This is a genomic window from uncultured Pseudomonas sp. (assembly GCF_913774235.1).
GTDB lineage: Bacteria > Pseudomonadota > Gammaproteobacteria > Pseudomonadales > Pseudomonadaceae > Chryseomonas.
In genome coordinates, this window is sequence record NZ_CAJYDW010000019.1 from 227005 (window position 1) to 282383 (window position 55379).

The window sequence follows — 55379 nt, forward strand, 5'->3', positions numbered from 1 at the left end:
GCCTGGTGGTCAATAGTTTCCTCGCCGATGGTGGCGATGGGGCGACTTTGCTGAAGGCGGGCAGTAATCGTCTGGCGATGAAGATCACCGATCTGGAGGCGCTGGAGCGTTATCTGGTGCAGCAGGACCGGCAGGGGCGGCCAGCAGGGCAGGGCGAACCGGCCGGGCGTATCCGCCGCCAGGACGGCTGAGGGGCGGGAAAGGTCACGGAGCCCAGGCGCCGTGACCCAAGACCTTACTTGACCGCTTTCTGCAGCTGTTGCAACTGCTGGGTGCGGGTATTCAGGCGGGCTTCGCCGCGCTCGGCATCGGTCTTCTTCAGCTCGGCTTCGGCCAGGCGCAGCTTGATGGTCTGCATGGCGGTCTGGATGCGCTGCTGGGTCAGGTAGGCCAGTTGGTCGACGGTCTTCTCGTTCTCACCGTCCTTGTAGGCCTTGTCGGCCTTGGCCAGCCAGGTACCGGCATCCTTGGTCTCCAGGGCGGCCAGTTGGGCAGCCTGGGGCTGGGATTCCAGGGCGGCGTAGTCGTTGCGCGCCTTTTCCAGGTTGGGGTTGGGCGGGGTGGCGCAGGCGGCCAGGGTCAGGGTCAGCGCCGACAGCACCGGAAGCAGGAAAGATTTACGCATGGGCTTTGTCCTTCAAGAGAGCGGCAGCTTACTGCTGCACTTTTTTCTGTAGATTCTGTTGCAACTGCAGGTTGATCTGACCTTCTTCGCGGATCTGCTGGATGCTGTTCTGCGCATCCTTGAGCGCCGCCTCGGCCTTGGCGGCCTGGGTCTTGCGGGTGGCCAGGCGGGCATCCCACTCGGCCTGCTCGGCCAGTTGCTTGGCTTCGGCGTATTTCTCGTTGGAGAGGGCGGTCTGGGCCTGGGTCCATTTGTCCTGGGCCGACTTGGTCTCGATGGGGGCGTACTGGTTGCCGCCGGAGCTGACGGCTTCATTGACGGCCGACTGGGTCACGGCCATCTGCGCGGTCGGCGGATTGCCGGCGCAGCCCGCCAGCAGCAGACCGCCGCCCAGGACCAGGCTGGCCAGCAGCGCGCGCGGCGCGGAGAACGAGGAGGCACGAGAGGGACCGGTTTTCATCCGAACTTTCCTGTCAGGTCGCCCGAAATGGGCGACAGTGCCTTTGAGACGACGAAAACGCGGCGAGGTTCGCTGCGCTCAAGCTGGCACGGATGCGGCCGATATACGTTGTCAGACAACAATAGGGCCGCCGGCCACGAGGATCTCCATGCTGCTACGCACCTGCAACATCGCGCCCCGAGCGGCGCTGGGCTTCGGCCTGATCGCCCTGATGGTGGCCTTTCTCGGCTGGTTCTCCCTGGCGCAGATGGCGGGTATTCGTGAGCGCCAGGTGGTCACTGAGCGTGACTGGGTGCCGAGCATCCGCGCGGTGGATGCCATCCGCGAGAACATGCTGCGCATCAGGACCATCTCCCTGCGCCTGGCGCTGGACCCGGACCCACGCAACATCGATACCTACGTGAGCCAGTACGAGGCACGCAACAAGGTCCTGCTGGAAGGCATCAAGGCCTACGAAGGGTTCGTCGACTCTCCCGAGGAACGGCAGCGCTGGGACCTGTTCAAGCGCGACTTCGCCACCTACCAGCAGGGCATGACCGACGCCTTCGCGCTGGCCCGCAAGGGCGATACCGCCGCGCTCAACAAGCTTACCCTGGTAGACATGAAGCCGGTGGTGGATGGCACCGGCAAGCAGCTGGGCGAGCTGGGCGACTTCTACGCCGCAGGCATCGAGCGCGACGGCCAGATATCCGCCGAGCGCTACGACGCCTCACGGCTGATCGTCATCGCGGTGATGGCCCTGGCCGCCCTGGCCACGGTGGTGATGGCCTGGTTACTGACCGTGAGCATCGTCCGGCCGCTGCGCGACGCCTTGCTGGCCGCCCGCCGCGTCGCCCAGGGCGACCTGACCCAGACCCTGGCGGTAACGGGGCGCGATGAGGTCAGCGAATTGCAGCGTGCCCTGCAGCAGATGCAGGAACAACTGCGCGAGACCCTGTCGCGTATCGCCGGTTCTTCCACTCAGCTCGCCACCGCCGCCGAGCAGCTCAATGCGGTGACCGAGGCGGCCGGCCAGGGCCTGCAGCGGCAGAACGAGGAAATCGAGCAGGCGGCCACCGCCGTCACCGAGATGAGCACTGCGGTGGACGAAGTGGCGCGCAACGCGGTCTCCACCTCCGAAGCCTCGCGTGCTTCCAGCCAGGCAGCGCAGCAAGGGCAGGCGCGGGTGGCCGATACCCTGGGCGCCATCGGTGCGCTGTCCGATGAGGTCGCCGCCACCGGCAACGTGGTGCAGCGCCTGGCCGAGCAGTCCCAGGACATCGGCAAGGTACTCGACGTGATCCGCGCCATCGCCGAGCAGACCAACCTGCTGGCGCTCAACGCCGCCATCGAGGCGGCCCGTGCCGGGGAGGCCGGACGGGGTTTCGCCGTGGTGGCCGACGAGGTGCGCGCCCTGGCCAGCCGTACCCAGCAGTCCACCCACGAGATCGAGCAGATGGTCTCCGGCATGCGCAGCGGCGCCAGCCAGGCGTTGGATTCCATGCAGGACAGCAGCCAGCGCGCCCAGTCCACCCGGGCGCTGGCGGAAACCGCCGGGGAGGCCCTGGTGGAGATCAATAGTCGCATCGGCGAGATGTACGAGCGCAACCTGGTGATCGCCAGCGCCGCCGAGGAGCAGGCCCAGGTAGCCCGCGAGGTGGACCGCAACCTGGTCAATATCCGCGATCTCTCCACCCAGTCCGCGGACGGTGCGCGCCAGACCAGCGCCGCCAGCCAGGAGCTGTCGCGGCTGGCGGTGGACCTGCAGGGCCTGGTGAATCGCTTCCAGGTGTGACGGCTAGGCCCGCACCGCCTGGTACAGCGCGCGGATCAGGTCCGACTGGGTGATGATGCCCACCAGGCGCCGCGACCCGTCGATGATGGGGACGTGCCGGTGGCCGTTCTCGGAGAACACCGGCACCAGGTCGATCAGCAGGCGGTCGGCGCTGGCCACCCGCACGGTACGGGTCATGATCAGGCCCACGGTGCGCTCGCCCTGGCGGGCCCGCGGGCGGACCAGGGAGCGCAGGCGCCAGCCGAGGCCTTCGTGGACGTCCAGGTCGATCTGGCGCATGAAGTCGGCGACGGTGACGATACCCAGCAGATGGCCCTGGCGGTCGGTGACCGGCAGCGCTTTGATGCGCCGGGCGCGCATCAGCGCCCAGGCTTCCTGCAGCGGCATCTCGGCGCGGGCCGTCACCGGCTCGCGACTCATCACATCGGCGCAGCGCAACTCGCCCATCTTGCGCTGGTAGGCGCGGGCCTCCACCTGTTCGAGCAGCTCGGCGAGGTCGTCGCGGCTGATGTCCAGCACCTGGTTGTAGCGCGCCAGCACCGCGTCGAGGTCGGCGCGCTGCAGGCGCGTCTCGCCGCTCGGTTCGGCCGGGCGCGGCACATGGGGCCAGGGACGGCGGGTAAGGTTGTTGTAGAGCAGTCCGGCAGCGACCAGCAGCAACGAGTCCAGCGCTACCGGGCTCCAGGCGTAGCTGAAATCCTGGGCGCCGATCAGCACCATCAGCAGCGCCGAAGCCCCGCCCGGCGGATGCAGGCAACGCAGGGCGAACATGGCGGCGATGGCCAGGGCCACCGCCACGGCGGCGGCCAGGTTGGCCTCGGGAATCCACAGCGCGCAGGCGATGCCGATCAGCGCCGAGAGGGTATTGCCACCTACCACCGACCAGGGCTGCGCCAGCGGACTGGCGGGCAGGGCGAACACCAGTACGGCGCTGGCACCCAGTGGTGCCACCAGGGCCAGCGCCAGGGCGCCATGCTGATGCACCGGCTGGCCTTCCAGCCACCAGGCCGCCAACAGCGCGGCGAGCAGGATGCCGAGTCCGGCGCCAAGGCTGGCGCGCAGGCGCTCGCGGCCGTCGATGGCCAGGGGCGCCGGCCAGAAGGCGCGCAGGCCCTGGGCGAGGCGGGAGCAGCGGGTGGCAGCGGGCGATGGGGAATCCTGGGACATGGCACGGCGACGGGCGGGCAGAACGGGCGCTGATGGTCCTCCGCCAAGGCGCCCCTGGCAAGGTCCGCGCGCCTGGACGGCGAGCGCGGTTGCGGCCGACCCCGTGCCAGAGCGGTCGCCGGATTGGCGGCTGCGCAGGAAGGCTGGAGCGGTGTACCATCGGCGGCTGGGTGTCGCCGCAATCGTGCGGAAGGACAGGTTGAATCAAGCGCAGGTCGGGCCGCCGCGCGGAGTTAGGCTGCCCGTGACTTCCTCTCTCGCTCCGGCCAAGGCCCTGGCCTTTCTCAACAAATTCTGTGCGGCCGAAGCCGCGGGCGGCATCGTGCTGATGCTCGCCGCCGCCATTGCCCTCGTCGTCGCCAACTCGCCCCTGGCCGACACCTATTTCGCCAGCCTGCACGCCGTTGTCGGCGGCCTGTCCCTCGGCCACTGGATCAACGACGGCCTGATGGCCCTGTTCTTCTTGCTGGTGGGCCTGGAGATCAAGCGCGAGATGGTGGTCGGCCAACTCGCCCGCTGGAGCGACCGCGCCCTGCCAGGGCTGGCGGCCCTGGGTGGCATGCTGGTGCCGGCACTGCTCTATGCCCTGGTCAATCGCCACGATTCCCAGACCCTCGCCGGCTGGGCGATTCCTGCCGCCACCGACATCGCCTTCGCCCTCGGCGTGCTGTCGCTGCTGGGCTCGCGCGTGCCGCCCTCGCTCAAGGTATTCCTCTCGGCGCTGGCGATCCTCGACGACCTCGGCGCCGTGCTGATCATCGCCCTGTTCTACACCAGCGACCTGTCCACCGCCATGCTGCTGGCCGCGGCCGGTCTGGTGGCGGTGCTCCTGGTGCTCAATCGGCTCAAGGTCACGGCGCTGCTGCCTTATCTGCTGGTCGGGGCGCTGCTGTGGTTCTGCATGCTGCGCTCGGGTATCCATGCGACCCTGGCCGGGGTGATCCTGGCGCTGTACATTCCCCTGGGCGACACCGAGGCCGACGCCGCCTCGCCGCTGCTCCGGTTGGAGTCCGCCCTGCATCCCTGGGTGGCCTTCCTCATCGTGCCGCTGTTCGGCTTCGCCAATGCCGGGGTCTCCCTGGCCGGCATCGCGCCCGCCAATCTGCTGGACCCGGTGCCCCTCGGCGTGGCCCTGGGACTGTTCCTCGGCAAGCAGGTCGGCATCTCGCTGCTGGTGCTGTTGGCCATCCGCAGTGGCCTGGCGCGGCTGCCGGAAGGTGCCAGCTGGCTGCAGCTCTATGGCGTGGCCCTGCTGTGCGGCATCGGCTTCACCATGAGCCTGTTCATCGGCGCCCTGGCCTTTCCCACGGCGCCCTTCCTGGTGGACGAGGTCAAGATCGGCGTGCTGCTGGGGTCCTTGCTGTCGGCCCTGGCGGGTGTCGCCGTCCTGCTGTTCGCGGCGCGTCGTTGAGAGGAAAGGTCATGCCCTATGCGTTGTTCGCGGTAATGCTCGGGGGAGCGGTGGGTAGCGCCTGCCGCTGGTGGATCGGTCTGCGGCTCAACGCCGTGCTCGCCCAGTTGCCCCTGGGAACCCTGCTGGTGAATCTGGTCGGCGGCTTCGTCATCGGGCTGGCGCTCGGCCTCTTCGCCCGCTATCCCGGACTGGACCCGAACTGGAAGCTGCTCCTGGTGACCGGTTTCTGCGGCGGCTTCACCACCTTCTCGACCTTTTCCGCCGAGGTGGTGAGCCTGTTGCAGAGCGGCCGCCTCGGCTGGGCGGCGCTCACCGTCAGCGCCCATGTGCTGGGTTCGCTGCTCATGACCCTGGCGGGCTTCGCCCTGGCCGCGCGACTCGGCTGAGCCGCGCGGCCAGGTGCCCTCAGGGCTGGGGCGTGGAGGGCGCCAGGGCCTTGCGCCTTGGCTTGAATCTCAGCGCCGGCGCCTCGATCAGGTGCCAGGACAGCACCGCGAGGCCCAGCGTGAGGCCATAGCTCAGCAGCAGGAAGCCACCCAGCGAGAAGCTGTCGGGAAAGCTGTGCATGAGCAATTGCTGCACCGGGAAGTTGAACAGGTAGAGGCCGTAGGAATAGTCGCCGCAGCGGCCGAAGCCGTGCAGCAGCGGGACCCGGGCCCGGGCCAGGTAGATGATCACGTAGGACAGCGATACCAGGTGGATCACCGGCAGGACATGCCAGACGACGGCCGCCAGTGACAGCAGGCAGAGCGCCAGGGCGATGTCCAGGCGCCAGGGGATGCGCGGTCCCGCGAGCTGCAGCAGGGCGCCGGCGAAGAAGAACATCCCCAGGCTGAACACCTTGTGCAGTACGAAGCTGGCAATGCCCATCTGCGGCAGCAACAGGAAGTTGCCCAGTACCAGCACCACCAGGGTGGCCATGACCACCGAGCGAGTCAGCAGCCCCAGCACCCCGATAATCAGCACCGAGAGGTACATGAACACCTCGTAGGGCAGGGTCCAGTAGCTGCCGTTCACCGTGTCGGGAAAGGGGTTGTCGGCGAACACCCCGGGCAGTTCGAAGCGGGTCAGCAGGAGGATGTTCTTGAAGAAGCCCAGGGTCTGGCGGTCGCTGAAATAGGCGCCGGTGTCATGGGTGGTGGCGAGCCAGCCCACTACCAGTACCGAGAAGAGCACCGAGACGATCAGCGCCGGAAAGATCCGCAGGGCACGTTTGGCGAGGAAGTCCAGCGGGTGGCGACTGCGCTGGAAGGACGCGGTGATCAGGAAGCCGCTGATCACGAAGAACACGTAGACGGCGATGCTGGCGGCATCGGTGAAGCCGGTGAGTTGCAGGATGGGCTCGGCGTCGAGACGGCCCGAGAGCCAGAAGCCGTGGCCGACGACCACGGTGGAAGCGGCGGCGAAGCGGAGGAAATCGAAGTTGTTGCGTTCGTGAGTGACGGGTGGAGTAGGCATGGTTGCTCCTCGCGGCCGCGGTCACGGTCGCACCCAACGCCCGGCGATGATCAGCAGGCGCAGGGAGGGACGTCGACCTCGGCAGGCGCGCTCGCCTCGGGGCGAGCGCAGCAAAGGCCGTTGCCGGCAGTGCCGGCAACGGGTGGGTGGCAGCGGACGCGATCGGGACGATCGGCCGGCCGGCGAGGGCGGGGAGCTATGGGGGGCTGAGCGGGTCGCGCGTGGGCGGCAGCGGACGCCGGGGACGGGGGCAGGGCAGCATGGCGGTGGCAACCCAGAACGAGGGACGCGCGCGCGCGGACGTGGACTGGGGCCTCCCGGCCGCCACGTCGGGCACGCGCGTCCCGCGCATCAGGCGCTGGCCTGCAGCGGTTGGTCGAGGGTGACCGGCGGGGCGTGCTCGGCGAAGTAGAGCGCGGCGCTCTGCCGGGCGTGGTCGCCGAATTCCTGCGGATGGCGCATGACGATGCGTTCGAAGGCACCGGGTTCCAGGCCGTCTTCGTAAAAGCCGTTGTGGCACTGCAGGACGCCCGCGGCGCAGACACTGCGCTCGACAGCGGCGATCAGGCCACCGGCGCGCAGGCTCTTGACGATGTTGTGCGGCAGCCGCTGACGTCGGCGCAGGTTCGCGGCGGTCTCGCTCAGGGTGTCGAGGATCTCGGTTTCCGCGGGAGTCAACCGGCGCACGTCCAGTTTGGACTTCTGCACCAGGTAACGCCGGGAGAGTAGGCGGGCCTGGTCGTTGAGGGCCTTGAGTACCGCGCCGCTGAGTTCACCGCGAGTGAACAGGCCGGTCTCCAGGGCGATCAGGTATGACCAATCGGTGATGAGCGAAATCTTGCTGAGATCACGTTCCATGTGAGGGCCTTCGTCCATTTAAGTTGACTAGATTGAGGGCGTCACACCTCGATGGTTCCATAACGCCAGTATAAGGCGACCAGCGGCATGAATTTTGACGCTACTGACAAAAAATGTCGGATTTTTGTCGAAGTGGGTCACGCCTTGGCGATGCAACCTCAACGCTGCGCTTAGGGTCCCTAGCTAGAGCCCTGGCGCGAGTCGGGTAACCCTCCGAAATGTCAGGTGACGTGATGAGTGACCCCGTACAGTCTTCGAACACCCCGGATCTGCACTGCGATGTCGCCGTGATCGGTGCCGGCACCGCCGGCCTCGCCGCCGAACGCGCGGCCCGCCGCCAGGGCGCTAGCACCCTGTTGATCGACGACCGCTGGGCCGGTACCACCTGCGCCTCGGTGGGCTGCATGCCGTCCAAGTTGCTGATCGTCGCTGGCGAGGCCCACCACGCTGTGCAGCGGGCCGGCACCTTCGGCATCGAGGTGGGCGGCATCAGGGTCGATGGCGCGGCGGTCATGGCGCGGGTGCGTCGCGAGCGCGACCATTTCGTCGCCGCCACCAAGCAGGGATTCGAGAAGTTGCCCGCGGGCGTGGCCCAGTGCGCCACCGCTCGCTTCGTAGCGGCAGACCGCCTGCAGCTCAGCGATGGTCGGACCATTCAGGCCCGCAGCGTGGTCATCGCCACCGGCTCCTATCCGCTGGTACCGGCCCCGTTCGACCGGCTCGGCGACCGTGCACTGACCAATGATACGATCTTCGAGTTGCCAGACCTGCCACGCTCCCTGGCGGTCATCGGCACCGGCCCGGTCGGCCTGGAGCTGGCCCAGGCCATGGCTCGCCTGGGGGTGGCGGTCACCCTGTTCGGGCAGGACGACGGCCTCGGCGCGCTCAAGGACGCCGAGGTGAAGGCCGAATTGCGCCAGATCCTGGAGCAGGACCTGACCCTGTACCTGAATGTCGAGGTGGATGCCCGGCGCGAAGGCGAGGGTGCGCGGCTGTCCTGGTCCGGCGCGGCGAGCGGCGAGGGCGATTTCGACTTCGTGCTGGTGGCTGCTGGGCGACCGCCACGACTGCAGGGCCTGGGGCTGGAGACCACCGGCCTCGAGCTGGACGACCATGGCACCCCGCTCTACGACCCCCAGACGATGCAGTGCGGTGACTCGTCGATCTTCATCGCCGGCGATGCCGACCATGATCGGCCCGTTCTCCATGAGGCGTCCGACGAAGGCGCCATCGCCGGGCACAATGCCGCCTGCTATCCCGAGGTGCGACCCACCCCGAGATCGCCGGCGTTCTCGCTGATCTTCACCGATCCGCCGGTGGCCGTGCTGGGCAACCCGCCCGACGCGGGCAGCCTGATCGGTACCTCTTCCTATCACGACCAGGGTCGTGCCCGGGTCGAGGCGCGTAACCAGGGCATCGCCCGCTTCTACGCCGAGCCAGGCACCGGCAAGCTGACCGGCGCCGCCATGGTCGGGCCGGGCATGGATCATATCGGCCATCTGCTGGTACTGGCGCTGATCCATGGCGAGACCGCCAGCTCGCTGCTCGACATGCCGTTCTACCATCCGACGCTGGAGGAAGGCCTCAAGACCGGCCTGCGCGAGATCTGCAAGGCCGCCCACAGCAGCCTGCGCAGCGACCGCGACCAGGGCTCGCCGTCCGGGGCTTGAGGGGCGCCAGGGTGGGCCAGAAGTGGAAAAGGCTACGCCGTTTTCCACGCTACGATTTTGCTAGAGGCACCCTCGCCCCAACCCTCTCCCGCAGGCGGGAGAGGGGGCTGTCCGGCGTGGGGCACTACCACCTCCTTCCCCGCGCACGGGAGAGTAGCCATCCGGTTTGAGTGCTGACTACCGCCTCCTCCTGCTCCGAGGGGGCTACCCGGCGCGGAAGATGACTCCACCCCCTCTCCCTCTGGGAGAGGGCTGGGGTGAGGGCGCTCTTGCGCTGATACGCCCACCTTGTCGGGCTGCGCAGTGCCGTGCTCCTAACGTGAACAACGGCGCTGCATCATCGAAACTCGCCCAACAAAAAAAGCCCCGCCGGGATCACCCGCGGGGCTTTTGCTACCACCAGGCAGCCATCAGGTCCTGAAGCGGCGAACCAGGCCGTTCAGTTCGCCGGAGAGTTGCGACAGGCGCGAGGAGTCGTGGCTGGTGGACTGGGCCAGGCCTTCCACCTGCTGGGCATCGTCCTGGATCTGGGCGATGTGGCGATTGATGTCCTCGGCCACCTGGTGTTGTTCCTCGGCCGCTGCGGCGATCTGCAGGGCCTGGTTGCGGATGTCGTCCACCGAGTGGCGGATGCCTTCGAAGCTGCCGCGCGCCTCGCTGATCGAGGTCACGCTGGTCTGCGACAGCTGCAGACTGGTCTCGATCTGGCGGGTGACCTCCTGGGTCTTGCGCGCCAGGTTGCCCAGCAGGCCGTCGATCTCGCCGGTGGAGTCGGCGGTGCGCTTGGCCAGGGCGCGCACCTCGTCGGCTACCACGGCGAAGCCGCGACCTTGCTCGCCGGCACGGGCCGCTTCGATGGCCGCGTTGAGGGCCAGCAGGTTGGTCTGTTCGGCGATGCCGCGGATGGTGTCGAGGATGGTGTTGATGTTCTGGCTGTCCTGCTCCAGCACGGCCATGGCCTGGGCCGACTGGGCCAGGCTGCCGCTGAGTTGGTTGACATTGCCGGTGGCGCGTTCGATCTGGCCGTAACCTTCCTGCACCTTGTGATGGCCGACATCGGCGGACGCCGCGGCCTGGCTGCAGGAGCGGGCGACCTCGTTGGAGGTGGCGACCATCTCGTTGAAGGCGGTGGACACCAGTTCCACGGCCTCGCGCTGGCGCCCGGCCACCTCGTTCATGCTGGCGGCGGCCTGGGTGGTGGTCTCGGAGGCCTGTTGCAGGTCGTTGGAGGCCTGGCCGATGCGTTGCACCAGTTGGCGAATGCTGGCGAGGAACTGGTTGAACCAGCCGGCCAGGGTGGCGGTTTCGTCCTTGCCCTGGACGTTCAGGCTCTTGGTCAGGTCGCCTTCGCCCTGGGCGATGGATTCCAGGCCGGCGGACACGCCACGGATCGGCCGCACGATCATGCCGGCGAAGGCGGCGCCGAGCAGGGCGAACACCAGCGCCAGCACGGCGGTGATGCCGGCGATCAGCCAGGTCAGGTGAGTGGCCTTGCCCATCACCTCGCTACGCTCGATCAGGCCGATGAATTTCCAGCCCAGGTCCTTGGCCTGATAGACGTTGACCATGTAGTCGGTGCCGTCGATGGTGACCTCACCCAGGCCGCTCTGGATGCCGCTCAGGGTCTGGTAGGCGTCGCCCAGCTCCTTGAGCTGCTTGAAGTTATGTTTGGGCTCGCGGGGGTCGACCAGCACGTTGCCGTTGTCTTCCACCAGCATTAGGTAGCCGCTCTTGCCGAGGGTGATGCTCTTCACCAGGTCGGTCAGCTGCTTGAGGGAGATGTCCAGGCCGACCACCCCGCGCACCTTGCCGCTGGCGTCTTCGATGGTGCGCACCACGCCCATCAGGGAAACGTCATCGGCGGCCCAGTAATAGGCCGGCGTCCGGACCACCTTGCCCGGATTGGCCATCGCGGTCTGGTACCAGGGGCGCACGCGCGGATCGTAGTTGGCCAGCTTGGTGTCGTCCGGCCAACTGACGTAGCCGCCGTCGGTCAGCCCGACCGAGAGGTAGGCGGTAGTGGGATGGGTCTTGGCGAAACGGGCGAAGTAGTCCAGCGCCTGTTGGCCGATTTGGGGCTGCGGCAGCTGGGCCGCATCGGCGCCCATGTACTGCTTCAAGCCGTTCAGGCCGAGGATGAAGGGTTCCTTGGCCAGGAAGTCGATGTTCTGCTGGATGCCGGAAAAGAACTGCTGGATGTTGCGGTCGATCTGGCGGATTTCGCGGCCGCTGCCATCGAGAAAGTCGTCGGTGGCCTGGCTGCGAATAGTCATGATGACTATGCCTGCCACCAGGATGACTGGTACGCAGGCGGTCACTATGAAGAGCGATGTCAATTTCTGTTTGATGTTCATCGAAGAGCCCCGATTGCGCCTGACGAGAGAAATGGCGGCGACATGCCTTCACTCTGCATCGGCTCGGGATGGTTCGACTTGATACTGGGTAATAAATTATTCCATTTGCTCCGCAGCAAGCCGGAAAATCGCCGATCGGTCGGCCAACGACCCGTTACAGCTCCTTCTTCAAATGGCGCTCGATTTCCTCCAGGGACTTGCCGCGCGTCTCCGGCAGGCAGCAGAACACGAACACCAGCGAGCCCAGGTTGATCGCCGCGAAGACGTAGAAGGTGTAGTTGCCGATGGCCTCCAGGGCCACCGGAAAGCTGAAGGCCACGGTGGCGTTGCACAGCCACTGCACGGCCACTGCCACCCCGGTGAGCAGGCCGCGAACCTGGTTGGGAAATAGCTCCGACATCAGCAGCCAGTACACCGGGGCGACGCACATCTGCATGAACAGCAGGAACACCAGGATGCAGGCCAGCGCCAGGTAGCTCTGGGTGAGGTCCTGGGGCAGCCAGAGCAGCACGCTGCCCAGCGCCAGTTGCGCCAGCACCACGATCACCAGGCCGATCAGCAGCAGGGTACGGCGGCCGGCGCGGCCGATGGCCCAGATGCCGAGCAGGGTGGCGATCACCGAGACCACGCCATTGCCGATGGTGGCGGTGAGGGCCGCACTGGTGCCCATGCCGGTGCTCTTGAGGATGATCGGCGTGTAGTACATGAAGGCGTTGACCCCGGTGAACTGGGCGACGAAGCCCAGGCCGATGCCCAGCAGGAGCAGCTTGACCACCCAGCCCTGGCCGAGCAGTTCGCGTAGCGGCGGGCGGTGCTTGGCCTGATCTTCGGCCTCGCGCATCTCCTGCACCTCACGTTTCACCTCTTCGGGCGTATCGCGCAGACGCTCCAGTACCGCCTCGGCTTCTTCGATGCGGCCCTTGGCCGCCAGCCAGCGCGGCGAGGTGGGCAAGAGGAAGGTGCCGGCGAACAGCAGGATGCCCGGCACCATGGCGATGGCCAGCATGTAGCGCCAGATGCCGTTGTCGTGCACCAGCCAGGCGAGCAGGGCGCTGAGCACATAGGCCAGCAACTGGCCGCTGACGATCATCAGTTCGTTGCGACTCACCAGCCGACCGCGGCGCTTGGGGCCGGCGATCTCGGCGATGAACACCGGCACCGTGGCCGAACCGCCGCCTACCGCCAGGCCGAGCACGAAGCGCGCGACGACCATCAGCTCCACCGAGGGCGCCACCGCGGTACCCAGGGCGCCCAACACGAAGAGGATCGACAGCAGGCGCAGGGTGGTGCGGCGGCCATGGCGATCAGCGAGATAACCCGCCGCCAGTGAGCCGAAGGCCGCGCCGACGATCAGCGCGGCGGTGACCAGCCCCTCGGTGTAGGCGTTGAGCCCCAGCCCGCCCTGGTCGGCCGGCAGGGTCATGAAGGGCAGGGCGCCGGCGATGATGCCGGTGTCGTAGCCGAAGGCCAGGGCGCCCATGGTGGCGACCAGCACGGTGATGAAGATCAGCCGGCGGGCCGAAGCCTGCTGGTCAGGGGCGGTAGCGGAAGAAACGGCAGCGGGTGCAGACATGGCAGAGCAAAATCCTGGCTAGACACGAAAGTGCCGGCACGCAGGCGCAGCCGTCGCCAGCGAAGCGAACGAGAGTGACGTTTCGAGTCAGCGAAGGAGCGCCACGGGTAACGGCGTGGCTGATTAGGGCCGGGATGTGGGTTGGAGTTCCGCGCGCGGCATGGCGGTCACTCAGGTCCCCAGGCGTTCCACCAGGAAATCCACGAACAGCCGCACCCGTGCCGGCATGGCGGCGCCGCCGACGAACACCGCGTGGATGGGCTCCTGGTCACCCGGATTCCAGGCTTCCAGCAGCGGCACCAGGGCGCCGCTGCGCAGGTCGTCGACCACGCTGAAGGCGCCGATGCGGGCGATACCGGCGCCTTCCCGGGCCAGCTGCGCCAGGGCCTCGCCGCTGTTGCACTCGATGTTGCCGGCGATCTTCAGCGCGAAGCGGCGGCCGTCACGCAGAAAGGGCCAGTCCGGCGCCGCGCGGCGGAAATTGAATTTCAGACAGTTGTGGGCGAGCAGGTCTTCCGGCACCTGGGGCGTACCGTGACGCGCGAGATAGGCGGGGGAGGCCACTATCACCTGGCCGGTGGCACCGAGGGGGCGTGCGGTGAGGGGGCTGTCGGCCAAATGGCCGAAACGGATCGCCACGTCGGCCTGGCCGGCGAGAATATCGACCACCTCGTCGCCCAGCGCCAGATCCACCACGATGTCCGGATAGCGGGCGCTGAAGGCCGCCACCAGGGGCAGCAGGATCATGCGGCCATGGTAGAGAGCGGCACTGACGCGCAAGCGCCCCTGGGGCACGCCCTGGTCGGCGATGGCCTCTTCCACCTCGGCCAGATCCGCCAGGATGCGTCGCGCCGCGCGCAGATAGGCCTCGCCTTCGGCCGTGAGGGTGATGGCCCGGGTGGTGCGCAGCAGCAGGCGGGTACCCAGGCGTTGCTCGGTGCGGGCGAGGGAGCGACTTACCGCGGAAGGCGTCAGGCCCAGGGCTCTGGCGGCGGCAGACAGGCTGCCGGCCTCCACCACCTGGGCGAACACCGCCATCTCTCCCGAGCGACCATTCAGATCCACTTGTGACTCCAGGGCAAAGGTGCATGCCAAAACGGCCGTCTACCGGCGCTTGAGCGTGGAGCTTAGCATTCGTGGCATAGATAAGGAGTCTTTCCCATGCGTATCAATCCTCCCTTGCTGGCCCTGGCCACCGGTGCCTTCGGCATCGGCGTCACCGAGTTCGCGCCCATGGGCATGCTGCCCGGTATCGCCGCCGATCTCGGCGTGTCCATTCCGGCGGCGGGCCTCTTGATCAGCGCCTATGCCCTGGGCGTGCTGATCGGCGCGCCGCTGATGACCCTGACCACCGGCCGCATTCCGCGCCGCCAACTGCTGATCGGCCTGATGGCCATCTTCACCCTGGGCAATCTGCTGTCAGCCCTGGCGACCGACTACACCAGCCTACTGATCGCCCGGGTAGTGACCTCGCTCAACCATGGCGCCTTCTTCGGTGTCGGCGCCCTGGTGGCGGCCAGCGTGGTGGCCCCGGACAAGCGTGCCGGCGCGGTCGCCGCCATGTTCATGGGGCTGACCCTGGCGACCATCGGCGGGGTGCCGCTGGCCACCTGGTTCGGTGAATTGCTCGGCTGGCGCCAGGCCTTCTGGGGCATCGCCGGCCTCGGCCTGCTGACCATGGCCGCGCTCTGGTTCGCCCTGCCCAATGTGGCCCTGCCGCCGAGCGACGGGGTGCTGGCCGAGATCCGCGTGCTGGCTCGCCCCCCGGTGCTGGCCGCTCTGGGACTGACCGTGGTCGGCTCGGGTGCCATGTTCACCGTCTTCACCTACATCGCGCCCATCCTGAGCAGCGAGACGCACGCGTCCACCGCCTTCATCACCGCCATGCTGGTCCTGTTCGGCGTCGGCCTGACCCTGGGCAATCTCTGGGGCGGCAAGGCGGCGGACAAATCCATCGACCGCACCCTGATCGCCTCCCTGGGCGTGCTCATCGTGGTGCTGCTGGCCTTCAGCGTGCTGATGCGCTGGCCGCTGGCGGCTGCCGTGGCCATCCTCGTCTGGGGCATCGCCAGCTTCGCCCTGGTGCCGCCGCTGCAGATGCGGGTGATGGAAGCCGCCAAGGACGCCCCCAACCTGGCCTCGGCGGTCAATATCGGCGCCTTCAACCTGGGCAATGCCCTGGGCGCGGCCCTGGGTGGCGCGGTGATCGACGCCGGTCTCGGCTATCCGGCCATCTCCCTGGCCGGCGCCGGCATGGCTGCCCTGGGCCTGGCGATGACCCTGGTCCTGGCCTGGCGCGGTCGGGCGACCGGCGCGGCCGTGGCCGGCTAGCGGCGAGTCGAGCTCACTCGGCGAAGGGGAGGGGCGTGTCGCCGCCCCGATCCACCGCGAAGGCATTGAGGGTCATGGCGACCAGGCTGTAGTAGCCATACACCCCGATCAACTCCACCATCCCGGCTTCGCCGAACAGCGTCACCCCTTGGCGATAGAGCTCATCGGGAACCCGCCGGGTGTGGTACAGCGCCATGCCGATGGCATACACGCAGGCGTCCTCGGGCGTTGCGAACGCCGGCACGTTGCGCTGCCGGAGCGCCTCGATCACCGCGTCCGCCAGCCCCGCCTGACGGGCGATGGGTTCGTGGATCTGCCATTCCGCCTGGGAGCGCCACCAGGCCGCGGTGGTGAGGATCGCCAGCTCGGTGAGGCGCACTTCCAGCCGGGTGCCGTAGCGGCAGAAGGCCCCCAGCCGCTGGGCATGGTCGGCCAGCGCCGGGCTGTGCACCCAGGCCAGGAAGGGGCCATCGAGATTGCCCCGCGGGCCGCTGAGGATGGCGTCCAGCACCCGCTGTTGCTCGGGCGTCGTGTTCTGCTCGGACAGCGGGGTCAGGCGCGATGAGATCGGCATTCGGGGGCTCCCAGAGTCATGGGTGGATGAGCAGGCACTACGGCCTGGATGCTTCCATCCCGTGCCTCGCAGGGCAACCACGGTGGAGGTAGGCGCTCAGCCATCGGAGAGTCCGTCACGAGCTCAATGCGTCCCTGTGAGGTCGTATTCAGGCTGGCACCAAGCCCCTGGCCCTGGTCACAATAAGGTCTGACCTTTCCAGGGAGTCTTGGCGATGGACCGGACCTGCACCACCTTCTACCTCGAAATGACCTCATCGGCCGAGCTGCGCGAGAAGCCCCAGCGGCCCGACCTGCAGATCGTCGAGTGCGAGGTGCCGCAACCCGAATTCAATCGCTTTCTCTATGCCCTGGTCGGCAAGGCCTGGGATTGGACCGATCTGAATCGCTGGAGCGATGAGCAATGGCGGGCGCTGGTGGAGCAGGAAGGGCATCGCACCTGGGTCGCCTATCACCGCGGCGCCATCGCCGGTTACTACGAGCTGTATCGCCCCGATGGTCGCAACGTCGAGATCCGCTACTTCGGCCTGGCCGGCGCCTTCATGGGCCTGGGTTTCGGCGGACCGCTGCTCAGCCATGCCCTGCGCAGCGCCTGGGACTGGCCGGGCACCGAGCGCGTCTGGGTGCACACCTGCACCCTCGACCACCCGGCCGCCCTGGCCAACTACCAGGCGCGTGGGTTGCGGATCTACCAGCAGGAAGAGACGCCGCTCTAGGTGCAGCTAGTCGGCGCCCTGGTCGACCAGTCCCAGCCGCGGCACGCGGGTTCCCGGGGGGAGCAGGGTGCCGGGTGCCAGCACTGCATTGGCGCCCACTTTGCACCCATCACCGATGAGGGCACCGAACTTGCGCACCCCGGTCTCGATCACCCGCTCGCCATGGCGGATGCGGATGGGCGCGCCGTCGAGCTCGTTGCGGTAGTTGGCGACGATGGCTCCGGCTTCCAGATTCACCCCGGCGCCGATCAGCGAATCCCCGACGAAGTTGAAGTGCGCCAGCTTGCTGCCGTCCAGCAGCAGGCTGCTCTTCACCTCGCACGCCGGACCTACACCGCAGCCTGTGCCGAGATAGACCCCACCGCGCAGATAGGCCCCGGTCGCCACGAAGGCTCCAGCGCCGATGATCAAGGGCCCCTTCAATACCACGCCGGCCTCCACCACGGCACTGTCATGGATGGCCTGGTCTCCCTCGCGGCGAAAGCCCGGGCCGAGTCGTTCCAGCAGGGCGCGGATATTCGCCTCGCACTCCTGGGTGATCCGCCAGGGATCGGCGGGCACCAGGCCCAGCGTCGGCCAGCGGGCGATGAAGGTGCCGATGTCCAGAGGGCTCATGGCAGGGGCTCGCGGAACACGTTCGGCGTCGTGGTCATCATCTTGGGTTGCGCCTCATGCTGTCGTGCATGGCAGCAAGCCTGGCCCGCTGGGCGAGCGGCCTGCCGCCTAAAGGGCTAGGGCAGTTTATCGACGAATTGCGCCAGCTCCGCCGCATAGAGCCTGGCCAAGCCGGTCGTGCCGTGACCGCGCGTGTCGGCGCTGCCCGGGATCAGCAGATACTGGGCGCTGGGCACCTGCTTCAGTGCCTCCTGCATGAGGCCCGTTTCGGGTGGATTGCGCTCGTCGTCCGCCGCGTTGATGGCCAGCACCGGCACCTTGATCTTGCTCAGTCCCGGCATGGCGTTGTAGTCGGCCGAGGCCTCCCACTGGTAGATGAAGTCATTGGCGTCGACCGTGACCGGTGCGGCCAGGCGCTTGTCGATCAGTTCGTCAGCCTTGGCATGGGTGCCGGCGATCTCCTGGTAGTTCAGGGTGCCGCCACTGGTGGCGAATTCGAACATGGTCTTGGCCAGGCGCAGGGACGGCGGCTGGGTCTGGTAGTTACCGTGATCCCAGGCCGGGTCCTGCTTGATGGATTCCACCAGCATGCGCCTCATGATCCAGTTGCGGCCGGCCATCTCCGTCGGCTGCGCCGCCATGGGCACCAGGCCATCGGCGAAACCGGGGTGCAGGCCGCCCCACAGCCAGGTCTGCATGCCCCCCATCGAATTGCCGATGATCAGCCGCAGGTGCTTGATCCCCAGACCCTGGGTGAGCAGCAGGTATTGCGCCTGCACCATGTCGGCGTAGTCGTACTGGGGAAAGGCGGCGCGCAAGCCATCCGAGGGCTTGGTCGACTTACCCGTGCCGATTGCATCCGGAATGACGATGAAATACTTGCTCGCATCCAGCGGCTGGCCCGGGCCGAACAGCTGGCCGCCCACATCCTTGCTCAACATCGCCGCGCCCTGCTGACCGGTGCCGTGCAGTACCAGGATCGCCGGGTTGCCCGGTTTGCCCAGCGTCAGATAGTGCAGACGGAAGTTGTCGAGGGTTTGACCGGTATGGAAGGTGAAGCGCGGCAGCTCGAAGTCGCCTTCGACCGGCTTGGGTGGCTCGTCCGCCTGGACGGTCTGGGTGGTCAGCAGAAGGAGGGTAACGGCAGAGCAAAGGCTGCCAATCGCGCGTCGCCAATCAAGAGCCCTGGTCATCGAAGGCTTTCCTATTGTTATTGAAGTTGACGATAGAGGGTTATAAAGCCAAACCCCACCCCCCGACAATTCGCTGCCGGGACGTGCGCCTTGCGGACCGGATGGATCGGCCGCGGTCGAGCGCCTGCGTCGCACGACCCGCCAGTGACCGCACCGCGCCGGCCATCACCGCGAGGCCGTGCCCTTCGCCGACTCCCCTTGGCCGGCGTTGGCGAGCGCAACGCTGGAACGCTTGCGCCAGCGGTCGAGTCGGAATGAGCAACAGTTCTTGGAGAACACCTGGCCTCATGCAAGCCCTTCGTACCCAGTTGGCGGCGCTGGACCCGCCCATCAAGCACGAGCTCCAGTCCCAGGGTGACAACCTGGTGATCGTCCTTATTGATCCGACCCGCCCGGCGCGAGTCAGTCGTACCCTCAGCCAGACCCTGGTGCGCAACACCTCGCTGCTCTATGACGTGATCCGCGATGCGGTGAACGAACTGCGCGCCCTGGGCACCCATCCGGCCATCACCGACCAGGACATCTACCCCGACGACCGCCCCAAGCCGGCCGCTTCCAGCGGTTCCTGAAAAACCGCCCCCGCCAGCCCTGCACGAAGAGCGTGACGCCATGAGCGACCACCCGCGCATCCAGACCCTCATCCGCCGACAGAAGCTGCTGGCGGACTTCGGTGACTTCGCCCTGCGCTGTGAAGACCTGGACGAGATCCTTACCCGCGCCTGCCACCTGGTGGGCGATGCCCTGGGCACCGACCTGGCCAAGATCCTGGAGATCGAGCGCGGCGAGCATGCGGCGCTGGTCCGCGCGGGCGTCGGCTGGAAGCCCGGCGTAGTGGGCCAGGCCCGCATCTCCCTGGGCGAGCGCTCCTCCGAAGCCTATTCGATCAAGGTCAGCCGTCCGGTGATCACCGAGGACATCGATAAGGAAGAGCGCTTCGACCTCCCCGAATTCCTCCGCGAGCATGGCGTGCGGGCGCTGGTGAACGTGCCCATCTTCTTGCCCGGCGGCCGGCCCTACGGCCTGCTGCAGGTGGATGCCCGCGAGCCCCGGGATTTCGGCGAGGAAGAGGTGGAATTCCTGCGCACCTACGCCACCATCCTCGGCCCGGTGATCGACCGCCTGCTCAAGACCCTCGACCTGCACGTCGCTCTGGAAACCAACACCCGGCTGATGCAGGAGATGCAACACCGCATCAAGAACCACATCGCCATCATCGCCGGGCTGGTCTGGCTGCGCGCCCGCGCCGCCCAGTCGGACGAGACGCGCCAGGAACTGCAGTCCATCGGCGCGCGCATCGACACCCTGCGCCTGGTGCACGAGCAGCTCTATGTTGCCAACACCGCCAAGCAATTGCGGCTGCGGCCCTTCGTCATGCAGTTGCTGGAGAACCTGTGCCACCTGCACCAGGAACACTCCGGCCAGGTGCGCCTGGAAATCGCCATCGAAGACGTCGACCTGAGCCCCGACACCGCTGTGCCCCTGGGGCTGATCCTCACCGAATTCGCCTCCAACAGCCTCAAGTACGCCTTCGACGGCGAGGGCGGTCGGCTCGCCGTGACCATCGAGAGCACCACCGGCGACGCCTGGCGCGTGCACATCCGTGACGACGGCAAGGGACTGCCGCAGCAGGCCCCCGCCGCCAGGCCCGGGTCCGGCACCGGCATGAAGCTGATCGAGGGCCTGGCCGCCCAGATTGGTGGTCAGGCGCAGTGGTCAGCGGCCGGGCAACGGGGTACCGAGTTGCGGCTGAGCTTCAAGGTCAAGCAGTAGCGGGCTAGGACTCTTCCGTCACGGCCGGCGTTACCGCCGAGCCCGCCAGCAGGCCACCGTCCAGATTCAGCTCGCTGCCGGTCATGTAGGCGGCCTCGTCGGAGGCCAGCAGCACTGCCAGGGCGGCTACTTCCTCGGGGCGACCGAAGCGCCGCAGCGGCGTGTCCCGCACCAGCGCCGCCATGCGTGCCTCGCGCTCCGGGCCGTCGCCCAGCATGGGCTCCCACATTGGCGTGAGGATGGCAGCGGGGTGGATCGAATTGCAGCGGATGGCCAGGCCCTGTTCGGCGCAATAGAGCGCCACCGTCTTGCTGTGGTTACGCACCGCGGCCTTGGACGAGGCGTAGGCCGCCGCACCGGGAATACCCACCAACCCGGAGCGCGACGAGACATTGATGATGGCCCCAGCCCCCGCCGGGCGCATGGCACGGATGCCATGCTTGCAGCCGAGGAAGACGCCATCCAGATTGGTGCGATGCACCGCCTGCCAGTCTTCCAGGGCGGCGTGTTCCGGGTCGTGGGCCACCATCCCCTGCTCGAATCCGGTGATCCCGGCATTGTTCACCAGCACGTCGAGCCGTCCGCGCTCGGTGAGGATCTGCCCCGTCACCTGCTGCCATTGAGCTTCGTCACGCACATCCAGGTGCAGATAGCGCGCCTGGTCGCCCAACTCGGTCGCAACGGCGCGGCCCAACTCGTCGTTCAGGTCGGTGACATAGACGAAGGCACCTTCCGCCACGAAGGCCCGGGCGATGGCCGCGCCTATGCCCTGGGCCGCGCCGGTGACCAGTGCGGTCTTGGCGAGCAGTCGGTTGGCCATAGTGGATTCCTCCAGCGGTGCATGAGCCCCCAAGGGTAACCCAAGCCGTTGAGCGCAGATCAGGCCTTGGCGCTGACCCCACCGCTGCTGCCGCCGGCCTTCTTCAGCGCTTCGGTGTAGGCGGCATAGGCATTCATCAGCGCCTCGCTGGCGGCCGTCACGTTGGCCTGGGCGGCTTCCCGCGCGGCCTGGCTGGCGTCCCGGTCTTCCTCGCTGGCGCCCTTGCTCTGGGCTTCCACCGCACGCAACTGCTTCTGCGCCAACTCCAGTTGCCGCTTGGCCATGTCGATGGCCTTCTGCAGCGCATCCAGGGTGCTGTTGCCGGTGCTGCCTTTCTCGTTGCCGCTGGCTGCAGCATCGGCCTTGGCCTTGATCCCATCGAGCGGGTTGGGCTTGCCGATGCCCTTGGGCTGCTTGGCGTGCGCGGCCTGGGCGGCCGCTAGGTCCTCGTCCTTGGGCTTGGCCGCGCCACTCAGCCTGAGGGTGACGGGATGCAGGATGCCGCTGCCGATACCTTTCACCGATCCTAGGCCGGACATGGCGAACTCCATCTTCGAAGGGTAGGCAAGGTTAGCGGCGGCTTGGGGGAAAGATTGAGGCTGCCATCCCGGGCTGCCAGGCGTGATGTCGAGCGCCCTGTCCCTCGTTGCACGCAGGCCACCCATGAAACGGAACCCTCAGGCCTGGCTCGCGCGCCAGCGCTGTCCCGATGCCGCCCAAGCTCCGTTCATCCAGCCCCTAGTCGCGCTTCCCCGATACCCTTGGTGCAACCAGCGCGGCCGGGTCGAACGGCTCGCCCACACTCATCGCCTGGGTGGTGACCCTGTACTCCGAGTCGGCGCCGGGTAGCTGCTCCAGCACGATGAAACCCCGATTGGGCCGATGGTCGTTCAGCGGCTCGGCCGCGAAGCCCCACTTCGCCCCCGCCGACCAGACGCACTGGTGCAGGCCATTCGGCTTGACCCAGTCATCACACGGCTGCCCGGCCACCGTCCGTGGGGTCGGCCCCTGGAAATCGCCCAGCGCGGCCGGCGCGCTCCTTTCCACCGGCATACGGCTCAAGGCGTCTGGCGCTGCGGCCTCTTCGGTCTTTTCACCCGTTGCCAGATCCACCCGCTGGTAAGAGCTGTCGGTGGTGGTTTCCTGGGTGCCGGTGGTCTCCAGGCGGAACAGGCAGGTACCGCCTGGGCCGTCGTTGGCGACCCTCCAACTCGTCTCGCGAACCACCTCGATATCCCGCGCGAACCACAGCTCATAGCGGGTAGTGCCGAGCAAGGCGACGTCTTGATCGGCCAGCGCGCGGCTTTGCAATCCACCCGCCTGGCAGTCGCGCAGGGCCGCCAGATAGTTCGCCCGCGCCTCGTTGACGCCCTGGTAGGTCAGTTCCACGCTCTGGCGAACATGGATCGGCGGCAACGAACGGCGGGTGTCTTCCCCGTTGTCCGGCTGGTCGTCCGCCCAGGCCATCCCGATGCTGGTCAGCAGCAACATCATCATGGCAACGCGGGAGGTATGCATGGGGGCTTGTCCTGGTAGCGGGTTACGACTGGGGTACGGCAGCAGCGTTGCTGTGACGAGCGGTGCGCGGAAGTTGAGAAACTCGTCGTCAGTAAGCTAATGCCTGAAGCGGCAGGCGCAATAGCTCAAAAGGGCTAGTGCGGTGCCTCGGACGCTCGCGCACGCAGCGGCAGGTGATTTTTCGGAGGACCAGACGCTGCGACGAGTCAGGGCAGTGCCATGGCAGGGAATGGCAGCGCCGCCGACCTTGCCTGGATACCGTCCGAAACACCGCGCCAGTGGCTGCACAGCACGCTGGGCTGATGGACGACCGAGGCGGTACCCCAGCTCTTCCTTGTCAGCCCGCCGCAACCTACTGGGTAATCACCGCGTGATTGGAAAACCCGCTCTGGGTCAGGTTGATGGCATTGCCGGCCGTGGCCTGGGTCAGGTTGGCGGTGTGCTGGAAGCCGCTCTGATTGACGCTGATGCTCGAGGTATCGCCCGTGACATAGGTCGTCACCCCGAGGCCGCTGCCTTGCTGATCCACCTTCAGCTGGCCATCATTGCCCAGGTAGTAGGCCGTGATGCCATTGCCGTCGCCAGTGGACACCAGATCCAGCTGATTGCCCTCGCCCGAGACGATGGCCGAGGCGCCATTGCCGTCCCCGGTCTGCGCCAGGGTCAGCTGGCTACCCACGCCATAGACATTCACCTCCGCGCGGTTGAGATCGCCACGCTGGGCGACGTCCAGGGTGCTGGGCCGCGAATAGCCACTGGCGTGCTGGCCGCGGACATCGTTGCCGTCGCCCTGCTGCACTACCTTGGTATCCACCCGCTCGCCGGCCTGCTTGAGGCCCACGTAGTTGTCGTTGCCGTTCTGCTCGATGAGGGTGGTCGAAGCGTTGCCGTTCTGATTGATCCAGGCCGCGTTGCGCAACCCGACGCTGACCACCTGCAGATCCAGAGCATCGCCGTACTGACGCAGGTCCAGGGTGCCGTTCAGCCCGTTCTGCCGTACGCTGAGGGTGTTGTCGCCCGCGCGCTCGCCGGTCTGATCGATGGTGATCCGGTGCGAGCCGCCATCCTGCTGCACCAGGGTGTCCTGCCGCAGACCGCTCTGCCGCACCACCGTCTCGTTGTCCGCGCCCGGCCCCTGATTCACCTCCACCCGCCCGTAGCCGGCATCCACCTGCTCGATATCCACCCGCCGCCGCGCGCCCCAGCTCTGGTTGACCACCGCCACGCTCTTGCCGCTGTCCTGCACCAACCGAACGCTGTCATCGGCATCGTTCTGCTGGGTGACCTGGGCGTTCAGGAAGCTACCGCTCTGCTGGATATCCGCCTGGTTCCGCGCCGCTAGCCCACTACCCTGGTCCAGGTTCACCACGTTGAAGCCACCGCTTTGCTGGACATTCGCCGTCTGGGACGCGGCCCAGCTGGCGGAGGTGTTGGCCAAGAGCAACAGCATCATGAGGGAGCGGGAGGTGGGCATGGGGACGGTCCGTGTTAGTTAGGGGCAGTCGCTGGCATTAATTGCTGGCATTAACGGAAGCGCTCCAACGATAGTTTACTTAGTGGGTTCAAGCGTGCAATCGACCAAAAGATTGGTATTAAAGAAGTTTTTCTAAGCGATTTTCTTGGGGTGAGATACTGGTTTTGATTTGTGCTGTTTCTAGGTTCTTATTCTAATGTGTTTTTCGTATTGGGGCGGTCTTTTCGCTGTTTGGACGGTTGGTTATTTCGGTGTGGGTGCGATAAATTTATATCTGTTGGCAATATACTTTGCTGAATTTTCGATGTATGGAAAAACGGTGCTTTCGTTTATATTTAAGCGGTCCAGCTCTTTTAGTATTGATGCCTTGTTTGAAATAGACATTCTTATGACCTTGATTTCATTTGATCCGCTTTCATCTAGTACCGCATCTATGCCAAATAATAAAAATGCGCCGGATTGTGAATGTATCCTGGCATTAGTTCTTTTGCTTTTCACACAAACTATATCTTTCAAATGATTGGCGATTATTTCTGGTTTGAAGAATGGCTTTTCTTCTCTGATGAAGTGTGTAAGTCGCTTTATGGATGGCTGATCGTTAAAAGTGCAGATATCTTCAGTTTCAAACGTAATTTGATCTTTGTCTGTTTTTGGCATGCGCGCTAGATTCGCAATACAACTGGCCTTGTCAGAATCAAAGTATTTAATTTTGCTCTCGGTTATTAGGAATACAATAACTTCGCCTTCGGTTTCCCCTTCGTACTTTCCATTTACCGGCTCCCCGTATTTGGATTTGCACGCAAAATACAATGCAATGAGAGGGTTTGATGTTATATCCAGGAGGCGGGTGGGTAGTGAGTAGTGCTGCATTCGGACTAAGCGATCAAGGGTGTATTGATCAGACTCAAAGTCAATTGCGTTCGAAACAATGAGTTCTCGGTATAGGATGTGCTCATTATGTAAGTATACGTAGTTGCCGCTTGGGTCTTTTCTGAAAAGCGAAGGTTCAAGCTTATATGTGCGCCGGTCTGAATGGCCTCTATAAAAAACTTCGTGGCCCGTGGAGTCTATATCGTTTGTGACCTTTTTGATGAATCCTGCAACCGTACTTATACGAGCTGAATTTCCCTTGGACTCAGGTGGTTGACGTTTTTGTACTGTTCTTTCTGGCCACTCTTTGGTGTTCTGAGGGATTAGGTTTTCTGACTTGAGTCTGTCGTATAGTTCTTCGTTTTTAATAGCCCAGTGGGTGCGGTTAATTTCCCATTTGCGGATGTCGAGTAGAGTAGAAAGGCGCACAATTTCTGTGTGATCCAATGGGCGGATGTCAGGATGAAATTCATATTCTATCGATATATTTTTTCCTCGGTCTTGGATGTTCGTTAGGCGGCCTATTTTTATTTCTTGGTTAAAGCCCTCGTAGGCGAACAAGCAAGGAATGCTTTTCAGATATTCAACTTGTTCAGCGTCGAGAGACTTAAATTTTCTAGCCAATTCCTCATTGGTGTACTCGAGAAACCTGCTTCGGCTATATTCATATCCTTGCGATTCTCATGCGTTTTCTTCTGCTGTAACAAATAAATTATACATGTTAGTTTGCTAGCCTTTGGTTTGAATTTGACCTGGGTTGGCTTGGTTGGGTTGCTTAATGGTTATTGTGGTGCCTTCTTTTATTTCGTTGACTATATAGCTCGGTGCCAGTAAAAATAAGAGCATTTCTATCTTGTAAGGTTTGGATGCTTCTCCGAAAACAGCCTGGCTAAGTGTGCGCATTAGCTCGCAATAATGATGATATGCTATTTGATGCGGATGATATCTTACCTTTGGATTGTGAAGGGTGAAAATGGTCTTGCAGTCTAATGCAGAAATTTTAGAGGGCCGTCCTGGAGGTTGTGGGTATAAATCTAGTTGATTAGCATGCGTATAAATTATCCAGTTCAGACTAAATATTGCTCTTGAGTCATAGATGGCATATTTGGTTGGGTTTAAAAAAGAAGCTACTTTAGATAGCGACGAGATACGACTAAAACTATCGCTAGATAGCGTTCCAGACTCAATTTCTCTCCTGAATGAAGTTAGTAGCATATCGTTTTTTTCATTTTTCTTGAAGGATGTGATTCTTCCCCATTTGTTTATTATCCAGTAATAATCGTCACCCGCTGGATTTGTAATGTTTTTGACGAAATTTTCTTTTAGATAGATATTTCTTTCATAATTATTTCTCAATGAGGTGGGGATTTTTATAGGGCAATCAGAAGGTATTTTCCAAGAAAAATATTCGAGCGATTTTTCTTTTGTTATGGATATGATCTTATTTATAATGGGTGTTATTTCTGTATCTTTATTTTTCATGGCTAACTTTTTCGATGGCTCAATTTATCTTTAGGTTTGGATTTTTATGAAATGGTTTCTCAGTTTTTCCGTATGTGTGTTTAGAGTTGTGAATTAATTTGTTGGATTTTTCAGGTTTATTGCCTTTGGTGTGATTTTATTTCTGGCCAGTTTGGATTTTATATTTGGGTGCTGGAGATAAATTGCTAATTTTTTCCTTTTTTGTGCCTCTATACTAAATCGAGCCCTTTTAGTGACTTATGCAAACGTTGCGGTTGTCACGTAGGGGCTTGGGCTTCTGAAACGTCGAGCGGCTGTTCAGCCAGAGGAGCGGTATGCAGCCAACGCTGTACCCAAGGCCAGTTGAGCCAGAGCAGGGCAACGGGCATCAGCAGCCAGATGAGCAGCAGGGGAGAGGGCCGGGGCTTGCGGCGGCGGTATTCGGGAACGACATCGAGTTCGGCGATGAGCGCGCTTCGGTAGTCTTGCGCGGTCTTGCCATGGCGATCTTTGGCGGGCATGCGGCCTCCTGGCCGGGCCGGGACGAGAGATCGTTCCGGCCACTTCCTTGTGATGGATTTCACGTTAGGTGGCAGGCGGGAGAGCGTCAAGGCTGGCGAAGTGCCGGAGTCGAGCTCATTTTTGCAATTAAGTCCGACGATTTTACGAGTAATAGGGCTGAAACCGAGAGTTCGCGGGGCTTCGGCTTAAGGCGAGCGCGGTGGTAGCACCAAATCAGGCGGGTGCTGGAGTCGACGAGCTGTCACCACGACCATCCAGGCGGTCGCGGTATGTGGGGCTTGATCCCCTGACTTTAAGAGGTGTGGGCTGGAGATGTTAGTCCGCCCCAGCCCTGGTCATGGGTGCTGCGCAGTGCGCCTATTCACTGCTCAACTCGGGCTTGGCGCCTGGGGCAGGGCAGTGAACCAATCCAACGCTCTATCCCACAGCGGCTCCGCGCTGGCGCGAAAGTAGCCCATATGGCCGATGGCACCGCCGTGCAGGCGCGGGTCGAGGTCTTCGCGCTGGAGATCGGTGTTGCGATAGGCCTGCATGAAGGCATCACGCGATTGCGGGGTGGCCCAGAGGTCGTCCAGGGCGTTGACCGCGACGATGGGGGTGCGCACCGCGGCGAAGCCGACTTCGATGCCGCGCATGGCCGGGTCGTCGAAGAAGTAGTGGGGCAGGCTGCACCAGTGGCGCCACTGGCGATAGACGTCGCGCGGCAGGTCTTCGCCCAGGCCCAGGGCGCTCCAGGGGCAGTAACCCTTCCACCAGGTCAGCACCGGCAGCACCAGTTTCCACATGGTCAGCACCTTGAGGCGCTCCAGCGGCGGCATATAGCCGTACCAGCCGGCGCTGGTGCCGAAGACATAGAAGCCGGCCACCTTGGCGTGGTTGGGCAAGAGGCCGAAGGCATGGCCGCCATAGGAGTGGCCGACCAGGTAGAGCGGCACGTCGTCCTGGGCCATGGCGTCCACGGCGGCGGCGAGGTCCTGGCGCGCCCAGTCCAGCAGGTCCATGCGAAAGCCCTTGAGCGAGGCCGGCGCCGAGCGGCCGACGCCGCGGTAGTCCAGGGTCAGAGTCTCGAAGCCGCGGGCGGCGGCGTGCTGAGCGAAGCGGCGGTAGAAGCCCTGAGGCACGGCGGTGGCGCCGGCGACGATCAGCCGTCCTTGCAGCGGCCCCTGGGCCGGAAAGCGACTGGTGCTGAGGCGATAACCGTCCGCGGTGATCAATTCCTCGACGAGGGCGTCGCTGGGCATGGGGTGGTCCCTATGACAGTTGTTATAATGCCTGGACGGTAGGTTATGACAGCTGTCATAGCAAGGAGAATGGATGACCGAGCAGTCGAAGGTACGGCAGCGGGTGGTGGTAGCGGCCTCGGCCATGCTGGCCCAGCACGGCCTCAATGCCACCAGCATCCGCGAGACCATCAAGCGCGCCGAGGCGCCGCTGGGCTCCACCTATCATCATTTCCCCGGCGGCAAGCACCAACTGGTGGTGGAGGCGGTGGAGCTGGCGGGCGCCCAGGTCAGTCGCGACCTGGAACAGCAGCTGCAGGCCGGGGCGCGGGCGGGTATCCAGGGCTTCCTGCGGCTGTGGCGCGACATCCTGCTGGACTCGGACTTTCGCGTCGGCTGCCCGGTGATGGCGGTGGCGGTGGAAGAGCCGGTGGACGAGATCGCCCAGCGCGAGCTGGATGCGGCAGCGAGCATCTATCGCCGCTGGGAGGCGCGTTTGCAGCTGGCGCTGGTGGAGCATGGGCATTCGGCGGATGCAGCCACCGGGCTGGCCACCTTGCTGGTGGCGGCGGTGCAGGGGGTGATCCCGTTGTGCCGTGCCCAGCGCAGCATCGAACCCTTCGACCGGGTGGCCGAGCGTCTGGTGGCGCTGGTCTGACGGGAACGCGCCCAGGCCGGCGGACTCCATCAGGGGTGTCTCTCTCACTGGAGTACCCCATGCATCCCGAATCCGCGGACGACCAGCAGACCCCTCACGACTACGACGAATACGGCGACGTGCCCGACTCGGCCAATACCACCACCACAGAAGAGCGCGAGGACCTGGACGACAGTCCCTTGAGTCCGAAGCGCTAGGGTCAGGGCCTGCGTGTGGAGGAGGCCACCCTGCCGACCGTGGGCGAAGCCCTCACCCCAACCCTCTCCCAGGGGGAGAGGGGGTTGCTCGGTACTTTGGTAAGGCTTTGGTGTTAGCGGGTATTCAGGTGGAAAACGCGGCATGGTTTTCCCACACAGCTGGCGTTTGGATGAGGCTGCGCCGTCATCCGTCCTACCGGTCTGTAACGTGGACAAGGCTGCGCCGTTGTCCACACTGCGGGGGCCGTGCGTAGTGTGGAAAACCGCGTAGCGTTTTCCACGTAGGCATCGATCGAATACCAGGCGTTTCCTCGATGCACTGGGCGACCCCTCTCCCTCCGGGAGAGAGTTGGGGTGAGGGCTACGTTTCTGTACGGCCGCTTCCCCCTCTGGCTGTAGCTGGTCGACAGGCGCTGCAGGTGCGGACAATCGGCTCTTTGCCCTCAGGAGTCCGCCAGCATGTCCCTCGTCTTTCATCAGGTCGATGTCTTCGCCCAGCGCCCCCTGGAGGGCAACGCCCTGGCGGTGGTCTGCGGTGCTGACCATCTCTCCACCAAGCAGATGGCCGCCCTTGCCCGTTGGACCAACCTATCGGAAACCACCTTCCTGCTCGCACCCACCGATCCGGCGGCGGACTACCGGGTGCGCATCTTCACCCCGCAGCGCGAACTGCCCTTCGCCGGTCATCCGACCCTGGGCAGTTGCCATGTCTGGTTGCGCGAAGGCGGGCGGCCGAAGGGCGTCGAGGTGATCCAGGAGTGCGGTGCCGGCCTGGTGCCGATCCGCGCGGCGGGTGAGGAGCTGGCCTTCGCCGCGCCACCCTTGCTGCGCGGTGGGCCGGTGGAGCCCGAGGTGCTGGCGCGCATCGCCCGCGGCACCGGTCTGGCGCCTGAGCGCATCCAGGCCAGCCAATGGGCTGATAACGGCCCAGGCTGGGTGGCGGTGCTGTTGGAGAGTCGCGAGGAGTTGCTGGCGATCCGCCCGGACTACAGCGCCCTGGAAGGACTGAACGTCGGCCTGATAGCACCCTGGAGCGGCGCGGCGGCCGAGGCGCACTTCGAGGTGCGGGCGCTGATGGGTGAGGAATTCGCCGAGGACCCGGTCACCGGTAGCCTCAACGCCAGCCTGGCGCAGTGGCTGATCCCGGCGGGCCTGGCGCCGGAGCGCTACCTGGCCAGCCAGGGCACGGCCATGGGCCGGCGCGGACGGGTGCGGGTGGCGCGCATCGACGGCCGTATCTGGGTGGGCGGCGCGGTGCAGGACTGCATCCGCGGCACCCTGGAGCTCTGAAGGCGGACGCTCCGTCGAGCGTCCGCCAACCCCTTACAACCCGACCGAACGCCCCTTGAAACCGGCGACGTCGAAGTAGCGGGTCTTGCCCACGGTCTGGGTCTTCAGCTCGGTGACCAGGCCGTCCTGCGCCGGTTGCGAGCGCTGTTCTTGGTGGCTGGCCTTGACCGGCTTGCCGCCTTCGAGGCTTTCATCGAGCACCCGGCCGACCAGTTGGCCCTTGGCCGGAATCTGCAGGTGCAGCAGGTGCGCCAGGGTCTGGCCGACGTCGGCGTTGCTGGCCGGGCTGGGGTCGACGAAGCCTTTGCGGAAGTCCGGGCCGATGGCCGCCATGAAGTTGTGGGTATCGCCGCGGCTGAAGCTGCCGTGCATGCCCTGGCCCTGTTGCAGACCGGTGTCGGCCACTTCCACGGCGCAGACGTCGGGCTTGCCGCAGCCGCTGTCGTAGGAACGGAAGTTGACCACGATGGCCGGGTAAGGGGTCAGCGCCGAGCCCTTGAGGTTGATGGCCGACAGCGGCAGGGTGCCGGGGATCTTGCCCAGGTCGTCATCGACGAACAGGCCGCTGACGTAATCCTGCTTGAGCAGTGCCGCGACCACCTTGGGCGCCAGCGCCTTGGCATCGCCCTGCGGCAGATAGACCAGATCCGAACCACCGTTGGCCGCCACCACCACCTCCGGCTTGGCCGGGTCGGGGCCGATCAGGCCGTTGGCCTTGCTCGGGTGCTGGCCCTTGTCCATCTCCACCGCAGCGCTCTTGGCGTCCGGATCGAGCAGCGGCAATTTCAGCGCGGCGGCGATATCCAGGGCGAGGAAGCCGGGCGGCAGCTGGCCCTTGGGCACGTCTTGGTAGCTGGCCTGGGCCGCCGGACTGGTCTTGCTCTCCTTGGAGATGGTGGAGAAGCCGTGGTCGGCGCTGACGAAGATGTCGGTGTTGCCGTCCAGCCCCAGCTCCTTCAGCCGGGCGCGCAGGGCGCCGAGGTTGGTGTCGACGTTGCGGATGGCGGCCAGGCTGGTGGGGCCGTTGATGCCGGGGGTGACCTTGCCCAGGCTGTCGCCCTGGTTGTGCTGGGTGCCGTCCGGATCGCGCGACCAGAACACCAGCACGAAGGGCTTGCCGCTCTCCTTGAAGCGCGGCAGCAGCACCTGGTTGGTGACGTCGAGGAAGTAGCGCTGCTGCTCGACGTTGGCGCTCAGGGTGCCCGGGGTGGTGGCGTTGCCGGCCTTGCCGTTGGCGCCCCGGCTCGGGGCTTCCAGGGGCAGGCCGGCCTGTTTCAGGGCGTCCTGCATGGCGGCGCTCAGCGGAATGCCGGTGGGGTGGCCGGTGGAGTCGTCGACGATCACGGTCTTCTCGCCATCGCGGGCGGTCACGTCCTGGATGGCCACCGGGCCGAGCTTGCCGACGGCGGCGGTGGACAGCCCGGCTTCGCGCGCGGCGGCCAGCAGGGTTTCCTCGTCCAGGTAGTTGCCGGCGAAGTGTTCGTCCACGTCGCCCAATACTTCGTCGTTCTCCAGGAAGGGGGTGACGCTGCCCCCCGCGCCCGGCACCGGGAAGCCGGTGTAGAGGGTGTTACCGAAATCCCCGGTATCGCCCAGGTAGTGCCCGGTGGCCATGGCCGAGGCGTTGGGCGTGGTGAAGGTGGGGAAGAGCGAATGGCTGTTCTGGAAGTTCACCCCCTCACGGCGCAGCTGGGCCAGGTTCGGTGCGGTCTGCTCATCGACGATGCCGGCGCGCAGGCCGTCGGGGATGAAGAGAATCACGTTGCGCGCCGGTGCGGCGGCCATGGCGGCCGAACTGGCGAGCAGGGTGAGGCAGCAGGCACGGGCGAGCAGGGTGGGGATGAACGCCATGGAAGGATCCCTGAGAGTTGAAGAGTGGAGGCAGAGGTGTAACAAGAGATTGCTGCATTTTTATGATGACAGCGAGGTGACAGGCCCTCGGCATCCTTTGTGCAACGTTACGGCCTCTTTCCAAGGAGCTTTCCATGGCCCACGCCTTCGATCCCGCTGTTTCCACCGCCGCTTCCTTCCGTGATCTCGACACCCCGGCCATTCGCCAGGCACGCATCGATCTGGCCGCCTGTTTCCGCATGGCTGCCCGCCTGGGCCTGGGCGAGGGGATCTGCAACCACTTCTCCTTCGTAGTGCCGGGGCACGACGATCTGTTCCTGGTCAATCCCTACGGCCTGGCCTTCGCCGAGGTCACCGCCTCTTCGCTGCTGATCTGCGATTTTACCGGCGGCGTGGTGGCCGGCGACGGCGCGCCCGAAGCCACCGCCTTCTATATCCATGCCCAGTTGCATCGCCTCAACCCGCAGGCGCGGGCGGCCTTCCACACCCATATGCCCAACGCCACGGCGCTCTGCCTGCTGGAGGGCGAGCCCTTCGTCTGGGCCGGGCAGACCGCGCTGAAGTTCTATGATCGCCTCACCGTGGACGAGGACTACAACGGCCTGGCGCTGGACTACGCCGAGGGCGAGCGTATCGCCCGGGCCGCCGGGGACGCCGCCGTGGTGCTGTTGAAGAATCACGGTCCGCTGGTGCTCGGCCCGAGCATCGCCGAGGCGTGGGACGACCTCTATTACCTGGAGCGCGCTGCCGAGGTACAGCTCAAGGCCATGGCCAGCGGCCGACCGCTCAAGCCGGTGGCCCCGAGCATCGCCCACGCCGCCTGCCAGCAGATGCTGCAGGGCAACGCCGACAGCGCCCGGCTGCACCTGGAAAGCGTGAAGCGCCAGCTGTTGCGCCTGGAGCCGGATTACCGGGACTGATGACGGCGCACGGGCTGCGCGCAGGCGTCGCTGGCGTCAGCGCCGCTCTGCAGGGCGGCCAGCGGCAGTTCGCCGGCCAGGTCGGCCACCAGGCGTTCGCGCAGGTGCTGCTTGATGGCGCGACCGACGTCGCGCTGGCCGTGATGATCCAGCGCCAGAAAACCCCGACGCAGGATCTCGAGGGAGAGCGCCGGTACGTCCATTCCCAGCGGACAGACGTCGTAGGCGAGCGGCAGGGCGGTAGCGGACGGCATCCTGGTGATCATGGGGTGTCCCTCCTGGACGAGAAATCCATGATGCCAGGGCCTGCCGGTGAGGCCGCAGTGGCAAACCTTCGAGGCGTGGACTGCTGCTCAATTTTTGCGCAGACGAAAAAAAGCCCGGGTCCTACCCGGGCTAAAACGCAGATGTCAGCTTCTACGATGCCATGACGGCATGGGCACAGACTGGCAGCTGCGGCTTAGGACTGGCTTAACGAATGCCGATCGCGGTGAAAAGATTCCAGTTGCGGGTAAGCCCGCGGCCCGCCTAGCGAATCTGGGCGGCCAGGAGCGCCATGGCGGCGATCACGGCGAAGATCAACAGCAGTTTCAGGGGGGAAAGCTTGTCCATGGGCTTCTCGCGGGACGATCCATCATCGTTCGGGCGATGATAGCAAAAAGCCACTAAAGGGTATCGCCGTCGCCGCCCTCGGCGAGGGGATCGCCCAGCATCAGCTGGACCCGACGTTCGAGGGTATCCAGGGTGAAGGGTTTGATCAGCACGCGCATGCCGGTATCCAGGTCGCCGTCGCCGATGGCGTGGCTTTCCGCGTAGCCGGTGATGAACAGCACTGGCAGCTGTGGCCTCAGGCTGCGCACCGCATCGGCGAGCTGGCGACCGTTGAGGGCACCGGGCAGGCCAACGTCGGTGACCAGCAGGTCCACGGCGGCGCCGCTCCGGATCAGGTCGAGGGCGCTGGCACCTTCGGCCGCTTCCAGCACCTGGTAGCCCTGGGCGGTCATGGCCTCCGTCACCAGCGCACGGATGGTGGGTTCGTCATCCACCACCAGCAGGGTTTCGCCGTGGCCCGGCACCAGTCGTTGCTGCTCGGGGTAGACGGGCGTCGGCTCGACCGGCACGAGGTGATGGCGCGGCAGGCAGAGGTGGACCCAGGTGCCGGCGCCGGGCGTCGATTCGATCTGGATGCTGCCGCCCGACTGCAGCACGAAGCCATGCACCATGGACAGGCCCAGGCCGGTGCCCTGGCCAAGGGGCTTGGTGGTGAAGAAGGGATCGAACACCCGCGCGCGGATCTCCTCGCTCATGCCGCTGCCGGTATCGCCCACGCTCAGGCGCACGTAGTCGCCTTCGGTCAGGCTACCGCGCGGAGCGCGGCCTTCGCCCAGGCGCTCGTTGGCCAGCACGATGCGGATGCGCCCGCCCTCCGGCATGGCGTCGCGGGCATTGAGGCAGAGGTTGAGCAGGGCGTTCTCCAGCTGCGAGGCGTCGACGTGGGTCAGCCAGAGGTCGGGATCGGCCTCGCGCTCCAGCACGATCTGCGGACCTATGCTGCGCTGGATGAGGTCTTCGAGGCCGAGCACCAGCTGTTCCAGGGCCACCGGCTGGGGATCCAGGGTCTGCCGGCGGGAGAAGGCCAGCAGGCGATGGGTGAGGGCGGCGGCGCGTTGGGCGGCGCTGCGGGCGGTGCCGGTGTAGCGGTCGAGGTCCTGCAGGCGGCCCTGGCGCAGGCGCAGGTCGAGCATTTCCAGCGAACCCAGGACGCCGGTGAGCAGATTGTTGAAGTCATGGGCGATGCCACCGGTGAGCTGGCCGACGGCTTCCATCTTCTGGGAATGCCGCAACGCTTCTTCCATGACCTTGAGGCGCTGCTGCTCCTCCAGGCGGCTGGTGACGTCGTAGGCGAATTGATAGGCGCCGAGGGCACGGCCGTCGGCGTCGCGCAGCACGCTGAACTGCAATTCGTAATGGCGGGTCGTCGGCTCTTCGCCGACGCTGATGACCTCGCTGAATTCCTCTCCGGCGAAGGCCCGCCGCCACAGCGGCAGTACCCGGTCGCGCAGTTCGGGATGGCCAGCCAGGGCTTCCAGGAAGGAATCGCCGATCCGCGGCTGGACGCCGATCAGCCGTTCGAACACCGCGGCGCCCGTGCCATTGATCGCCAGCCAGCGGAAATTGTAGTCCAGCACCTGGATGAGGGCGCTGGCGCCGTCCACCACGCTGGCCAGGATGCGGTTGGCCGCCAGGGTCGCCTGCACCCGCTCTTCCAGCGTCTCGTTGAGCTGGCGCAACGCCGCCTCGGCGCGCTTGCGCGGGGTGATGTCCTGGAACAGCACTGCGACCTGGCGCCGGCTGGCGGGCTCGATGCGAAAGGCGGTCACGTCCAGGTAGCGCCCGGTGGCCACCAATTCTTGCTCGAAGCGAATGGATTCGCCGGTGCGCAGCACGTGGCCGTAGCGGTCGAGCCAGGCCTGGGCCTCGTCGCCGACCATGTCGCGCAGCTTCTGGCCCACCACGTTGGGGATGCCGGCGTGGGCGGCGTAGGCCGGGTTGGCTTCGACGTGGAGGTAGTCGCTCAGCGGGCCATGGGGGCCGTCGAGGAATTCGATGATGCAGAAGCCTTCGTCCATGGCGTTGAACAGGAACTGGTAGCGCTCGCTGGCCAGGGCCGAGGTCCCCGCCGACGGCTGGTCGCGGACTTCGAGCTGGCGGCGCAGCTCGTCGTTGCTCTGCTCCAGCTGCGCAAGACGGGCCATCAGGGCGGGTAGGTCTGCGACGGACACGACACTCTCTACGACGGGAAGAGGAGGAGAAGACTTGGCTTCGAGGGTGGGCATTAGACGCTGCCGCATTGAAAAGTGCCAGACACGTCACCTGGCGGTCTGGACGGTGCGTTCCAGGGGATGAGCGGGGTCTGCCCACCTCGCGGATAGCGACTGCCTGATCGCCTGGCCACTAGGCCTTGGGTGGATTGACACCTCGGAAAGTCACTCATACGATGTCATATGAATATCTGGTAACAGCTTTCCAACGACCCCGGTTCATGCCGGCCATAACAACAAGTCAGGAAGCCCACTACATGACTATCCAGGTCACTCCCGGGACGGACTCCGCCCCGCGGCCGCAGGTCTCGCCCGTCGCCTCCGCGCACCAAGCCTCCCGCTTCACCCGCTATCGCTGGTTGATCTGCGCCCTGCTGTTCATCGCCATCGGCATCAACTACATCGACCGCCAGATGATCGGCATCCTCAAGCCCACGCTGCAGGCGGACCTGGGTTGGACGGAGACCGACTACGCCAAGATCGTGTTCTGGTTCCAGTGCGCCTATGCCATCGGCTTCCTCACCTTCGGGCGCATCATCGACAAGGTGGGGGTGCGCATCGGCTACGCCCTGGCCTTCACCATCTGGACCATTGCCAGCATCGGCCACGGCATCGCCCATACCGTCACCCACTTCGTGCTGGTGCGTTTCACCCTCGGCTTCGGCGAATCCGGGAGCTTTCCGGCCAGCCTCAAGGCGGTGTCGGAATGGTTTCCGCAGAAGGAGCGCGCCCAGGCCACCGGCATCTTCAACGCCGGTACCGCCATGGGGCCGATCATCACACCTTTGCTGGTGCCGATCATCACCCTGACCTGGGGCTGGCGCGCGGCCTTCATCTCCATCGGCATCGTCACCGCGCTGTGGCTGATCGCCTGGCTGCTGATCTATCGTCGCCCCCACGAGCATCCCAAGGTGAGCCGTGAGGAACTGGCCCATATCCAGGCCGACGATGGCTCCCCGGTGGCCGCCACCCCGACCAGCCAGACCAAGATCTCCTGGTTCAAGCTGCTGACCTTCCGCGAGACCTGGGCCTATGCCGCCGGCAAGTTCCTCACCGATCCGATCTGGTGGCTGTATCTGTTCTGGCTGCCGGACTTCCTTGGCAAGACCTATGGCCTGAATCTCAAGTCCTTCGGCCCGCCGCTGATCGCCATCTACATCCTCGCCGACATCGGCTCGGTGCTGGGCGGCTGGGGCTCGTCCAAGCAGATGAAGCTGGGTCGCAACGCCAACCTGGCGCGCAAGACCACCATGCTGCTCTGCGCCCTGGCCGTGGTGCCCATCGTCACCGCCCAGTTCGTCTCCAGCCTGTGGCTGGTGGTCGGCATCATCGGTCTCGCCGCCGCCGCCCACCAGGCCTGGTCGGCCAACCTGATGACCCTGCCGTCGGATCTCTTCCCCAAGGAAGCCGTGGCCTCGGTGATCGGCATCGGCGGCACCGCCGGTGCCATCGGCGGCATGCTGATGACCACCTACAACGGCTACATCCTGGAGATCTTCAAGTCCTACCAGCCGATCTTCATCGTCGCCGGCAGCGCCTATCTGGTGGCTATCCTGGTGATCCATTTCCTCACGCCGCGCCTCAAGCCGGTGCCGCTGGAGCGGATCGCGGTGGACTGAAGCCCAGCCCGAGCGAAGACCAAGGCCGCCTGGTATCCCCAGGCGGCCTTTTTCATGGCGTGCCTGTCCGGATCGCGCAGGGGGCTGTCCTGCTCGCGAGCGCAGGGAGCAGGACGGCCGGTCAGACTCCCGACTCCAGCCTATCGGAGTCCCCCATGCTCAAGCAGCCTCAGACCAAGTACCGAGCCTTCTCCGCGCCGCGCCTGCCTGATCGGCAGTGGCCAGGCCGCCAACTCAGCCAGGCGCCGCGCTGGTGCTCTACCGACCTGCGCGACGGCAACCAGGCGCTGATCGAACCCATGGGCCTGGCGCGCAAGCGGCGCTTCTTCGAGCTGCTGGTGGCGGTGGGTTACCGGGAAATCGAGGTTGCCTTTCCCGCCGCCTCCCAGACCGATTTCGACTTCGTCCGGGAGCTGGTCGGGCGGGACGACCTGCCGGACGATCTCTGGTTGCAGGTGATGACGCCGGCGCGCGGCGAACTGATCGACCGCACCTTCGCTGCCCTGGTCGGGGTACCGCGCGCCATCGTGCACCTCTACAACGCCACCGCGCCGGTGTTTCGTCGGGTGGTCTTCGGCCAGGATCACGCCGCCACCCTGGCGATGGCGGTGGCCGGCACCCAGCGGGTGCGCGCCTGCTGCGACGCCCAGCCGGAGACCGCCTGGACCTATCAATACTCGCCCGAGACCTTCTGCTTCACCGAGCCGGACTTCGCCCTGGAGATCTGCCAGGCAGTGCGCGAGGCCTGGCAGCCGTCGGCGGAGCGGCCGCTGATCCTCAACCTGCCGGCGACGGTGGAGGTGGCGACGCCCAACGTCTATGCCGATCAGATCGAAGGCTTCATCCGCGGCCTGGGCCTGGCGCCCCACGTGACCATCAGCGTCCATCCACACAACGATCGCGGCACTGGCGTCGCCTGCGCCGAGCTGGCCCAGCTGGCCGGCGCGACGCGGGTGGAAGGCTGCCTGTTCGGCAACGGCGAACGCACCGGCAACGTGGATCTGGTAACCCTGGCGCTGAATCTCTACAGCCAGGGGGTCGATCCGGGCATCGACTTCTCACGGCTGGAAGAGGTGGCCAGCGTGGTGGAGGCCTGCAATCAGCTGGCGATCCACCCGCGGCATCCCTATGGCGGTCGCCTGGCCCTGGCTGCCTATCCGGAGCAGGGCGCGGCCCTGGGGCTCATCGATCCGGCCGATCTCGGTCTGGCAGCGCGGCTGGGGTAGTGGCGTCGGGCAGGTCCGCCTGCCCCCGATAGGCCGAGGGCGACACGCCCAGCACCTGGCGAAAGCGGGTGGCGAAGGCGCTGGGACTGGCGTAGCCGTGATCCAGGGCCACGTCGACGATGGCGTGGCCGGCGGCCAGGGAGGTCAGGCTGGAATCCAGCCGCGCCCGTTGCAGCCACTGGCCGAAGCTCAGCCCGGTCTCCTTGAGGAACAGCCGGCTCAGGGTACGCTCGCTGACCGCCAGGCGTGCGGCGGCCCGGGCCAGCGTCCAGGGTTCGCCCGGGTGCTGGCGCAAGTGACGACACAGCTCGGCGAGTGGCCGGTCGCCTGGCCAGGGCAGGTGCAGTCCCGCGGCGGGCGAGCCCTGCACTTCCTCGAGTATCAGTTGCAGGATATGCCGGCCGCGACCCTCGGCCGGTCGATCGGCGGGCAAGGGCAGGGCGGCGAGGATTAACTCGCGCAACAGCGGCGAGACGGCGATCAACTGGCTGCGGGTCGGTAGGTCGGCCCGGGCCTCGGGCTCGACGAACAGGGTGCGTACCTCGGTTCGCCCCAGCAGGTGCAGGTCGTGCTCCTCGCCGGCGGGTATCCAGACGCCCCGCCCCGGCGGCGCCACCCAGCGGCCCTGGGCGGTGTTGACCACCACCACGCCACAGAGCGCCTGGATCAGTTGCGCCTGACGATGGCGATGCGCGGGTACCCGGTCGCCATGGGCATAGTCCTGGGACAGGGCGTACAGGCCGTTGCAGAAGCTGACGTCGACGAGCATGGCCGTCAGGCCGGCGCGTGGCTGGCCAGCCACTTGCCCAGCAGGGCGTCCAGCTGGCGTTGTTCGTCGTCGCTGAGCACGGCCAGGGCGCGGCGCTCGTTGTCCACGTGGGCGGCCATGAGCCCGTCGATCAGCGCGAAGCCGGAGGGGGTGAGGGCGACCAGGGTGCTGCGGCGGTCCTCGGGATTCTTCTGCCGCTCGATCAGACCGGCGCGCTCCAGGCGGTCGAGGCGATTGGTCATGCCGCCGGAAGAGATCATCGCCGATTCGTAGAGCACCGTCGGACTCAGCGCATAGGGCTCGCCGGCACGCCTCAGGGTGGCCAGGACATCGAATTCGCCATAGTGCAGCCGATGTTCGTCGAAGAATGGCTGGAGCACGTCACGGCTGAGGATCTGGGCCATCTCGCCGAGACGGCCGACCAGGCGCATGGGCAGGGCGTCCAGGTCGGGCCGCTCCCGGCGCCACTGGTCCACGGCGAATTCGGCACGATCGGCCATTGGATTACCTCGGCAATATATCTTGATGTTAAGATACTTCTCATCAAGAGAAATACCCGTTTCTTCCTGGAGATTGTCCATGCTTTCCGCGTCACCATCATCCCCGAGCGCTACCTCACCCCGGCAGGATGCTCTCCTGGCCGTCTTGCTGGTGCTGCTGGTCGGCCTCAATCTGCGGCCGATCCTGGCCGCCGTCGGCCCGCTGCTGGACGGCATCCAGGCCGCCACCGGCCTCGACGGCAGTGGCGCCGGGACGCTCACCACCCTGCCCATCGCCGCCATGGGGCTTTGCGCCCTGGCGGGCGCTCGCTTGCAGGCCTGGCTCGGCGAGCGCCGCGGCATCGCCCTCGGTCTGCTGCTGTTGGCGCTGGCCAATGCCGCGCGCTGGGAGGAGCCCGGCAGCCTGGGGCTGATCCTCACCGCCGGCCTCGGCGGCGTCGGCATCGCCCTGGTGCAGGCGCTGATCCCGGCCTATATCCGCCGCTGTCATCCCGCTCGCACCAGCACCCTGATGGGGCTCTATACCACCGGCATCATGGGAGGTGCAGCCGTGGCGGCGGCCACGGCTGCGCCCCTGGCCGAGCGACTGGGTTGGACCCAGGGCCTGGCGGTCTGGACGCTGCCGGTCCTGTTGGCCCTAGTGACCTGGCTGGTCCTGGCGCGACCCGACGCGCTGGTGGTGGCCGCTGTAACCCGCGCACAGCCCTGGCGCTCGCGGCAGGCTTGGCTACTGCTGGCCTTCTTCGGCATCGGCACCGCCGCCTACACCCTGGTGCTGGCCTGGCTGCCGCCGTACTACACCGGCCTTGGCTGGCGCCCGGCCGACAGCGGGCTGCTGCTGGGCGGGGTGAGCCTGGCCGAGGTCAGTGCGGGCCTGTTGCTCTCGGCGACCATCGCCCGGTTGCGCCATCGCCGGCCGCTGGTGCTGGGCGTGCTCGGCGTGGTGCTGGTGGGCCTGCTGTGCCTGGCCCTGGCCCCGCTGCGCCTGGCGATCCCCACCGCCATCCTGCTCGGCCTGGGCATCGGCGCGCTGTTCCCGCTGTCGCTGATCCTGGCGATGGACCAGGTGCGCGATCCGACCGAGGCGGGTGCCTTGCTGGGTTTCGTCCAGGGTGGTGGCTATCTCATCGCCAGCCTGGCGCCCCTGGCCGCCGGCATCCTGCGCGACCAGCTCGACAGCCTGGCCAACGCCTGGCTGCTGATGGCGCTGGGTGTGCTGCTGCTGATGGGCCTGGGGCTGGGCCTGACCCGCCCCGAGCGGTCGGTGCTGGCGACGCGCTGCCAGGAGGCCTAGGTCGCGCGCGGCAGGCGCAATTCCACGCAGAAGCCGCCGCGGGCGCGATTGCTGAAGCTCAGGGCGCCGCCCAGTCGCCGGGTGATGGTCTCGACGATGGCCAGGCCCAGCCCGGCCCCCTGAGGGTTGCCGGCACTGTAGAAGCGGTCGCACAGGCGTGCCAGTTCGGCTTCGTCCACCCCCGGGCCGCGATCCTCGACTCTCAGCAGCACCCTGTCGTCCTGACCGGCTTCGATACCCACCTCCACCGCGCTGCCGGCCGGGGCGAAGGCCAGGGCGTTGGCGACCAGATTCTGCAGGGCGATGGCGATGGCGTCCGGATCGCCCAGTACCGGTTGCCCCGGCTGCGCCGCCAGCACCAGCTCCACCTGGCGATCCAGCGCCAGGGGCGTGAGTTCCGCCAGTTCTTCCCGTACCAGGGGTTCCAGCTCCAAGGGCCGCGCCTGGGTGGCGCCCGGTTCCAGGCGGGCCAGGGTGAGCAACTGGCTGGCCAGCCGGGTGGCCCGGCTCACGCCTTGGCGTAGGTAACCGAGGGCTTCGTCGCGCTCCGCCGCGGTCTCGGCGCGCTGGGCGTTCTGCGCGTGCAGGTCGAGGATCGCCAGCGGCGTGCGCAATTCGTGGGCGGCGTCGGCGATGAAGCGCCGTTCGCGGTCGAGCAGGGCGCGCAGCTGGGCGAGCAGGTGGTCGAGGGCGCTGTGCATGGGTTGCAGTTCCGGCGGCAGCGGGCCGGCCGGCAGCGGCGCCAGGCTGTGTTGGTCACGCTCGCGCAAGCCGCGGGCGAAGTCCTGCAGCGGGCGCAGGCCCCAGCCGAGCAGCAGCCAGAGCACCGCGACCAGCAGTGGCAGGCCGACCAGGGTCGGCCAGAGGGTGTGGCTGACGATGCGCTGGATGAGGTCCTGGCGCAGATCCTCGCGCTCGCCGACCCAGATGCGCAGGCCGCTGTCGGCGGTCCGTACCAGCATCCCGCACCATTCGCGGCCGTTGTCGAAGACCTCGTGCAGCCCCTCGGGCGGCACTTCGCGCAACTGGGGCGCGTTGCCGGAGCGCACCAGCAACTGGCCGTCGGCGGTCCAGATCTGGAAGGTCAGCTGGTTCTCGTAGGGATGCGCCGTCACGCCGGGGGCGGGCTGCATGGCGCGGTCGAACACCCGGGTCAGGGCGGGCCAGGTGTCCGCCGTCGGCAGGCCGGTCTGCAGCAGCCCTTCCAGCAGCCGTGCGCCCTGCACCAGCTGGGCGTCGTAGATGCCCTCGATCTCGCGATGACTGTCGCGCAGGGCCAGCAGGGCGAGGGTCAGGCTGCCAGCCATCACCAGGGCCAGGGTCGGCGCGAGGATGCGGGTGCGGATGGCGATCATGGTTGGCGCTCCAGCAGGTAGCCGACACCTCGCACCGTGCGGATGAGGCTGCTGTCGAGCTTCTTGCGCAGATTGTGGATGAGGACTTCCAGGGTGTTGCCCGAGGCCGCTTCCTGCCAGCCGTAGAGGGCGTTGCTCAGCCGCTCGCGGGTGATGACGGCGCCGGGGCGCAGCAGCAATTGATGCAGCAACTGGTATTCCATGGGCGTCACGATCACCTCGGCGCCGCGGAAGCGCACCGCCTGGCTGGCCGGGTCGAGGCTAATGCCACCGTGCTCCAGCAGCGGCTGGGCTCGTCCGCAGCTGCGGCGGATCAGGGCGCGGATGCGGGCCTTGAGTTCGTCCAGGTCGCAGGGCTTGATTAGATAGTCGTCGGCGCCGGCATCCAGGCCCTGGATGCGGTCGGCCTTGGCGTCGCGGGAGGTGAGCACCAGCACCGGCACGTCGCCCGCGGGCTGACTGCGCAGCCGGCGCAACAGCTCGAGGCCGTCCAGCCGCGGCAGGCCCAGGTCCAGCAACACAAGGTCGAACGCCTCGGCGGCCAGGGCGTGCTCGGCGGCCAGGCCATCGGCTACCCAGTCCAGGGTATAGCCTTCGCCCCGCAGGGCCATGCGGATGCCCTGCGCCAGGGCGGCGTCGTCTTCCACCAGGAGTACCCGCACGGCTTGCTCCTCCACTCGTTGTCTCGGTAGCCGCCCATCATCGCCGCCGCGTCGCGGACCCGCCTGGGCCAACTGTTACCAGGCGTTGCGTCCTAAGATTGCATTAAGGTTCGGCGCCGAGCCTGGGCTTCCCCAACAAGAGGAGTTCCATCATGCGCCGCCTGCTGCTTCCGCTGCTGTTCATCAGTCCCCTCGCGCTCGCTTCCGAGCCCCAGTGCACCCAGGCCGACAAGTCCACCTGGCAGAATGCCGAGCAATTCCAGGCCAAGCTGCGCGAGCAGGGTTACGAGATCAAGAAGTTCAAGATCACCAAGGGCAACTGCTATGAGATCTACGGCTTCGACAAGGACAAGCGCAAGGTCGAGATCTACCACGATCCGGTGAGCGGCAAAGCAGTCAAGAGCGAGATCGGCAGCTGATGAGCGCGGCGACCGTACGGCTCTGGGATCCCCTGGTGCGGCTGTTCCACCTGTCGGTCGCCGCCGCCTTCTTCGCCAACTACTTCTTCAACGAGAAGGGCGCCTTCTGGCACCGCTGGATCGGCTACTACGCCAGCGCCTGGCTGCTGGTCCGCCTGCTGTGGGGTTTCATCGGCCCGCGCAGTGCGCGCTGGAGCGATTTCTGGCCGAGCCGCGCCCGCCTCGAGGCCCATTTGAGCGCGCTTTGGCAGGGGCGACCCTATCACCGCCTCGGTCACTCGCCGCTGGGTGCGCTGGTCATGCTGCTGATGATGGTGGCCATCGGCGGTCTGGGCGTGACCGGTTTTCTCATGCGCGAAGTGGACGCCCTCTGGGGCGCCGACTGGCCCCAGGACCTGCACGCCCTCATCGCCAACGCGCTGCTCGCCCTGGTCTGCCTGCACGCCGTGGCGGCCGTGGTGGAAAGCCTGAGGGTGCGCGACAACCTGCCGCTGTCCATGCTGACCGGCCGCCGGCGTCCCCTCGACGACGACTCCCAGCGTCCCTAAGCGCAGTGCCCGCCAAGGGTCCCGGGCGGATCCACCTGCACCGTCACGTGCTGCAGCCCGTGCCGCCTGCGCAACACCTCGCCCACCAGGTTGGGCAACTGCAGCGGATCGCTGCCCGGCGCCGGGGTGATGTGCAGGGTGGCGATCCGCGTCTCGTCGGTCAGGGTCCAGACGTGCAGGTGGCCCACCTCGGCGACGCCGGGCAGCGCCTGGACGGCCGCCGTGGCGCCGGTGGTGTCGAATTCCCGGGGGGCCGCCTGCAGCAGCACCGCGCCGGCATCCCGGACCAGCGACCAGGCCGACTTGACGATGAGCAGGGCGACCAGGATCGACAGCACCGGATCGAGCCAGGTCCAGCCGGTCCAGAGAATCCCCAGGGCGGCGAGGATGGCGCCGACCGATCCGAGCAGGTCGCCGGCCACGTGCAACAGGGCACCGCGCAGGTTGCTGTCGTCCTTGTGCCCGCCGTTGAGCACCAGGAAGCCGACGATGTTGACCACTAGGCCGATCACCGCCACCACCAGCATGGGGCCGGACAGCACCTCGGTGGGCTCGCGCAGCCGCGTGATGGCTTCCCAGCCGATCCACAGCACCAGCAACAGCAGGGCGACCCCATTGGTCAGGGCCGCCAGGATGCGCACCCGGTGGAAGCCATAGGTGAAGCGGGCATTGGCCGCCTTGGCGGCCACGCGATAGGCCACCAGGGCCAGCAGCAGGGCGGCGGCGTCCGAGACCATGTGGCCGGAGTCGGCGATCAGCGCCAGCGAGCCGGACCACCAGCCGCCCAATGCCTGGACGATGGCGTAGCCGAAGGTCAGGGCGAAGACCAGCTTGAGCTTGCGCTCGTTGCTGGCGGTGACCCGCGGAGCATGGGAATGGCCATGGCCATGGCCATGGCCATGGCCATGAGCGTGGCCGTGATCATGCTGATGATCGTGATCGTGATCGTGATCGTGATCGTGATCGTGATCGTGATCGTGATCGTGATCGTGATCGTGATGGTCGTGGTGGGTGGAGCCACTCATCGATAGGTCTCTCGTGGGGAAGGGGACAGGTGTCGCTTGGCGAGCAGCCTGAAGCCTGAAGTCACTTCAGGGTCAAGGGCTTCACCGCGCCGTCAGCGACCGGGCAGTCATCTGTAACCTCAGGTTAGCCACTAAGACTGCATTAAGGTTCGTCCCTCAGGGTGGCGGCTTTCCATCGCTGGAGGCCGGCCATGCCTGCTCGTTCCGTTCCGCAGTCGCCGTGCGAGCCGCGCTGATGCTCGTCCTGCCGCTCCGTACCTCCGCCACCGGCTGGCGTCCCTGGCGCAACCTGTCGTTGCTCGCCAGCCTGAGCTGCCTGCTGCTGCTGGCCGACGACTTCCTCCAGCAGCTGTTCACTCCCAACAATCGCGCCGAACTGGAGGCGGGCTACGTCGCCGCGCTCTGGGTGTTCAGCCTGGCCCTGTGGCTGTGCAACCTGCCGCGGCTGGCGGCCGCCATCCTGTTCCTGTTCGCGCTGATGCAGCTGCTGCAGCTGGGCAACCTGAGCTTCTTCGGCGAGCCGCTCAGCGCCATCGACATCCAGGCCATGCTGGGCGACACCGCCGAGGTGCGTCAGGCCCTTTGGCTCAGTCTGCCCGAGCACTGGCCGGTGCTGCTCTGCGTAGGCCTGCCCTATGGCCTGTTGATCGCTCTGCACCTCTACCTGCCCGGCCGGGTGCCGCTACCGGCGAGCCGCTGGGCGCTGGTCCTGATCGCCGCGGTGCTGCTGTCCAAACCCTATCGCGCCACCTACCGCAACCTCGACGCCTTCGTCCCCAGCCCCGCGCGTAGCGGGCTGCACAATAGCCTCAACGCCTTTTCCGCCTGGGCGGTGCGCCTCGCCGGGCGTGACGATGTCGTGCTGCCGCCGACCGCCTATGCCCCCTACCAATTGGCCCAGGTACCGAGCACGGCACGCCACGTCTGGCTGGTGGTGGCCGATTCGCTGCGCAGCGATCGCCTGGGCGCCTTCGGCTATGCCAGAGACACCACGCCCAGGCTATCGGCCTATCTCGAGGGGAATCCCCAGGCGCTGACACGACCCGGCGTGGCGGCAGGGGTGGCCACCGACGTGAGCCTGCCCTATCTGCTCAATCCGATCCGCGAGCCGGGGCAGGACCAGCGTCTGCGCACCGGCGAGATCAATCTGTTCCGCTTCGCCCAGGCCGCCGGCTTTCGCACCCACTGGCTGTCGTCCCAGGAGTCCAAGCTGCTGGCGCACCTGGGCAGTCGCTACCTGGACGTCTCCATCACCCGCGAGGACCATCCGCTGCGCTTCCTGCAACGCCAGGATCGCGCCCTGCTGGACATCCTCGACGAGCAACGCTGGGCGCCGCGCAACTTCGTGGTGCTCAACCTGCGCACCGCGCACCTGCCCTATGCACAGAACTACCGGCACGAGACTACGCCGGCGCCCTGGCCGGACACCGGCGCCGAGGGGCAGGCCAACGCCTACGACAATTCGCTGCATTACCTCGACGGGCTGCTCGCCGAGATCCTCGCCGACTTCGACCGCCTGGAGGGTGAGCGCTACCTGATCATCACTGGCGACCACGGCCAGCGGCTGGGGGAGGGGGGCCATTGGGGCCACAACGACCTGGTGCCGGAGGTCAGCGACGTCCCGGTGATCGTGGTAGCCCGGGACGCCCCGGAGCAGGCCCTCGCCAGTCTGCAAGGCGAGCGCTGGATCAGCCATTACGAGGCCGGCAGCTGGCTGGCGGAACGCCTGGGTACTCGCATCGACAACCCCAATCGTCGACCGGACGAGCACTTCGTCCACGGCAAGCTGCTGTTCAGCGACAACTTCGTGCAGCGCGTCTGCGAGTCGCCCACCGGCCTGGTGCACCAGCCGCCGCAGCAACTGAGCAAGCTGCTGCTGGATACCCCCACCAACCCCTGTGGCTAGTCTCTCGGGTCTTACTCCCACCATTCGGGCGCCGCTACACTGCTGGCGCCCGTTCACGTTCATCGCGCAAGGACTTCGCCATGTCCACTGATTCTTCCCCTTCCCGCTATGCCCGCAGTGCCCGACGACTGCATTGGCTCATGGCCCTGCTGGTGCTCCTGGCCTATGGCCTGATCCTCAGCCGCGGGCAGTTCGAGCGGGGTTCCCTAGAGCGCCAGTGGGTGGTGCTCAGTCATTTCTGGGTAGGGCTGGTGGTCCTGGCGCTGGTGCTGCCACGGCTCTGGGTGCGCCACCGGCATCCGGTGCCGCCCATCACGCCACCGCTGGCACGGAGCCTGGAGACCCTTGGCCGGCTGACCCACTACGCCCTGTACGGCTTCCTGCTGGCCCAGCCGCTGCTCGGGCTGTTCACGGTGTGGCTGACCATCGGCGCGGTGAAGATTCCTGCCAGCACCTGGGCGCTGCCTTCGCCCTTCGCGGTTGATCCGGAGCTGGCCAAGTCGCTCAAGGGCGTGCACGTCTGGTTGGGCAAGGCCTTCTATTGGGTGATCGGCCTGCACCTCGTGGCCGCGCTGTGGCACCACCTGATCCGGCGCGACGATACCCTCAAGCGTATGCTCTAGCCATCGCGCCTTGGCCTAGCGCGGATAGAGGGCGATGACGCGATCGCGGCCGCCTTCGGCCAGCAGGTAGCCGTCGCCCTTGGGTAGCAAGGCCTGGGGCGCGCGCAGGAAGCTGAGGATGGTGCGGGGGGCGGACTGGCGATCCCAGAGCAGCAGGCGCGCGCGGTGGGTGGAGTCTTCGCTGATCCACAGGCCGCGTCGGTCGCAGAGCAAGAAGCTGGGCTCCCGCAGGTCGCTCAGGGCCGGTGGGTCGCGACCGTCGTCGCTCAGCTGACGCACCAGCCCGCGGCTCTTCTCGGTATAGAAGGCAGTGCCATCCGGGCAGCGGGTGAAGGACTCCGCCTCGTCCAGGCGGTCGCGCAGCACGGTCAGGCTGCCATCGCGGGCGTCGTAGCGCAGCAGGCGACCTTCGCCCTTGCGATCCTCCACGGCGTAGAGGTGTTCGCCTTCGGCCCAGAGGCCCTGAGCGTTGATGCCGGTGAAGAGATCGCGACTGGCGGCGGCGTCGAACCAGCGCACCGGGTGGGTACCGCCTTCCTGGCTGTAGGCGAAGCCGTCGCGGTAGGGGATCAGGCCATCGGGTTTGTACAGCCCCTCACGCAATACCTGGCGCTGGCCGCCGGCATCGATGCGCAGCAGACGCCCCTTGCCGTCCTTGAGTTCTTCCGCGGCGAGCAGGGCATCGCCCTGCCAGGCCAGGGCGCTGGCCTTGGCGACGTCGGCATAGGCCACCTCGTAGTGCCAGCCAGGGGCGGCCTGGGCCGGCCAGAAGCGCTGCCAGGCGAGAAAGCCAACCGCTGCCAGCAGCGGGGCGGCCAGGGCGAGGAGACCGTAACGCCAGCCGCGTACCATCATGCGGCGACGGTTCCCAGGTGTTCGTAGAGGATGGCGCCGCCGATCACGATCAGCACCACGCCACCGAGCATTTCCGCGCGCTTGCCGACCAGATTACCCATCACCCGACCCAGCATCACCCCGGTGGTGACCATGACCATGGTGGCGAGGCCGATGGCCAGGGCCGCGGTGACGATGTTGACGTCGATGAAGGCCAGGCCCACGCCCACGGCGAGGGCGTCGATGCTGGTGGCCACGGCGGTGAGCGCGAGCAGCAGGAAGGAGTGCTGGCGGGGCTTTTCCTCTTCGGCTTCGGGCGCGCTGAAGCCAGCCCAGATCATGCGCAGGCCGAGTACGGTGAGCAGGGTGAAGGCGATCCAGTGGTCCCAGGGCTGGACGTACTGGGCGGCGGTGAGGCCGACGGCCCAGCCGATCACCGGGGTGATGGCTTCGATGACGCCGAAGATGGCACCGGTGCGCAGGGCTTCGCGCAGACAGGGCTTGTGCAGGCTGGCGCCCTTGCCGACGGCAGCGGCGAAGGCATCGGTGGACATGGCGAAGGCCAGGAACATCAGGGAAGCGGGATTCATCGTGACAGTGCCGACCGGGCTCGATCCATAAGACACCCCCGCACGCCCGGTATGGCACGGTGATGTCTCTGGTCTCGCCAACCCTGACTGGCTGTCCTGACCACGGCGGTTGCCGAGTATGTTGACCAGGACGCTTTCCGCCGCAGCGGAAGCAGGCTACTCCCCAAAGAGGCCGCCACCTTACCTAGCCGGATAGAGAAAGTCTATCTTGTAGATAGTTCTAATATATATAGCCTTGGCTAAATCTTCTACCGTTGCTGAGCCTGACCACACCCGGAATTCATCTGAAAGTATCGTTATAGAGCGGTTTTATGGCGGCACAGGATGCCGGCGATAGGCGAAAAAGGCGTCTATCGACCTCAGGGGATGTCGTTCGGTGACCACTGGAAGTCGCCCATGTGCGGGTCAAGAGGGCGGGTGGGAGGCAGCGGGCGGCCTCTTTGGGAAGACCGGGCAGGGCACCGCAGGCGCGCCCGGTGCGGGGAGTGAGGCTCAAGGCGCGCCCAGGCGCTGGGCGTGGAGGGCGTGGCTATGGTGGCGCTCTGCCGTCCCCGTTTCGTCATGGCGCTGACACTTAATTGTCACATTTCGGCAATAGCCTAGCGCCAGCCCTCACTAGGTAATGGAGCAACCAATGAAACGCACGTTCAGCCTCTCCCTGTTGTTGTCGGCCTTTTGCCTGAGCACTGCCGCTCACGCCGTGGATGTCACGGGCGCAGGCTCGAGCTTCGTTTACCCGGTCCTGTCGAAGTGGTCGCAGACCTTCAGCGAGAAGACCGGCAACCGCATCAACTACCAATCCATCGGTTCCGGCGGCGGCATCGCCCAGATCAAGGCGGCCACCGTGGACTTCGGCGCCACCGATGCCCCCATGAGCACCGAAGACCTGCAGAAAGGCGGCCTGGGCCAGTTCCCGACCATCATCGGCGGCATCGTGCCGGTGGTGAACGTGGAAGGTATCGAGCCCGGCAAGCTGAAGCTTGACGGCCCGCTGCTGGCCAAGATCTTCATGGGTGAGGTCAAGACCTGGAACGACCCGGCCATCGCCGCGCTCAACCCGGGCATGAAACTGCCCGACACCGCCATCACCGTGGTCCGTCGTTCCGACGGCTCGGGCACCTCCTACAACTTCACCAACTACCTGGCCAAGGTTAGCCCGGAGTGGAAGGAGAAGTTCAACTTCGGCACTACCGTCAACTGGCCGGTCGGTGTAGGCGGCAAGGGTAACGAGGGTATCGCCGCCTACGTGAAGCAGATCAAGGGCTCCATCGGCTACGTCGAGTACGCCTATGCGCTGACCAACAAGATGTCCCACGTGCAGCTGAAGAACGCCGCCGGCAACTTCGTGCAGCCGGATGCCAAGAGCTTCCAGGCCGCCGCCGCTACCGCCGACTGGAAAAGCGCCAAGGACTTCAACCTGCTGATGACCAACGCCCCGGGCGCCGACGCCTGGCCGATCACCGCCACCACCTGGATCGTGATGTACAAGGAGCCGAAGAACGAAGAGCGTAGCAAGGTCGCCTTCGACTTCTTCAAATGGTCCCTGGAAAACGGCCAGAAGGAAGCGTCTGCCCTGGACTACGTCCCGGTCCCCGATGCCCTGGTCAAGCAGATCGAAGGCTACTGGGCGTCTGACTTCAAGAAGTAAGCAAGACCGCCTGCCGTCCGGGAACCCCCACGGGGCCCGGGCGGCTTCGCGCATCCCGATCTGCTGACCGGAAATCGCCATGACCGATCAAACCCTTCCCCTTTCGGCCGCTCAGGAAGAGCGTATCCGTCGGGATACCCGCGCGGACACCTGGTTCCGGCGCCTGCTGTTCTCTGCCGCCCTGCTGGTCCTGCTGGTGCTGGTCGGGGCAGCCCTGTCCACCCTCTGGGGTGGCCGCCAGGCCTTCATGACCTTCGGCCTGGATTTCCTGACGTCCACCGAATGGGACGTCGGTGCCGAGAAATTCGGTGCCCTGGTGCCCATCTACGGCACCCTGATGACCTCGCTGATCGCCCTGGTGCTGGCCGTGCCCACCAGTTTCGGCATCGCCCTGTTCCTCTCCGAGATTGCGCCGACCTGGCTGCGTGGCCCGGTGGCGACCGCCGTCGAATTGCTCGCCGGCATCCCCTCGATCATCTATGGCATGTGGGGCCTGTTCGTCTTCGGCCCCTTCATGGCCGCGCACATCTCGCCCTTCATCAACGACTACCTGGGCGCCATCCCGGTCATCGGCGTGCTGTTCCAGGGCCCGCCGCTGGGCATCGGCATGCTCACCGCTGGCATCATCCTGGCGATCATGATCCTGCCGTTCATTACCTCGGTGATGTACGAGGTGTTCCGCAGCGTGCCACCGCAGCTCAAGGAATCGGCCTACGCCCTGGGTTCCACCACCTGGGAAGTCTGCTGGGACATCGTGCTGCCCTACACCCGTTCGGCGGTGGTCGGTGGCGCCTTCCTCGGTCTGGGGCGCGCCCTGGGCGAGACCATGGCGGTGACCTTCGTGCTGGGTAACGCCCACCAGTTCTCCGCTTCGCTGATGATGCCGAGCAGCTCCATCGCTTCGGTGATCGCCAACGAATTCAACGAGGCCTACACCGATCTGCACCGTTCCTCGCTGATCGCTCTGGGCTTCCTGCTGTTCGTGGTGACCTTCTTCGTGCTGCTGGCGGCCCGTCTGATGCTGTCGCAGCTGTCGCGCAAGGCAGGTAACTGATGCAAGTCGACGCCTATCTCTACCGCAAGCGCCGGATCAAGAACGGCATCGCGCTGATCTTTGGCAGCGCCGCCGCCGTACTCGGCCTGGGCTTTCTGACCTGGATCCTCGGCACCACCCTGATCAAGGGGCTGTCGGCTCTGAGTCCGAGCATCTTCATCGAGATGACGCCGCCGCCCGGCGCCGCCGACGGCGGCCTGGCCAACGCCCTGTTCGGCAGTGTGCTGATCACGCTGCTGGCCACCGCCATCGGTGCACCCATCGGCATCCTCGCCGGGCTATGGCTGGCGGAGTACGCGCGCCATTCCAAGCTCGGCCTGGTGGTGCGCTTCGTCAACGACATCCTCCTGTCGGCGCCCTCCATCGTCATCGGCCTGTTCATCTACACCGCCGTGGTCGTGCAGCTCAACCAGGCCACCGGCGGCAGCATCGGCTTCTCCGGCTTCGCCGGGGCCCTGGCGCTGGCCATGCTGGTGGTGCCGGTGGTGACCCGTACCACCGACGAGATGATGCAGCTGCAACCGGCGGCCATGCGCGAAGCGGCCCTGGCCCTGGGCATCCCGCAGTGGAAGGTGACCCTGCAGGTCCTGCTACGCGCCTCCCGCGCCGGCGTGGTGACCGGGGTGCTGCTGTCCATCGCCCGCATCACCGGCGAGACCGCCCCGCTGCTGTTCACCGCCTTCGGCAACCAGTACTGGAACGCGGACCTGCTCAAGCCCATGGCCAGCGTCCCCGTGACCATCTTCCAGTTCGCCATGAGTCCGTTCGAGAACTGGCAGCAACTGGCCTGGGCCGGCGCCCTGCTGCTGACCCTGTTCGTGCTGTTCCTGAACCTTTCCTCTCGCTTCTTCTTTCGCAACCGGGATTCCAAGTGACTACCATGCAGACGCAGATACCGGAACTGCAGGCGCGCGACGTCGGCTTCCGTTACAAGGGCCACCAGGCGCTCAAGTCGATCAACCTGGACATCGCGGCCAAGCAGATCACCGCCATCATCGGCCCGTCCGGCTGTGGCAAGTCCACGCTGCTGCGGATCTTCAACCGCATCTACTCCGAATACCCGGGGCTGGAAGCGACCGGCGAGATCCTCATGGACGGGGAGAACATCCTCGATCCCAAGTACTCGCTGAGCCGCCTGCGCAGCACCATCGGCATGGTGTTCCAGAAGCCGGTGCCCTTCCCGATGTCCATCGCCGACAACGTCGCCTACGGCATCCGCCATCACGAGCGACTGTCGCGCGTGGAGTTGCAGGATCGCGTCGAGCAGGCCCTGCGCGGCGCCGCGCTGTGGGATGAGGTGAAGGACAAGCTGAACCAGAGCGCCCTGGGCCTCTCCGGCGGTCAGCAGCAACGCCTGTGCATCGCCCGCACCATCGCCCTGCGGCCGCGGGTGCTGCTGCTGGACGAACCCACCTCGGCGTTGGACCCCATCTCCACCGCGCGCATCGAGCAGTTGCTGGCCGAGCTCAAGCAGGAGTTCACGGTGGTCATCGTCACCCACAACATGCAGCAGGCGGCGCGCTGTTCCGACGTCACCGCCTTCATGTACCTGGGTGAGCTGATCGAGGTGGACAAGACCGACAAGATCTTCACCAAGCCGGACAAGAAGCAGACCGAGGACTACATCACCGGTCGCTTCGGCTGAAGCCTCGCCGCCGTCGACGAAGGCCACTCCCTGGAGTGGCCTTTTTTCATGGGCCGTTCCTACAAGAGCATCACTCCCTCTAGGAGCAACTGTCTTATCGCGGCCATGGCGGTCCGTCGATGCGGCCGCGATTCGCTGCTGAAAGTCCTATCGCAGCGGCCGATCGCGATCTGTCCTGGAGCGCTGGAGACAAACGCCCGCTCGAACAGCCCCCTCTCCCCGAGGGAGAGGGTTGGGGTGAGGGCCACCCCGGGCACTGGCTTCCACGTGGAAAAGGCTGCGCCGTTTTCCACCCTACGGCTCGCGGCCATGACGCTGTAGCCACCCGTAGGAGCGGCCCATGGCCGCGCTAGTGAAGGTCACAGCGGCCGCGTCGGCGGACCGCCGTAGCCGTGATGGCGTTCAACCAGACCAGAATGGGGTCTCGGCCGCCTTGAATTTGGGTGTTGTTGTTGCGGCGAGGACCTGGTCGACGCTGTCGCCGTCCTCGACGAGACGCTGGGGCAGGACGTCCGCCAAGCCTAGCCAACCCTCGGAACCGCGCTGGCGCAAAATCTCGGTCAACATCCGGCGCCGGCCATAAAGCCTGCATAACGTCGCGGGACATCCGCCAGCGGAAGGCGTATTGCTGGACACCCCTTCCGCATGAGCCCTGTCCGCACCATGGTCGCGATCCAAGCCCGCCTGCCCGTCGCCACCCCCGTTCCCCGCCCCGAACCCGTCCTGCATCTGCCGCCCAGCAGCACCTTGCTGATCATCGTCGAGCGCAAGGAAGACTGGTCCGACTACCTGCCCAGCGAGAGCATCGTCACCGCCCAGCAGTACCTGGAGGAGCGCCGCTTCACCCAGGGTGGCGGTCGCATCCAGGTACTCAATCTCTGCCGCAACTACCGTTATCTCGGGCACGGCTACTATTGCTCGCTACTGGCGGAGGCCCGCGGGCACCGGGTCATTCCCTCGGTGCGGACCCTGAGCGAACTCAATCGCAAGGCGCTCTACGGTCTGATGCTGGAAGACCTCGACGCCCTGGTGGACCAGGCCCTGGCCGAGCATCCCCTGGGCGCCACCGAGAGCTTCACCCTCAATCTCTATTTTGGGCGGACCGACTTCGCACCGTTGCAGGCCCTGGCGCGGCAGCTGTTCGACGCCTTGCCCTGTCCGATCCTGCAGGTGGAGCTGCGGCGCAGTCGCCACTGGCACATCGCCGGGGTGAAGAGCGGTGCCCTGCATCGTCTGCAGGACGCCCAGCAATATGCCTTCGCCGATGCCTTGGACGCCTTCAACCGACGCATCTGGCGGCAACCGGCTTCACGCCGCCAGGCGCGCTACGACCTGGCCATCCTGCACGATCCCGAGGAAGGCCTGCCGCCGTCCAATGCCGCGGCCCTGGCCGGTTTCGTCGCCGCCGGTCGCGACCTGGGGGTGGCGGTGGAGCTGATCGAGCGCAAGGACTATGGGCGCCTGGCGGAGTACGACGCCCTGTTCATT

Annotated in this window: 53 protein-coding genes, 1 pseudogene and 1 riboswitch (2 of these 55 only partly in view); of the genes and pseudogenes, 25 read left to right on the forward strand and 29 right to left on the reverse strand. The window is 66.0% G+C overall.

Going from position 1 to position 55379, the window contains the following annotated elements:
• Window positions 1-191: the end of a bifunctional metallophosphatase/5'-nucleotidase gene (locus QZ471_RS21580; RefSeq protein ID WP_295467688.1), read on the forward strand. It extends 1468 nt beyond the left edge of the window; the window shows 191 of its 1659 coding nt (coding positions 1469-1659); its start codon lies beyond the left edge, outside the window; the stop codon is at window positions 189-191.
• A gap of 59 nt (window positions 192-250) precedes the next feature.
• Here the strand turns inward: QZ471_RS21580 and QZ471_RS21585 are convergent.
• Window positions 251-625, reverse strand: a pseudogene (locus tag QZ471_RS21585) (DUF4398 domain-containing protein); the annotation flags it as partial.
• Between the two features lie 28 nt (window positions 626-653).
• On the reverse strand, window positions 654-1085 hold the full coding sequence (locus QZ471_RS21590; RefSeq protein ID WP_295467692.1) for a DUF4398 domain-containing protein: 432 nt from the start codon (window positions 1083-1085) through the stop codon (window positions 654-656).
• A gap of 148 nt (window positions 1086-1233) precedes the next feature.
• On the opposite strand from QZ471_RS21590, the gene QZ471_RS21595 reads away from it, so the two are divergent.
• Window positions 1234-2859 carry a methyl-accepting chemotaxis protein gene (locus QZ471_RS21595; RefSeq protein WP_295467693.1) on the forward strand — a complete coding sequence of 542 codons (1626 nt, stop codon included), beginning with the start codon at window positions 1234-1236 and terminating at the stop codon, window positions 2857-2859.
• Window positions 2860-2862: 3 nt separating this feature from the next.
• Here QZ471_RS21595 and QZ471_RS21600 read toward each other — a convergent pair whose 3' ends face one another.
• Window positions 2863-4026, reverse strand: coding sequence for an HPP family protein (locus QZ471_RS21600; protein WP_295467695.1), 1164 nt, complete (start codon window positions 4024-4026; stop codon window positions 2863-2865).
• 244 nt (window positions 4027-4270) lie between these two features.
• Here QZ471_RS21600 and nhaA point away from each other — a divergent pair, with 244 nt between their 5' ends.
• Both nhaA and crcB read left to right on the forward strand, forming a co-directional pair.
• Window positions 4271-5437, forward strand: a complete 1167-nt coding sequence (nhaA, locus tag QZ471_RS21605; RefSeq protein WP_295467697.1) for a Na+/H+ antiporter NhaA — start codon at window positions 4271-4273, stop codon at window positions 5435-5437.
• 11 nt (window positions 5438-5448) lie between these two features.
• Window positions 5449-5826, forward strand: coding sequence for a fluoride efflux transporter CrcB (gene crcB / locus QZ471_RS21610; protein WP_295467699.1), 378 nt, complete (start codon window positions 5449-5451; stop codon window positions 5824-5826).
• Between the two features lie 19 nt (window positions 5827-5845).
• On the opposite strand, the gene QZ471_RS21615 is transcribed toward crcB, so the two are convergent.
• Window positions 5846-6898, reverse strand: a complete 1053-nt coding sequence (locus tag QZ471_RS21615; protein ID WP_295467701.1) for an acyltransferase — start codon at window positions 6896-6898, stop codon at window positions 5846-5848.
• Window positions 6899-7249: 351 nt separating this feature from the next.
• The gene (locus QZ471_RS21620; protein ID WP_295467703.1) at window positions 7250-7756 is read right to left on the reverse strand and encodes a hypothetical protein; all 507 of its coding nucleotides are present in this window, start codon (window positions 7754-7756) and stop codon (window positions 7250-7252) included.
• 233 nt (window positions 7757-7989) lie between these two features.
• Between QZ471_RS21620 and QZ471_RS21625 the strand changes: the two genes are divergently transcribed.
• The gene (locus QZ471_RS21625; protein ID WP_295467705.1) at window positions 7990-9426 is read left to right on the forward strand and encodes a dihydrolipoyl dehydrogenase; all 1437 of its coding nucleotides are present in this window, start codon (window positions 7990-7992) and stop codon (window positions 9424-9426) included.
• Window positions 9427-9836: 410 nt separating this feature from the next.
• Here the strand turns inward: QZ471_RS21625 and QZ471_RS21630 are convergent, their stop codons facing one another.
• The 3 genes from QZ471_RS21630 to QZ471_RS21640 form a co-directional block, all read right to left on the reverse strand.
• Window positions 9837-11780 carry a methyl-accepting chemotaxis protein gene (locus QZ471_RS21630; protein WP_295467707.1) on the reverse strand — a complete coding sequence of 648 codons (1944 nt, stop codon included), beginning with the start codon at window positions 11778-11780 and terminating at the stop codon, window positions 9837-9839.
• Window positions 11781-11934: 154 nt separating this feature from the next.
• Entirely contained in the window at window positions 11935-13353 is a 1419-nt protein-coding gene (locus QZ471_RS21635; protein ID WP_295467709.1) for a sugar porter family MFS transporter, read from the reverse strand.
• 171 nt (window positions 13354-13524) lie between these two features.
• Window positions 13525-14418, reverse strand: coding sequence for a LysR family transcriptional regulator (locus QZ471_RS21640; RefSeq protein WP_295467711.1), 894 nt, complete (start codon window positions 14416-14418; stop codon window positions 13525-13527).
• A 96-nt stretch (window positions 14419-14514) separates the two neighbouring features.
• On the opposite strand from QZ471_RS21640, the gene QZ471_RS21645 reads away from it, so the two are divergent.
• Window positions 14515-15684 carry an MFS transporter gene (locus QZ471_RS21645; RefSeq protein ID WP_295467713.1) on the forward strand — a complete coding sequence of 390 codons (1170 nt, stop codon included), beginning with the start codon at window positions 14515-14517 and terminating at the stop codon, window positions 15682-15684.
• A gap of 13 nt (window positions 15685-15697) precedes the next feature.
• Here QZ471_RS21645 and QZ471_RS21650 read toward each other — a convergent pair whose 3' ends face one another.
• A complete protein-coding gene (locus QZ471_RS21650; protein WP_295467715.1) occupies window positions 15698-16258 on the reverse strand; it encodes a carboxymuconolactone decarboxylase family protein in 561 nt (186 codons plus the stop codon).
• 214 nt (window positions 16259-16472) lie between these two features.
• Between QZ471_RS21650 and QZ471_RS21655 the strand changes: the two genes are divergently transcribed.
• Window positions 16473-16973 carry a GNAT family N-acetyltransferase gene (locus QZ471_RS21655; RefSeq protein ID WP_295467717.1) on the forward strand — a complete coding sequence of 167 codons (501 nt, stop codon included), beginning with the start codon at window positions 16473-16475 and terminating at the stop codon, window positions 16971-16973.
• A 6-nt stretch (window positions 16974-16979) separates the two neighbouring features.
• Here QZ471_RS21655 and QZ471_RS21660 read toward each other — a convergent pair whose 3' ends face one another.
• Both QZ471_RS21660 and QZ471_RS21665 read right to left on the reverse strand, forming a co-directional pair.
• Window positions 16980-17588 carry a transferase gene (locus tag QZ471_RS21660; RefSeq protein WP_295467719.1) on the reverse strand — a complete coding sequence of 203 codons (609 nt, stop codon included), beginning with the start codon at window positions 17586-17588 and terminating at the stop codon, window positions 16980-16982.
• 116 nt (window positions 17589-17704) lie between these two features.
• Complete coding sequence (locus tag QZ471_RS21665) at window positions 17705-18781, reverse strand: alpha/beta fold hydrolase (protein ID WP_295467721.1); 1077 nt, start codon at window positions 18779-18781, stop codon at window positions 17705-17707.
• A gap of 287 nt (window positions 18782-19068) precedes the next feature.
• Between QZ471_RS21665 and QZ471_RS21670 the strand changes: the two genes are divergently transcribed.
• Entirely contained in the window at window positions 19069-19350 is a 282-nt protein-coding gene (locus QZ471_RS21670) for a hypothetical protein (protein WP_295467723.1), read from the forward strand.
• A gap of 40 nt (window positions 19351-19390) precedes the next feature.
• Window positions 19391-20551, forward strand: a complete 1161-nt coding sequence (locus QZ471_RS21675) for a GAF domain-containing protein (RefSeq protein WP_295467725.1) — start codon at window positions 19391-19393, stop codon at window positions 20549-20551.
• A gap of 4 nt (window positions 20552-20555) precedes the next feature.
• Here the strand turns inward: QZ471_RS21675 and QZ471_RS21680 are convergent, their stop codons facing one another.
• The 8 genes from QZ471_RS21680 to QZ471_RS21715 form a co-directional block, all read right to left on the reverse strand.
• Window positions 20556-21371 (reverse strand): glucose 1-dehydrogenase, encoded by an 816-nt coding sequence (locus QZ471_RS21680; RefSeq protein ID WP_295467727.1) that lies wholly within the window; start codon window positions 21369-21371, stop codon window positions 20556-20558.
• A gap of 59 nt (window positions 21372-21430) precedes the next feature.
• Window positions 21431-21910: a hypothetical protein gene (locus QZ471_RS21685; RefSeq protein WP_295467729.1), complete on the reverse strand. Its 480-nt coding sequence runs from the start codon at window positions 21908-21910 to the stop codon at window positions 21431-21433.
• A gap of 199 nt (window positions 21911-22109) precedes the next feature.
• A complete protein-coding gene (locus QZ471_RS21690; protein ID WP_295467732.1) occupies window positions 22110-22889 on the reverse strand; it encodes a hypothetical protein in 780 nt (259 codons plus the stop codon).
• 352 nt (window positions 22890-23241) lie between these two features.
• Window positions 23242-24363 (reverse strand): hypothetical protein, encoded by a 1122-nt coding sequence (locus QZ471_RS21695; protein WP_295467734.1) that lies wholly within the window; start codon window positions 24361-24363, stop codon window positions 23242-23244.
• A gap of 243 nt (window positions 24364-24606) precedes the next feature.
• On the reverse strand, window positions 24607-25794 hold the full coding sequence (locus tag QZ471_RS21700; protein ID WP_295467736.1) for an FRG domain-containing protein: 1188 nt from the start codon (window positions 25792-25794) through the stop codon (window positions 24607-24609).
• Window positions 25795-25962: 168 nt separating this feature from the next.
• A complete protein-coding gene (locus tag QZ471_RS21705; protein ID WP_295467738.1) occupies window positions 25963-26715 on the reverse strand; it encodes a hypothetical protein in 753 nt (250 codons plus the stop codon).
• A gap of 257 nt (window positions 26716-26972) precedes the next feature.
• Window positions 26973-27215 carry a hypothetical protein gene (locus tag QZ471_RS21710; protein WP_295467740.1) on the reverse strand — a complete coding sequence of 81 codons (243 nt, stop codon included), beginning with the start codon at window positions 27213-27215 and terminating at the stop codon, window positions 26973-26975.
• 369 nt (window positions 27216-27584) lie between these two features.
• Window positions 27585-28457, reverse strand: a complete 873-nt coding sequence (locus tag QZ471_RS21715) for an alpha/beta fold hydrolase (RefSeq protein WP_295467742.1) — start codon at window positions 28455-28457, stop codon at window positions 27585-27587.
• A 73-nt stretch (window positions 28458-28530) separates the two neighbouring features.
• Here QZ471_RS21715 and QZ471_RS21720 point away from each other — a divergent pair, with 73 nt between their 5' ends.
• The 3 genes from QZ471_RS21720 (at window position 28531) to QZ471_RS21730 (ending at window position 30581) form a co-directional block, all read left to right on the forward strand.
• Window positions 28531-29094, forward strand: a complete 564-nt coding sequence (locus QZ471_RS21720; protein ID WP_295467744.1) for a TetR/AcrR family transcriptional regulator — start codon at window positions 28531-28533, stop codon at window positions 29092-29094.
• A gap of 59 nt (window positions 29095-29153) precedes the next feature.
• A complete protein-coding gene (locus QZ471_RS21725) occupies window positions 29154-29291 on the forward strand; it encodes a hypothetical protein (protein ID WP_295467746.1) in 138 nt (45 codons plus the stop codon).
• A gap of 459 nt (window positions 29292-29750) precedes the next feature.
• The gene (locus QZ471_RS21730; protein WP_295467748.1) at window positions 29751-30581 is read left to right on the forward strand and encodes a PhzF family phenazine biosynthesis protein; all 831 of its coding nucleotides are present in this window, start codon (window positions 29751-29753) and stop codon (window positions 30579-30581) included.
• Between the two features lie 33 nt (window positions 30582-30614).
• Here the strand turns inward: QZ471_RS21730 and QZ471_RS21735 are convergent, their stop codons facing one another.
• The gene (locus tag QZ471_RS21735; RefSeq protein WP_295467750.1) at window positions 30615-32432 is read right to left on the reverse strand and encodes a nucleotide pyrophosphatase/phosphodiesterase family protein; all 1818 of its coding nucleotides are present in this window, start codon (window positions 32430-32432) and stop codon (window positions 30615-30617) included.
• Between the two features lie 134 nt (window positions 32433-32566).
• Here QZ471_RS21735 and QZ471_RS21740 point away from each other — a divergent pair, with 134 nt between their 5' ends.
• Window positions 32567-33352: an aldolase gene (locus tag QZ471_RS21740; RefSeq protein WP_295467752.1), complete on the forward strand. Its 786-nt coding sequence runs from the start codon at window positions 32567-32569 to the stop codon at window positions 33350-33352.
• Here the strand turns inward: QZ471_RS21740 and QZ471_RS21745 are convergent.
• The gene (locus QZ471_RS21745) at window positions 33340-33618 is read right to left on the reverse strand and encodes a hypothetical protein (RefSeq protein WP_295467754.1); all 279 of its coding nucleotides are present in this window, start codon (window positions 33616-33618) and stop codon (window positions 33340-33342) included. The genes QZ471_RS21740 and QZ471_RS21745 overlap by 13 nt on opposite strands.
• Window positions 33619-34017: 399 nt before the next feature.
• Complete coding sequence (locus QZ471_RS21750) at window positions 34018-36135, reverse strand: ATP-binding protein (RefSeq protein WP_295467756.1); 2118 nt, start codon at window positions 36133-36135, stop codon at window positions 34018-34020.
• Window positions 36136-36431: 296 nt separating this feature from the next.
• Here QZ471_RS21750 and QZ471_RS21755 point away from each other — a divergent pair, with 296 nt between their 5' ends.
• Window positions 36432-37793 (forward strand): MFS transporter, encoded by a 1362-nt coding sequence (locus tag QZ471_RS21755; RefSeq protein WP_295467758.1) that lies wholly within the window; start codon window positions 36432-36434, stop codon window positions 37791-37793.
• Window positions 37794-37948: 155 nt separating this feature from the next.
• Window positions 37949-39019: a 2-isopropylmalate synthase gene (locus QZ471_RS21760; RefSeq protein WP_295467761.1), complete on the forward strand. Its 1071-nt coding sequence runs from the start codon at window positions 37949-37951 to the stop codon at window positions 39017-39019.
• On the opposite strand, the gene QZ471_RS21765 is transcribed toward QZ471_RS21760, so the two are convergent.
• Entirely contained in the window at window positions 38976-39788 is an 813-nt protein-coding gene (locus tag QZ471_RS21765; protein WP_295467764.1) for a helix-turn-helix transcriptional regulator, read from the reverse strand. The genes QZ471_RS21760 and QZ471_RS21765 overlap by 44 nt on opposite strands.
• A gap of 5 nt (window positions 39789-39793) precedes the next feature.
• Window positions 39794-40288 carry a MarR family transcriptional regulator gene (locus tag QZ471_RS21770; protein WP_295467766.1) on the reverse strand — a complete coding sequence of 165 codons (495 nt, stop codon included), beginning with the start codon at window positions 40286-40288 and terminating at the stop codon, window positions 39794-39796.
• A gap of 79 nt (window positions 40289-40367) precedes the next feature.
• On the opposite strand from QZ471_RS21770, the gene QZ471_RS21775 reads away from it, so the two are divergent.
• Complete coding sequence (locus QZ471_RS21775; RefSeq protein ID WP_295467768.1) at window positions 40368-41582, forward strand: MFS transporter; 1215 nt, start codon at window positions 40368-40370, stop codon at window positions 41580-41582.
• On the opposite strand, the gene QZ471_RS21780 is transcribed toward QZ471_RS21775, so the two are convergent.
• Together QZ471_RS21780 and QZ471_RS21785 are read right to left on the reverse strand one after the other, a co-directional pair.
• The gene (locus QZ471_RS21780; protein ID WP_295467770.1) at window positions 41579-42937 is read right to left on the reverse strand and encodes an ATP-binding protein; all 1359 of its coding nucleotides are present in this window, start codon (window positions 42935-42937) and stop codon (window positions 41579-41581) included. The genes QZ471_RS21775 and QZ471_RS21780 overlap by 4 nt on opposite strands.
• Window positions 42934-43599, reverse strand: coding sequence for a response regulator (locus tag QZ471_RS21785; protein ID WP_295467772.1), 666 nt, complete (start codon window positions 43597-43599; stop codon window positions 42934-42936). Before QZ471_RS21785 ends, QZ471_RS21780 begins: the two co-directional genes overlap by 4 nt.
• Before the next feature lie 152 nt (window positions 43600-43751).
• Between QZ471_RS21785 and QZ471_RS21790 the strand changes: the two genes are divergently transcribed.
• Both QZ471_RS21790 and QZ471_RS21795 read left to right on the forward strand, forming a co-directional pair.
• Window positions 43752-44018: a PepSY domain-containing protein gene (locus tag QZ471_RS21790; RefSeq protein ID WP_295467775.1), complete on the forward strand. Its 267-nt coding sequence runs from the start codon at window positions 43752-43754 to the stop codon at window positions 44016-44018.
• Window positions 44018-44566, forward strand: coding sequence for a cytochrome b/b6 domain-containing protein (locus QZ471_RS21795; RefSeq protein ID WP_295467777.1), 549 nt, complete (start codon window positions 44018-44020; stop codon window positions 44564-44566). The genes QZ471_RS21790 and QZ471_RS21795 overlap by 1 nt, the downstream gene beginning before the upstream one ends.
• Here the strand turns inward: QZ471_RS21795 and QZ471_RS21800 are convergent.
• Window positions 44563-45591, reverse strand: a complete 1029-nt coding sequence (locus QZ471_RS21800) for a cation diffusion facilitator family transporter (RefSeq protein WP_295467779.1) — start codon at window positions 45589-45591, stop codon at window positions 44563-44565. The genes QZ471_RS21795 and QZ471_RS21800 overlap by 4 nt on opposite strands.
• A gap of 235 nt (window positions 45592-45826) precedes the next feature.
• On the opposite strand from QZ471_RS21800, the gene QZ471_RS21805 reads away from it, so the two are divergent.
• Window positions 45827-47497 (forward strand): phosphoethanolamine transferase, encoded by a 1671-nt coding sequence (locus QZ471_RS21805; RefSeq protein ID WP_295467781.1) that lies wholly within the window; start codon window positions 45827-45829, stop codon window positions 47495-47497.
• Between the two features lie 80 nt (window positions 47498-47577).
• Window positions 47578-48120 (forward strand): cytochrome b, encoded by a 543-nt coding sequence (locus tag QZ471_RS21810; protein WP_295467783.1) that lies wholly within the window; start codon window positions 47578-47580, stop codon window positions 48118-48120.
• Window positions 48121-48135: 15 nt separating this feature from the next.
• Here the strand turns inward: QZ471_RS21810 and QZ471_RS21815 are convergent, their stop codons facing one another.
• Window positions 48136-48975, reverse strand: coding sequence for a hypothetical protein (locus QZ471_RS21815; RefSeq protein WP_363287690.1), 840 nt, complete (start codon window positions 48973-48975; stop codon window positions 48136-48138).
• Entirely contained in the window at window positions 48972-49544 is a 573-nt protein-coding gene (mntP, locus tag QZ471_RS21820) for a manganese efflux pump MntP (protein ID WP_295467795.1), read from the reverse strand. Before mntP ends, QZ471_RS21815 begins: the two co-directional genes overlap by 4 nt.
• Window positions 49545-49549: 5 nt before the next feature.
• A riboswitch (yybP-ykoY riboswitch) is annotated at window positions 49550-49716 on the reverse strand.
• Window positions 49717-50178: 462 nt separating this feature from the next.
• On the opposite strand from mntP, the gene pstS reads away from it, so the two are divergent.
• The 5 genes from pstS to QZ471_RS21845 all read left to right on the forward strand — a co-directional run.
• A complete protein-coding gene (pstS, locus tag QZ471_RS21825) occupies window positions 50179-51192 on the forward strand; it encodes a phosphate ABC transporter substrate-binding protein PstS (RefSeq protein WP_295467797.1) in 1014 nt (337 codons plus the stop codon).
• Window positions 51193-51271: 79 nt separating this feature from the next.
• Window positions 51272-52246: a phosphate ABC transporter permease subunit PstC gene (gene pstC / locus QZ471_RS21830; RefSeq protein ID WP_295467799.1), complete on the forward strand. Its 975-nt coding sequence runs from the start codon at window positions 51272-51274 to the stop codon at window positions 52244-52246.
• Window positions 52246-53121, forward strand: a complete 876-nt coding sequence (pstA, locus tag QZ471_RS21835; protein ID WP_295467801.1) for a phosphate ABC transporter permease PstA — start codon at window positions 52246-52248, stop codon at window positions 53119-53121. Before pstC ends, pstA begins: the two co-directional genes overlap by 1 nt.
• A gap of 5 nt (window positions 53122-53126) precedes the next feature.
• Window positions 53127-53891: a phosphate ABC transporter ATP-binding protein PstB gene (pstB, locus tag QZ471_RS21840; RefSeq protein ID WP_017638707.1), complete on the forward strand. Its 765-nt coding sequence runs from the start codon at window positions 53127-53129 to the stop codon at window positions 53889-53891.
• Between the two features lie 645 nt (window positions 53892-54536).
• Window positions 54537-55379 carry the 5' portion of a RimK family protein gene (locus QZ471_RS21845; protein ID WP_295467807.1) on the forward strand. Its footprint extends 735 nt past the window's final position, so only the first 843 of its 1578 coding nucleotides appear in the window; it begins with the start codon at window positions 54537-54539; its stop codon lies off the right edge, out of view.

Coding starts and splice junctions, on each gene's coding strand:
- QZ471_RS21800 (WP_295467779.1), bottom strand. CDS start 45,591: ATGAGTGGCTCCACCCACCACGACCATCACGATCACGATCACGATCAC.
- QZ471_RS21615 (WP_295467701.1), bottom strand. CDS start 6,898: ATGCCTACTCCACCCGTCACTCACGAACGCAACAACTTCGATTTCCTC.
- mntP (WP_295467795.1), bottom strand. CDS start 49,544: ATGAATCCCGCTTCCCTGATGTTCCTGGCCTTCGCCATGTCCACCGAT.
- QZ471_RS21655 (WP_295467717.1), top strand. CDS start 16,473: ATGGACCGGACCTGCACCACCTTCTACCTCGAAATGACCTCATCGGCC.
- QZ471_RS21710 (WP_295467740.1), bottom strand. CDS start 27,215: ATGCCCGCCAAAGATCGCCATGGCAAGACCGCGCAAGACTACCGAAGC.
- pstC (WP_295467799.1), top strand. CDS start 51,272: ATGACCGATCAAACCCTTCCCCTTTCGGCCGCTCAGGAAGAGCGTATC.
- QZ471_RS21635 (WP_295467709.1), bottom strand. CDS start 13,353: ATGTCTGCACCCGCTGCCGTTTCTTCCGCTACCGCCCCTGACCAGCAG.
- QZ471_RS21740 (WP_295467752.1), top strand. CDS start 32,567: ATGGCCCACGCCTTCGATCCCGCTGTTTCCACCGCCGCTTCCTTCCGT.
- QZ471_RS21625 (WP_295467705.1), top strand. CDS start 7,990: ATGAGTGACCCCGTACAGTCTTCGAACACCCCGGATCTGCACTGCGAT.
- QZ471_RS21720 (WP_295467744.1), top strand. CDS start 28,531: ATGACCGAGCAGTCGAAGGTACGGCAGCGGGTGGTGGTAGCGGCCTCG.
- QZ471_RS21620 (WP_295467703.1), bottom strand. CDS start 7,756: ATGGAACGTGATCTCAGCAAGATTTCGCTCATCACCGATTGGTCATAC.
- QZ471_RS21735 (WP_295467750.1), bottom strand. CDS start 32,432: ATGGCGTTCATCCCCACCCTGCTCGCCCGTGCCTGCTGCCTCACCCTG.
- QZ471_RS21670 (WP_295467723.1), top strand. CDS start 19,069: ATGCAAGCCCTTCGTACCCAGTTGGCGGCGCTGGACCCGCCCATCAAG.
- QZ471_RS21725 (WP_295467746.1), top strand. CDS start 29,154: ATGCATCCCGAATCCGCGGACGACCAGCAGACCCCTCACGACTACGAC.
- QZ471_RS21675 (WP_295467725.1), top strand. CDS start 19,391: ATGAGCGACCACCCGCGCATCCAGACCCTCATCCGCCGACAGAAGCTG.
- QZ471_RS21660 (WP_295467719.1), bottom strand. CDS start 17,588: ATGAGCCCTCTGGACATCGGCACCTTCATCGCCCGCTGGCCGACGCTG.
- crcB (WP_295467699.1), top strand. CDS start 5,449: ATGCCCTATGCGTTGTTCGCGGTAATGCTCGGGGGAGCGGTGGGTAGC.
- QZ471_RS21665 (WP_295467721.1), bottom strand. CDS start 18,781: ATGACCAGGGCTCTTGATTGGCGACGCGCGATTGGCAGCCTTTGCTCT.
- QZ471_RS21600 (WP_295467695.1), bottom strand. CDS start 4,026: ATGTCCCAGGATTCCCCATCGCCCGCTGCCACCCGCTGCTCCCGCCTC.
- QZ471_RS21705 (WP_295467738.1), bottom strand. CDS start 26,715: ATGAAAAATAAAGATACAGAAATAACACCCATTATAAATAAGATCATA.
- QZ471_RS21765 (WP_295467764.1), bottom strand. CDS start 39,788: ATGCTCGTCGACGTCAGCTTCTGCAACGGCCTGTACGCCCTGTCCCAG.
- QZ471_RS21805 (WP_295467781.1), top strand. CDS start 45,827: ATGCTCGTCCTGCCGCTCCGTACCTCCGCCACCGGCTGGCGTCCCTGG.
- QZ471_RS21760 (WP_295467761.1), top strand. CDS start 37,949: ATGCTCAAGCAGCCTCAGACCAAGTACCGAGCCTTCTCCGCGCCGCGC.
- QZ471_RS21590 (WP_295467692.1), bottom strand. CDS start 1,085: ATGAAAACCGGTCCCTCTCGTGCCTCCTCGTTCTCCGCGCCGCGCGCG.
- QZ471_RS21755 (WP_295467758.1), top strand. CDS start 36,432: ATGACTATCCAGGTCACTCCCGGGACGGACTCCGCCCCGCGGCCGCAG.
- pstB (WP_017638707.1), top strand. CDS start 53,127: ATGCAGACGCAGATACCGGAACTGCAGGCGCGCGACGTCGGCTTCCGT.
- pstS (WP_295467797.1), top strand. CDS start 50,179: ATGAAACGCACGTTCAGCCTCTCCCTGTTGTTGTCGGCCTTTTGCCTG.
- QZ471_RS21815 (WP_363287690.1), bottom strand. CDS start 48,975: ATGATGGTACGCGGCTGGCGTTACGGTCTCCTCGCCCTGGCCGCCCCG.
- QZ471_RS21745 (WP_295467754.1), bottom strand. CDS start 33,618: ATGATCACCAGGATGCCGTCCGCTACCGCCCTGCCGCTCGCCTACGAC.
- QZ471_RS21780 (WP_295467770.1), bottom strand. CDS start 42,937: ATGATCGCCATCCGCACCCGCATCCTCGCGCCGACCCTGGCCCTGGTG.
- pstA (WP_295467801.1), top strand. CDS start 52,246: ATGCAAGTCGACGCCTATCTCTACCGCAAGCGCCGGATCAAGAACGGC.
- QZ471_RS21770 (WP_295467766.1), bottom strand. CDS start 40,288: ATGGCCGATCGTGCCGAATTCGCCGTGGACCAGTGGCGCCGGGAGCGG.
- QZ471_RS21810 (WP_295467783.1), top strand. CDS start 47,578: ATGTCCACTGATTCTTCCCCTTCCCGCTATGCCCGCAGTGCCCGACGA.
- QZ471_RS21595 (WP_295467693.1), top strand. CDS start 1,234: ATGCTGCTACGCACCTGCAACATCGCGCCCCGAGCGGCGCTGGGCTTC.
- QZ471_RS21715 (WP_295467742.1), bottom strand. CDS start 28,457: ATGCCCAGCGACGCCCTCGTCGAGGAATTGATCACCGCGGACGGTTAT.
- QZ471_RS21645 (WP_295467713.1), top strand. CDS start 14,515: ATGCGTATCAATCCTCCCTTGCTGGCCCTGGCCACCGGTGCCTTCGGC.
- QZ471_RS21650 (WP_295467715.1), bottom strand. CDS start 16,258: ATGCCGATCTCATCGCGCCTGACCCCGCTGTCCGAGCAGAACACGACG.
- QZ471_RS21775 (WP_295467768.1), top strand. CDS start 40,368: ATGCTTTCCGCGTCACCATCATCCCCGAGCGCTACCTCACCCCGGCAG.
- QZ471_RS21690 (WP_295467732.1), bottom strand. CDS start 22,889: ATGCATACCTCCCGCGTTGCCATGATGATGTTGCTGCTGACCAGCATC.
- QZ471_RS21680 (WP_295467727.1), bottom strand. CDS start 21,371: ATGGCCAACCGACTGCTCGCCAAGACCGCACTGGTCACCGGCGCGGCC.
- QZ471_RS21695 (WP_295467734.1), bottom strand. CDS start 24,363: ATGCCCACCTCCCGCTCCCTCATGATGCTGTTGCTCTTGGCCAACACC.
- QZ471_RS21730 (WP_295467748.1), top strand. CDS start 29,751: ATGTCCCTCGTCTTTCATCAGGTCGATGTCTTCGCCCAGCGCCCCCTG.
- QZ471_RS21630 (WP_295467707.1), bottom strand. CDS start 11,780: ATGAACATCAAACAGAAATTGACATCGCTCTTCATAGTGACCGCCTGC.
- QZ471_RS21790 (WP_295467775.1), top strand. CDS start 43,752: ATGCGCCGCCTGCTGCTTCCGCTGCTGTTCATCAGTCCCCTCGCGCTC.
- QZ471_RS21685 (WP_295467729.1), bottom strand. CDS start 21,910: ATGTCCGGCCTAGGATCGGTGAAAGGTATCGGCAGCGGCATCCTGCAT.
- QZ471_RS21795 (WP_295467777.1), top strand. CDS start 44,018: ATGAGCGCGGCGACCGTACGGCTCTGGGATCCCCTGGTGCGGCTGTTC.